This is a genomic window from Brevibacterium otitidis, assembly GCF_042429315.1.
Lineage (GTDB): Bacteria > Actinomycetota > Actinomycetes > Actinomycetales > Brevibacteriaceae > Brevibacterium > Brevibacterium otitidis.
Genome location: NZ_JBHMAU010000050.1, coordinates 1 through 44409, shown reverse-complemented (window position 1 = coordinate 44409; position 44409 = coordinate 1). Strand labels below are relative to the sequence as shown.

General features: G+C 66.8%; 39 protein-coding genes and 1 pseudogene. 19 read left to right on the top strand and 21 right to left on the bottom strand.

The window, feature by feature from the left end:
- The first annotated feature begins 92 nt into the window (after positions 1–92).
- Positions 93–371, top strand: coding sequence for a restriction endonuclease (locus tag ACFFN1_RS07805; RefSeq protein ID WP_376840118.1), 279 nt, complete (start codon positions 93–95; stop codon positions 369–371).
- A gap of 138 nt (positions 372–509) precedes the next feature.
- Here ACFFN1_RS07805 and ACFFN1_RS07800 read toward each other — a convergent pair whose 3' ends face one another.
- From ACFFN1_RS07800 to ACFFN1_RS07790, 3 genes are read right to left on the bottom strand one after another with little or no spacing between them, the layout of a single operon-like run.
- Positions 510–1172, bottom strand: a complete 663-nt coding sequence (locus ACFFN1_RS07800; protein ID WP_376840117.1) for a pyroglutamyl-peptidase I — start codon at positions 1170–1172, stop codon at positions 510–512.
- On the bottom strand, positions 1172–1441 hold the full coding sequence (locus ACFFN1_RS07795) for a hypothetical protein (RefSeq protein ID WP_376840116.1): 270 nt from the start codon (positions 1439–1441) through the stop codon (positions 1172–1174). The genes ACFFN1_RS07800 and ACFFN1_RS07795 overlap by 1 nt, the downstream gene beginning before the upstream one ends.
- The gene (locus ACFFN1_RS07790) at positions 1438–3024 is read right to left on the bottom strand and encodes an acyl-CoA carboxylase subunit beta (RefSeq protein ID WP_376840115.1); all 1587 of its coding nucleotides are present in this window, start codon (positions 3022–3024) and stop codon (positions 1438–1440) included. Before ACFFN1_RS07790 ends, ACFFN1_RS07795 begins: the two co-directional genes overlap by 4 nt.
- 63 nt (positions 3025–3087) lie before the next feature.
- Here ACFFN1_RS07790 and ACFFN1_RS07785 point away from each other — a divergent pair, with 63 nt between their 5' ends.
- Both ACFFN1_RS07785 and ACFFN1_RS07780 read left to right on the top strand, forming a co-directional pair.
- Positions 3088–3936 (top strand): biotin--[acetyl-CoA-carboxylase] ligase, encoded by an 849-nt coding sequence (locus tag ACFFN1_RS07785; protein ID WP_376840114.1) that lies wholly within the window; start codon positions 3088–3090, stop codon positions 3934–3936.
- Positions 3933–5309 carry an adenylate/guanylate cyclase domain-containing protein gene (locus ACFFN1_RS07780; protein ID WP_376840113.1) on the top strand — a complete coding sequence of 459 codons (1377 nt, stop codon included), beginning with the start codon at positions 3933–3935 and terminating at the stop codon, positions 5307–5309. Before ACFFN1_RS07785 ends, ACFFN1_RS07780 begins: the two co-directional genes overlap by 4 nt.
- 234 nt (positions 5310–5543) lie before the next feature.
- Here ACFFN1_RS07780 and ACFFN1_RS07775 read toward each other — a convergent pair whose 3' ends face one another.
- Both ACFFN1_RS07775 and ACFFN1_RS07770 read right to left on the bottom strand, forming a co-directional pair.
- The gene (locus ACFFN1_RS07775; protein WP_376840112.1) at positions 5544–6665 is read right to left on the bottom strand and encodes a DUF3320 domain-containing protein; all 1122 of its coding nucleotides are present in this window, start codon (positions 6663–6665) and stop codon (positions 5544–5546) included.
- Positions 6649–6774, bottom strand: a complete 126-nt coding sequence (locus ACFFN1_RS07770) for a hypothetical protein (RefSeq protein ID WP_376840120.1) — start codon at positions 6772–6774, stop codon at positions 6649–6651. The genes ACFFN1_RS07775 and ACFFN1_RS07770 overlap by 17 nt, the downstream gene beginning before the upstream one ends.
- An 18-nt stretch (positions 6775–6792) precedes the next feature.
- On the opposite strand from ACFFN1_RS07770, the gene ACFFN1_RS07765 reads away from it, so the two are divergent.
- Both ACFFN1_RS07765 and ACFFN1_RS07760 read left to right on the top strand, forming a co-directional pair.
- Positions 6793–7074 carry a type II toxin-antitoxin system Phd/YefM family antitoxin gene (locus ACFFN1_RS07765; RefSeq protein WP_376840111.1) on the top strand — a complete coding sequence of 94 codons (282 nt, stop codon included), beginning with the start codon at positions 6793–6795 and terminating at the stop codon, positions 7072–7074.
- The gene (locus tag ACFFN1_RS07760; RefSeq protein ID WP_376840110.1) at positions 7071–7466 is read left to right on the top strand and encodes a type II toxin-antitoxin system VapC family toxin; all 396 of its coding nucleotides are present in this window, start codon (positions 7071–7073) and stop codon (positions 7464–7466) included. Before ACFFN1_RS07765 ends, ACFFN1_RS07760 begins: the two co-directional genes overlap by 4 nt.
- Positions 7467–7471: 5 nt before the next feature.
- Here ACFFN1_RS07760 and ACFFN1_RS07755 read toward each other — a convergent pair whose 3' ends face one another.
- Positions 7472–10090 (bottom strand): DNA gyrase/topoisomerase IV subunit A, encoded by a 2619-nt coding sequence (locus ACFFN1_RS07755; RefSeq protein WP_376840109.1) that lies wholly within the window; start codon positions 10088–10090, stop codon positions 7472–7474.
- A gap of 95 nt (positions 10091–10185) precedes the next feature.
- The gene (locus ACFFN1_RS07750; RefSeq protein WP_376840108.1) at positions 10186–12867 is read right to left on the bottom strand and encodes a bifunctional acetate--CoA ligase family protein/GNAT family N-acetyltransferase; all 2682 of its coding nucleotides are present in this window, start codon (positions 12865–12867) and stop codon (positions 10186–10188) included.
- Positions 12868–12946: 79 nt separating this feature from the next.
- Here ACFFN1_RS07750 and ACFFN1_RS07745 point away from each other — a divergent pair, with 79 nt between their 5' ends.
- Positions 12947–13546, top strand: coding sequence for a DUF5998 family protein (locus ACFFN1_RS07745; protein ID WP_376840107.1), 600 nt, complete (start codon positions 12947–12949; stop codon positions 13544–13546).
- Positions 13543–14715, top strand: coding sequence for an alkaline phosphatase family protein (locus ACFFN1_RS07740; protein WP_376840106.1), 1173 nt, complete (start codon positions 13543–13545; stop codon positions 14713–14715). Before ACFFN1_RS07745 ends, ACFFN1_RS07740 begins: the two co-directional genes overlap by 4 nt.
- Positions 14716–14757: 42 nt before the next feature.
- Here ACFFN1_RS07740 and ACFFN1_RS07735 read toward each other — a convergent pair whose 3' ends face one another.
- Complete coding sequence (locus tag ACFFN1_RS07735) at positions 14758–15219, bottom strand: GtrA family protein (protein WP_376840105.1); 462 nt, start codon at positions 15217–15219, stop codon at positions 14758–14760.
- Positions 15220–15357: 138 nt separating this feature from the next.
- Here ACFFN1_RS07735 and ACFFN1_RS07730 point away from each other — a divergent pair, with 138 nt between their 5' ends.
- The 3 genes from ACFFN1_RS07730 to ACFFN1_RS07720 are packed head-to-tail and all read left to right on the top strand — an operon-like array spanning position 15358 to position 18301.
- A complete protein-coding gene (locus ACFFN1_RS07730) occupies positions 15358–16572 on the top strand; it encodes a 5-(carboxyamino)imidazole ribonucleotide synthase (RefSeq protein ID WP_376840104.1) in 1215 nt (404 codons plus the stop codon).
- Positions 16569–17102 (top strand): 5-(carboxyamino)imidazole ribonucleotide mutase, encoded by a 534-nt coding sequence (purE, locus tag ACFFN1_RS07725; protein ID WP_376840103.1) that lies wholly within the window; start codon positions 16569–16571, stop codon positions 17100–17102. The genes ACFFN1_RS07730 and purE overlap by 4 nt, the downstream gene beginning before the upstream one ends.
- A 50-nt stretch (positions 17103–17152) precedes the next feature.
- Entirely contained in the window at positions 17153–18301 is a 1149-nt protein-coding gene (locus tag ACFFN1_RS07720; RefSeq protein ID WP_376840102.1) for an acyl-CoA dehydrogenase family protein, read from the top strand.
- An 86-nt stretch (positions 18302–18387) separates the two neighbouring features.
- Here ACFFN1_RS07720 and ACFFN1_RS07715 read toward each other — a convergent pair whose 3' ends face one another.
- The 4 genes and pseudogenes from ACFFN1_RS07715 to ACFFN1_RS07700 form a co-directional block, all read right to left on the bottom strand.
- Entirely contained in the window at positions 18388–19485 is a 1098-nt protein-coding gene (locus ACFFN1_RS07715) for a TIGR00366 family protein (RefSeq protein WP_376840101.1), read from the bottom strand.
- Between the two features lie 115 nt (positions 19486–19600).
- Positions 19601–19747, bottom strand: a pseudogene (locus ACFFN1_RS07710) (short-chain fatty acid transporter); the annotation flags it as partial.
- 131 nt (positions 19748–19878) lie between these two features.
- A complete protein-coding gene (locus ACFFN1_RS07705; RefSeq protein ID WP_376840100.1) occupies positions 19879–21405 on the bottom strand; it encodes a class I adenylate-forming enzyme family protein in 1527 nt (508 codons plus the stop codon).
- A 123-nt stretch (positions 21406–21528) separates the two neighbouring features.
- Positions 21529–23145, bottom strand: coding sequence for a helix-turn-helix domain-containing protein (locus ACFFN1_RS07700; protein ID WP_376840099.1), 1617 nt, complete (start codon positions 23143–23145; stop codon positions 21529–21531).
- Between the two features lie 353 nt (positions 23146–23498).
- Between ACFFN1_RS07700 and ACFFN1_RS07695 the strand changes: the two genes are divergently transcribed.
- From ACFFN1_RS07695 to manA, 3 genes are all read left to right on the top strand, one after another.
- The gene (locus ACFFN1_RS07695; RefSeq protein WP_376840098.1) at positions 23499–24989 is read left to right on the top strand and encodes an LCP family protein; all 1491 of its coding nucleotides are present in this window, start codon (positions 23499–23501) and stop codon (positions 24987–24989) included.
- 333 nt (positions 24990–25322) lie between these two features.
- Positions 25323–27947: an NlpC/P60 family protein gene (locus tag ACFFN1_RS07690; RefSeq protein WP_376840097.1), complete on the top strand. Its 2625-nt coding sequence runs from the start codon at positions 25323–25325 to the stop codon at positions 27945–27947.
- Between the two features lie 186 nt (positions 27948–28133).
- A complete protein-coding gene (gene manA, locus ACFFN1_RS07685; RefSeq protein ID WP_376840096.1) occupies positions 28134–29366 on the top strand; it encodes a mannose-6-phosphate isomerase, class I in 1233 nt (410 codons plus the stop codon).
- On the opposite strand, the gene ACFFN1_RS07680 is transcribed toward manA, so the two are convergent.
- From ACFFN1_RS07680 to cofE, 6 genes are all read right to left on the bottom strand, one after another.
- Complete coding sequence (locus ACFFN1_RS07680; RefSeq protein ID WP_376840095.1) at positions 29357–29647, bottom strand: hypothetical protein; 291 nt, start codon at positions 29645–29647, stop codon at positions 29357–29359. The genes manA and ACFFN1_RS07680 overlap by 10 nt on opposite strands.
- Before the next feature lie 135 nt (positions 29648–29782).
- Positions 29783–29956: a hypothetical protein gene (locus ACFFN1_RS07675; protein WP_376840094.1), complete on the bottom strand. Its 174-nt coding sequence runs from the start codon at positions 29954–29956 to the stop codon at positions 29783–29785.
- 176 nt (positions 29957–30132) lie between these two features.
- Entirely contained in the window at positions 30133–30789 is a 657-nt protein-coding gene (locus ACFFN1_RS07670; RefSeq protein WP_376840093.1) for a CoA transferase subunit B, read from the bottom strand.
- A gap of 1 nt (position 30790) precedes the next feature.
- Entirely contained in the window at positions 30791–31561 is a 771-nt protein-coding gene (locus ACFFN1_RS07665) for a CoA transferase subunit A (protein WP_376840092.1), read from the bottom strand.
- 52 nt (positions 31562–31613) lie between these two features.
- A complete protein-coding gene (locus ACFFN1_RS07660) occupies positions 31614–32234 on the bottom strand; it encodes a TIGR03089 family protein (protein ID WP_376840091.1) in 621 nt (206 codons plus the stop codon).
- Positions 32235–32246: 12 nt separating this feature from the next.
- Positions 32247–33422 carry a coenzyme F420-0:L-glutamate ligase gene (gene cofE / locus ACFFN1_RS07655; protein WP_376840090.1) on the bottom strand — a complete coding sequence of 392 codons (1176 nt, stop codon included), beginning with the start codon at positions 33420–33422 and terminating at the stop codon, positions 32247–32249.
- 330 nt (positions 33423–33752) lie between these two features.
- On the opposite strand from cofE, the gene ACFFN1_RS07650 reads away from it, so the two are divergent.
- The 3 genes from ACFFN1_RS07650 to ACFFN1_RS07640 are packed head-to-tail and all read left to right on the top strand — an operon-like array spanning position 33753 to position 38706.
- Entirely contained in the window at positions 33753–34223 is a 471-nt protein-coding gene (locus tag ACFFN1_RS07650; RefSeq protein ID WP_512699278.1) for a WhiB family transcriptional regulator, read from the top strand.
- Positions 34220–37255 (top strand): glycosyltransferase family protein, encoded by a 3036-nt coding sequence (locus ACFFN1_RS07645; RefSeq protein WP_376840089.1) that lies wholly within the window; start codon positions 34220–34222, stop codon positions 37253–37255. Before ACFFN1_RS07650 ends, ACFFN1_RS07645 begins: the two co-directional genes overlap by 4 nt.
- Positions 37252–38706 carry a DUF5719 family protein gene (locus ACFFN1_RS07640; RefSeq protein ID WP_376840088.1) on the top strand — a complete coding sequence of 485 codons (1455 nt, stop codon included), beginning with the start codon at positions 37252–37254 and terminating at the stop codon, positions 38704–38706. The genes ACFFN1_RS07645 and ACFFN1_RS07640 overlap by 4 nt, the downstream gene beginning before the upstream one ends.
- A gap of 12 nt (positions 38707–38718) precedes the next feature.
- On the opposite strand, the gene ACFFN1_RS07635 is transcribed toward ACFFN1_RS07640, so the two are convergent.
- Positions 38719–39105: a metallopeptidase family protein gene (locus ACFFN1_RS07635; protein WP_376840087.1), complete on the bottom strand. Its 387-nt coding sequence runs from the start codon at positions 39103–39105 to the stop codon at positions 38719–38721.
- Between the two features lie 56 nt (positions 39106–39161).
- Between ACFFN1_RS07635 and ACFFN1_RS07630 the strand changes: the two genes are divergently transcribed.
- Genes ACFFN1_RS07630 through ahcY form a run of 3 tightly spaced genes read left to right on the top strand, consistent with a single transcriptional unit; the run spans position 39162 to position 42405 of the window.
- Positions 39162–39497, top strand: a complete 336-nt coding sequence (locus tag ACFFN1_RS07630; RefSeq protein WP_376840086.1) for a DUF3499 domain-containing protein — start codon at positions 39162–39164, stop codon at positions 39495–39497.
- Positions 39494–40939 (top strand): phosphohexomutase domain-containing protein, encoded by a 1446-nt coding sequence (locus tag ACFFN1_RS07625; RefSeq protein ID WP_376840085.1) that lies wholly within the window; start codon positions 39494–39496, stop codon positions 40937–40939. The genes ACFFN1_RS07630 and ACFFN1_RS07625 overlap by 4 nt, the downstream gene beginning before the upstream one ends.
- Before the next feature lie 14 nt (positions 40940–40953).
- Complete coding sequence (gene ahcY / locus ACFFN1_RS07620) at positions 40954–42405, top strand: adenosylhomocysteinase (protein WP_376840084.1); 1452 nt, start codon at positions 40954–40956, stop codon at positions 42403–42405.
- A 29-nt stretch (positions 42406–42434) separates the two neighbouring features.
- On the opposite strand, the gene ACFFN1_RS07615 is transcribed toward ahcY, so the two are convergent.
- Entirely contained in the window at positions 42435–43358 is a 924-nt protein-coding gene (locus ACFFN1_RS07615; RefSeq protein ID WP_376840083.1) for an RDD family protein, read from the bottom strand.
- A gap of 217 nt (positions 43359–43575) precedes the next feature.
- Positions 43576–43902 (bottom strand): HNH endonuclease signature motif containing protein, encoded by a 327-nt coding sequence (locus ACFFN1_RS07610; protein WP_376840082.1) that lies wholly within the window; start codon positions 43900–43902, stop codon positions 43576–43578.
- Positions 43903–44409 lie beyond the last annotated feature (507 nt).

The window sequence follows — 44409 nt, the reverse complement described above, 5'->3', positions numbered from 1 at the left end:
ATTCATACCCCCATATTAGTCACCCACCACGACCGAGCCCGACTCGCTGACCAGCACAAACAAACCAAAAGCTCCGAAAACCCCGCCAACCTGTGCAAGTCAGGCTTCCGCGCGGATTCTTCATCCCCACCCCTGTCGGGGACTACAACCCGGACTGGGCGATCGCTTTCACCGAAGGCAGCGTGAAACACATCTACTTTGTTGCCGAGACAAAGGGCTCATTGTCGACGCTCCAGCTCAAGGGAGTTGAGGAAGCCAAGATCGAGTGTGCCCGCAAGTTCTTCGCATCGCTCGCACAGAAGAACGGCGATGACGTCACCTACGACGTCGTCACCGACTACACCGAGCTGATGCAACTCGTCACCGCATGATCCCGTAGTTGCGTGAACATCTGGCGAGTTCTGCGTCCGAGCTCGACAGAGAGAGCGCCGGTGAACGATTGCCAAGAGTCAACCAGCGAAAGCCGGTTGACGACTCTGTGCCGAGATCGCTCCAGCCACGGGCGTCGGTCAGTCGGTGGCTCCCATCAGGGCAGTAGGTGCCTGGCCACCGTCTGCCAGCACCGACTGCACGCTCAGCACGATTGCGGAGCTGATGACTTCCTGCGCCAGCGATGGTGCTGACTGCTCTTCGGCTTCCGGTTCAGCTGCCGAGGGCACATGGATGAAGCCGGTGCGCACGTCGCGGCCTGTCGACAGTGCGTGCGCGGCGGCAGCGTAGGCGACGGCATTGCAGACGTACGTGCCAGCGGTGTTGGAGAGGCTCGCCGGAAGCCCCCCATCCTTGAGCGCCTGGACGATCGCCTTGTTCGGCAGGGTGAGGAAGTGTGCGGCCGGACCAGCTGCAACGACCGGTTCGTCGATCGGCTGGGCGGTGGCGTTGTCCGGGATCGGTGCGTCCATGACATTGATCGCCACACGCTCCGGAGTGATATCCCTCCGGCCTGCCGCCAGACCCAGACTGATGACGGTGTGCGGCTTGTGCTCGTCCATGAGCTCACGGATGCGCGTGCAGGCAGCATCGAACTCAACAGGCAGCACCTCGGTGACAGCACCGGGGCACTCGCGAGCCACCGCCTCGGCGGCGGCGACCGTGGGATTCGAGTCATGGTCGCCGAAAGCCTCGAAAGCAGTCACGAGCACACCCTCGTACAGCAATTGGTCGCGTGCCATCAGCGCCTCCGCCACGACGGCGGCAGGGGCCGGCGCACCTTGCGGCGCGGATCGGCGAACCCTCCAGCCTTCTTCACCGGTGCCTCGGTCGCGGCAGCGGCGAGCTGACGCACAGCCACAAGTGCTGCCGCCACAGCAGCGCGGGCCAGCCTGCGCTCCTCGTCCGCCGACAGCGTCGTGCTGCCGGCCTGCTTGTCGAAGCTGACCTCGATGCCGTCGAGATCCGCGTCGCTGGCCGTGATGGGCGCATCTGCGTGCTCCTCACTCACAGCGGGATGTTCCCGTGCTTGCGCGCCGGGGGATCGACGTGCTTGTTCTTGAGCGCGCGCAGCCCGCGGATGATCCGCTCGCGGGTCTCACTCGGCTTGATGACCGCGTCGATGTAGCCCTCTTCGGCGGCCTTGTACGGATTCAGCAGCGCATCCTCATAGTCCTGGATGAGCTCATCGCGCAGCGCATCGACGTCTTCACCGGCCTCACCTGTAGCCTTGAGCTTGCGGCGGTAGACGATGTTGGCAGCCCCCTGGGCGCCCATCACGGCGATCTGGGCGCTCGGCCAGGCGAGATTGAGATCAGCACCCAGCTGCTTGGAGCCCATCACGCAGTACGCGCCGCCGTAGGCCTTGCGGGTGATGACCGTAATAAGCGGCACGGTCGCCTCACCATAGGCGTAGATGAGCTTCGCGCCGCGGCGGATGATGCCGCCGAGCTCCTGGTCGGTGCCGGGCAGGAACCCGGGCACATCGACGAAGGTCAGGATCGGAATGTTGAAGGCATCGCACAGCCGCACGAACCGGGCGGCCTTCTCCGAAGCGTCGATGTCGAGCGTGCCGGCCAGCTGCATCGGCTGATTGGCGATGATGCCCACCGTTGTGCCCTCGACGCGGCCGAACCCGGTGCACACATTCGGGGCGAACAGCTCGGAGATCTCCAGGAACTCACCCTCATCGAGCACCCGGGTGACGACATCGAGGATGTCATACGGCTGCGAGGGCGAATCCGGCATCAGCTCATCAAGTTCCAGATCCTCATCATCGATGGTCAGATCCGCCGGGGCGTCGAAGTCCTGCGCGTCGTCGAGGTTGTTCTGCGGCAGGAACGAGAGCAGATCGCACACGAAGTTCAGCGCATCGGTCTCATCGGCGGCCAGGTAGTGGGCGTTGCCGGAGACCGAGTTGTGGGTCCGTCCACCGCCGAGCTCCTCATGCCCGACGTCCTCACCGGTGACGGTCTTGATGACATCCGGTCCGGTGATGTACATGTGGCTGGTCCCATCGACCATGATCGTGACATCAGTCAGAGCAGGGGAGTAGACCGCGCCGCCGGCAGACGGGCCCATGATGAGCGAGATCTGCGGGATGACACCCGACGACGCCACGTTCCACTTGAAGATCTCAGCGAACAGCGCAATCGATCCGACGCCCTCCTGAATGCGGGCACCACCCGAGTCGTTGATGCCGATGATCGGGCAGCCGAGCTTGAGCGCAAGCTTCTGCACCTTGACGATCTTGCGGCCATTCGCCTCAGCCAGCGACCCGCCGAGCACCGTGAAGTCGTGCGCGAACACCGCCACCGTGCGTCCGTCGATCGTGCCGAGACCGCAGACCACGCCGTCACCGTCGGGGCGGTTGTTCTCCATCCCGAACTGCGTGTTGTGATGCCGGACGAACTCGTCGATCTCCTGGAACGAACCGTCGTCGAGCAGCTGGTCAATGCGTTCACGAGCAGTCTGCTTGCCGCGTTTGTGCTGATTGGCGACAGCACGCTCATTTCCAGCGTGTGCGGCCTGGCGGCGGGATTCGAACGCGGCGATGCGTTCGGCGGTCGTACGAGGGACAGTGCTTTCGGTCATGGCACTAATGTACCGCCCGGCTCTGTCGTTGTGCGAAGCCACCAAAAGCCATACAGTGATCTAGTGCACACAGAAGCTTCCCGTTCTCCCTTCGATCTCGCGACCCTGCGCGCCGGCCTGGCCAGCGCAGATGTCGAGGTGCCGCGCATCGAGTGGCCTGCCGCCTGCCCGTCAACCAACGATGCGCTCGCCGAGGCGGTTGCCGCCGTTCCCGAGGAGTGGGCTGACGGTGCCGTGTACGGCACCGACCATCAGACCGCCGGCCACGGTCGGCTCGGTCGCACCTGGACCGTCCCGGCGGCTGCGAGCCTGACCTTTTCGACCGTCATGCGGGTGCCCGTGGGGTTCGATCTGGCCGGACTCGGATGGGTGCCGCTCATCGCAGGCTGGGATGTTGCCGAAGCCGTGGACACCGCTGGTGTGAGTGCGCAGGTGAAGTGGCCCAATGATGTGCTCGTCGACGGGAAGAAGCTCTGCGGGATCCTCAGCCGCGCCTGCCAGCTGCCGGCCGGCAGTGAGGCCGCGATGGCGATCGTGCTGGGCATCGGCATCAATGTCGACATCACCGCAGACGAACTGCCGGTAGAAACTGCCACCTCGATCGCGCTGGCCGGTGGGACGATCACCCGCGAGCAGCTGCTCGCTGAGGTGCTGCGCGGCCTGCACCAGGCGATCCCGGCGCTGTTCTCCTCGACGACTGCTGAGGCGTTCGCACAGTCCGCAGCAGCCGATGCGATCCGCAACCGCATGGTCACCCTCGGCATGGACGTCCGGGCCGAGCTGCCCGGCGACGTGCAGCTGCGCGGGAAGGCCGTCGACGTCGATGCCGGCGGCAACCTCATCATCGACACCGGTGCCGGCCGTGAGGTGGTCAGCGCCGGTGAGGTCACACATCTGAGGCCGGCCCGATGACGACACCGTCCGACGACACCGAATACCTCGGCGACGAGGTGCTCGGCGAAGAAGAGCCCAGCCGCGACGAAGAGCCGCGGCTGGAGCATGTGGACGAGCATGCTGGTGTCGGTGACGAAGATCCGTGGAAGGTGGACTCCGCGGCTGCTGAGGAGCCTGCTGCTGAGCGGCGCATTGTTGAGGAGTCTGACGACGAACTCGACGCCGTTGCCCGTGCTGCCCAGGAGGCCTTCGCCGCGCGTCTGGCAGGTGCGCGACCCAAGCCGCAGACCGTGGATGAGTCGATTGTCGATGAGCGTGAGAAGGCGGAGATCGAATCGACGATCTATCAGCTGCGCTCTGCGGCACAGAAGTTGGAGGAGAGCCTCATCGGCGGCAAGCGTGTGCTCACCCGCAAGGAGGTCGCCCAGCTCGCGGGTGTCTCCACAGTGGCGGCCCGGAAGTTCTGGCGCTCACTCGGTATGGCCCGCGTGCCCGAAGGAGAGACGGCGTTCACCGTCGAAGACTCCAAAGCACTCAGGGAGATCGCCTCGGTCGTCGACGCCGGAGTCCTCGACGAGGCGACGGTGCTGTCCCTGGCGCGGGCGATCGGCCAGACCAGCGACCGTCTCGTCGTCTGGCAGATGGAGACGCTCGTCGAGTATCTCTCCGATGCCCGCGGTCTCGATGAGACCCAGGCCCGGCAGCAGGCGATCCAGCTGTTCGAAAGCAGCATCGAGCCGCTGGAACGCGTGCTCGTCTATGCATGGCGGCGCAACCTCGCCGGCGCGCTCGGCCGGATGAACGTCAACGTCGCTGAAGGACTGGCGATCGAGAACCAGCACGGCTGGTACGACTCCCAGATGCCGCTGGCGCGCACCGTCGGCTTCGTCGACCTCGTCTCCTATACCCGCCTGTCGCAGAAGCTGGAGCCCAAGCAGCTCGCCTACCTCGTCAAGCGATTCCAGGACGTCGTCTTCAACGTCGTGGCCACCGGCAACGGCCGCGTCATCAAGACCGTCGGCGATGAGGTGTTCTTCATCGCCGAAACCCCGCAGGCCGGAGCCGAGATCGCCCTGTCGATCCGCGACCTCATCATCGCCGACAACGACCTGCCCCAGGCACGCCTCGGACTGTCATGGGGACGGGTGCTCTCACGCCTGGGCGATGTGTTCGGCACGACGGTCAACCTCGCAGCCCGCCTGACCGCCATCGGCGAACCGAGCACCGTCGTCACCGATCGAGAGACCGCACGGATCCTCGAACGCTCAGGGGAGTACGTGTTCTCCAAGCGGCAGACGACGAACCTGCAGGGCCTCGGTGAGATCTCGATGTTCCAGATGGACCGGGGAACGGCTGAGAGCCTCGACCTGTCGATGGACGGGGACGAGTAGCACAATCTCGTGGTGCCGCCGCACGGCCGGAAACGGACAGCTAAGAATGTGTCCGCGCCGAGGGAGCAGGTGATTCCCGACGATTTTAGACCTCGGCCAAGATGATCTATTCGCCTAGACCGATCTCTATACTCTTGGGCCACCACGTAGGAAACGAGCAATTCGGCCGCCAGCTGAATCCCGCCTTTCATACGGCGTTCATCGTCCTGGCGACCGCCGATGCGGCGACGAAGCTTACAGTGCCGCCAGCTTTCCGCTCGCAGTCCGCGTCATGCGGCCAGAATCAATTGCCCATATGATGACGCCCTCCAGCCGCTTCCGGATGCGTACTCCGAGCCTGTTGTATCCGAACACGCCGGCGATTTCGCGAACCAAATCATCGTCTGACTGTTCCCCTTGGGTACGAAGGGTCGAGACGAGAGCATTGGCGATCTCTCGGTGGGAAATCTCGTGGATCGCTACCTCTCCGCCGTCGAGCCGCGGCCGGTACCCGGCATAGGTCTCGGGATTGACGTTGTCAGGCCAGTAAAACCTCCCGAACGGGGAGCTCTCGGCGCTCTTCGTTGTGCAGGCGAGAATCTCGCTCAGCCGCGCCTGGCGCACGCGGCTTAGCTGAAAGCGCCTGGCGAGCACTTTAGCCAGTCGTCCAGCTTCGATCGGTCCCTCGATTTCGACGATCTCGTCCAGGTGGGTGGCAATGTGGGTGCGGACGGCAGGGGAGTCAAGCTGATTCAGGACGTCGACGTTGCCGATCACCTCCGTGGAGGCCTTAACAAACGCATACGGTCCGGACGAGGAGGCCGCCTCCTGCGGGCCTGCTGTCACCGTCTCTTTCACAACCGGTTCTGCATCACGCACGAGCATCGGCGAGAGCGCATCCGCCTCTGGATCGTGTGCCTCAGGAGCAAGCGGTGCAGGGGACTCCTCTGGTCCTGATCCGTTGGATTGCCGGATTTCTGACTGAGGGATGGTAGTTTTCGGACCTGCGGACCCATGTTCGTTGAAAGTAGCGTGCGTGCCTTCTGTCATCTCAGGAAGTTCGAGCGCCTGCGCTGCCGAACTGATCTGTTCGATCACCCGTTCTGGGTCGCGCAGCCAAACCGGCAGCAGCACCTGCAGAGTGTCTTGCCATCCCATAACTTTCTTGAGGATGGTAGTCGGCAGCGCTTCTCTATCAGCGACAATGGATCGAGCGGCCCACTCAGGCGAGTCGAGCGTCACTGCGAGCCAACCATGGTTTTGCGAAGCACGCACAGCCAAGTCGACGCGGAATCGTGAAGTTCCCACATCTGGTGTCACTTCTAGGCCTTCGTCTAGCAGAGCGGCGGCGATGCGCTCCCTAGAGGTTGTAGTCATCGATCTGCTGGGTCGCCCCGACAGCTTCGCGCTTCTCCGCATGCATCAGATAGTCCTTCAGATGCGCAACGCCTTCTGCGCTGGTCCTGGCCAAATCGACGCGTCGCACGGGTGCTACACTTAGATTATGAGTGTTGCCCAGCCCGAACCCGAAAGTCTGTCTCAGCGCGAACTGCGCAACGAGTCCAGTCGTGTCCTTCGAGAAGTGAGCGAAGGTCACTCTTTCGTGCTGACGAATCGCGGGGTCCCAGTCGGTCGTGTCATCCCTTTGGATGCGCCTGCGCCCGGACTTGAGATCACCCGCCCAGCCAAGCGTGTCGGCGGCTGGTCGGACCTCGGCATTAAGCGCAGGCGCAGCGAGCGATCTGTGCAGGAGCTCATGGATGAGCAGCGTGAGGATCGGGTGTGAACGCCAGAGTCGTCTACGTTGATACCTCCGCGCTGGCAGCACTCCTGAAGCCTGAGCCGGAAAGCGAATCTTTGGAGCGCTGGCTCGACGAAACCTCGGCGACGCTGGTCTCCAGCGACTTGCTCGAGACCGAGCTCCGTCGCGTCGCCGTCCGCGACGGGCTGAGCCAAACTGACGTGACAGCCCTACTCGACGGAGTGGCCCTCGCTGCGCTCGACCGGGCAGTCTTCCGCAATGCTGGGTTCCTGCCGATGGAATTGCTGCGAACTCTCGACGCGCTGCATCTTGAGACCGCTATTCGCCTCGATGCCGACGCCATCCTGACGTACGATCGTCGTCTCGCGCAGGCGGCCGAATCCGCTGGACTGACAGTCATCGCGCCTGGCCGCTGAGCCGCTCAGAACAGCGCGCCGCCCGAACCGTCTTCGTCGTCGGAAGAGACGATGACGACGGGGGAGTCGTCCTCGTCGCGCGCCTGAGCGATCTCCTCCTTGCGGCGTTCGAGCTCTTCAGCGCTGAGCCCACCGGCCGTGGTCTCCTCACTCCCCTTCGCCTCGGGATCAGCCGAACCAGCCTCCGCGCCATAAGCGTGCGGGACAGTGCCGATCGCATCAACCTTCGACTCCAGCGGCTGACCGGAACCATCCCGTTTCCCCAGCTCTGTCGGCAGCTTGCGGGCCCCACCGCCGGTGGCCGCGCCCTGCGGATCCGGTCCGGCGAAGGCGAGGACGAGCTCCGTCTCGCCCTTGAGGAAGCGGTGGGCACGCACACCGGCAGTCGCCCGGCCCTTGGTGGGGAACTCAGCCAGATCGGTGACCTTGACGCTCAGCGCCGTCTCACCGTAGAAGTCCTCACCCGTGGCGATCGTGACGACGCGGTTCTCAGCGGCCGGGTCGATGAGGCTGAAGGCGAGGACAGTGGCATCAGCGGCGACCTTGATGCCGGACACACCGCCGGCGTTCCAGCCCTGGGCGCGCAGCAGATCCGTGCCGAAGGTCAGCAGCTGGGCGTTCGAGGTGATGAACACCGCGCGGGCGGCGTCGATGTCCGGCAGCTGCCCGGCACCGATGACGGTGTCGCCGGGCTTGAGGTTGATGGCATCCCAGGCCTCCTTGCCCTTGGCCGGCTCCGCACCGGCGACGCGCTTGATGACGCCGTGGGCGGTGGCGAGCACGAAGTCCTGCGTGATGTCGACAAGCCCCAAGACCTTCTCACCGGAGTCGAGCGTGACGAACTCGCCGACCTTGACACCTCCGGCCAGGCCCGGGCGGGTGGCCTGCGGCGGCAGCGCCGGCAGGGCGACGACGTCGACGGTGATGAGCCGGCCCTTCGAAGTGATCGCGCCGATCGTCCCGCGGGTGGTGGAGGCGACCTGGGAGATGAGCGCATCATGGGCCAGCCGCTTGCCGGTCGTCGGCAGAGCGGAGCGGTCCGCGGTGCGGGCGATCCGGCCGGAGGTCGAGAGCAGCACCCAGGTGGGGGAGTCGGCAACCTGCAGCTCAGGCGAGCCCTTCTTCCGGCCGCGCGCGGTGATCTGCTTGTGGGAGCCTTCGACGAGCACGGTGCGCCGCGGCGAGTCGATCTGATCGGCGACCTCGCCGAGCTCATCAGAAACCACCTGGCGCAGCTTCGCCTCGTCATCGAGGATCGACTGCAGGTAGTCGATGCGCTTCTTCAGCTCATCCTGTTCGGCTTCGAGTTCGAGCCGGGAGAACTTCGTCAGCCGGCGCAGCTGCAGGTCGAGGATGTAGGTGGCCTGCACCTCGGAGAGGTCGAAGACGCTCATGAGCCGGGTGCGGGCGATCTGCGCATCATCGGAGGAGCGGATGAGCTCGATGACCTCATCGATGTCGAGGATTGCCGTCAGCAGACCCTCGACGAGGTGGAGGCGGTCCTTGGCCTTGCCGAGCTGGAACACCGTGCGCCGGCGGGTGACGTCGATGCGGTGGTCGACGTAGACCTCCAGCAGCGCCTTGAGCCCGAGCGTGCGCGGCTGCCCGTCGACGAGGCAGACGTTGTTGATGCCGAAGGAGTCCTCCAGCGGGGTGAGGCGGTAGAGCTCCTCGAGCACCGCCTCGGGGTTGAAGCCGTTCTTGATGCCGATGACCAGCCGCAGGCCGTGCTTGCGGTCGGAGAAGTCATCGATCGAGGCGATGCCGGTGAGCTTCTTCGCCCCGACGACGTCCTTGACCTTCTCGATGACCTTCTCCGGGCCCACCAGGTAGGGCAGCTCGGAAACGATGATGCCCTTGCGGCGGGCGGTGATGTTCTCGATCTTCACCGTCGCGCGGGTGCGGAAGGAGCCGCGGCCGGTCTCATAGGCCTCGCGCACCCCGGACAGCCCGATGACCCGGCCGCCGGAGGGCAGATCCGGGCCGGGCACGAACTTCATGAGCTCCGAGAGCTCGGCCTCCGGGTTCTCGATGAGGTGCTGGGCGGCGGCGATGACCTCGCCGGGATTGTGCGGAGCCATGTTCGTGGCCATGCCGACGGCGATGCCGGAGGCACCGTTGACGAGCAGATTGGGGAAGGCGCTCGGCAGCACCTCCGGCTGGGTGGTCGAGGAGTCGTAGTTGGGGACGAAGTCGACGACGTCCTCATCGAGTCCGGCGATCATCGTCAGCGCCGCATCGGTGAGGCGGGCCTCTGTGTAGCGAGGTGCGGCCGGGCCGTCGTCAAGGGAGCCGAAGTTGCCGTGGCCGTCGACGAGCGGGGTGCGCATGACGAAGTCCTGGCTCAGCCGCACGAGCGCATCGTAGATGGCGACATCGGAGTGCGGGTGCAGCTTGCCCATGACATCGCCGACGATGCGGGAGCTCTTGACGTGCGGGCGGTCGGGCCGCAGACCCATCTCGCCCATCTGGTAGATGATGCGCCGCTGCACTGGTTTGAGGCCGTCGCGAGCATCCGGCAGGGCCCGGGAGTAGATCACCGAATACGCGTACTCGAGGAACGAGGTCTCCATCTCCTCGGAGACGTCGATATCGACGACCTGGCCAGCCACCGGCTCTGTCATGGGACTCCTTCGACGGGCGAAACGACAGGCCTATGCTACCGGGAAACCGCCGCGAAGCCCGGGATTTCGCCGGGTGCCGAGGTTTCGCCGCGCGCTCAGCCGACGCTCATGCGGCGGCGCTGGGAGTCCATCCGGTCGGCTTCGGCAGCGAGTTCGACCTTGACGGAGAGCAGATGCGCATTCGTCTCCGTCAGCGAGATCGGCCGCAGCTCGATCTCCCGCACGGCCGGGAACTCCTCGACGAGGGCGGAGAGCCTCAGGATGACGTCCTCAGCCGGAGCGACGTTCATGACCGGCAGGCCCTTGTAGCCGAACAGCCGCGGTGAGGACTTGAGCGAGCGGACCATCTCCTTGGCATCGACATCGGTGAGCGGTGCGACCCGGTGGGCGACATCGTCGAGCAGCTCCGTGGTGTCACCGGCAAGGGAGAAGGACACCATCGGCCCGAGCAGCGGATCCTCACCGGCGGTGATGACGCAGGCGGTGCCGGGCGGGGCCATCGGCTGGACGTCGATGCCGTGGTCCTCATCCGCGGCGAGCAGCGCGTCGATGATCCCGGCGATACCCTGCCAGTCCTCGGCGAGCTCCTCGGGGCTGTCGATGTTGAGCCGCACCCCGCCGAGCTCCATGCGGTGGCGCAGCCGCTTGTGCACGGCCTTGAGGGCGACGGGATAGCCGAGCTGCTCGGCGGCGGCAATGCCCTCCTCGACCGAACGTGAGGTGATGTAGGGCAGGCATTCGATGCCGTAGTGGTTGAGCAGCTCCCGGGAGTCATCCCGGCTGAGGATGACGCGCTCACCGCCGGAGACCCCGGCGAGATTGCGTTCGATGATCTTCCGGGCAGCACGCTGATCGATATCGCCGAACTCCGGGTAGACGCCGTGATCGGCTTTGCGCCACATCGCATAGTCCGTCGCCCGGGCCAGCGCCCATACGGCATCCTCCGGGCCCACATAGCTGGGCACCGTGTGGGCGGTGGCGGTGCCCGACTCGTCCGTGACATGGGCGGTGAGCTCGTCCTGCACGCCGTGGATGCCGAGGAAGCAGGCGACGGTCGCCTTGCCCGACTGGGCTGCCGCCTCGGCGAGGACGGCGGCGATCTCCCGCTCATCAGCCCCGGCCGAGGGGGTGAAGGTCACGACGACGGAGTCGATCGAGGCATCGGCGTACATGGCGCTCAGCCGCTGCTCGAACTCCTCGACACCGACCTCCGGGTGCATCGACACGGCCGGGGAGTCCACGCGCAGGCCCTCGGAGCGGGCGCGCTGGATGATGAGGGTCGACAGGGCCGCAGAGTTGCCGATGACGCCGAGCCGGCGGCCGCGCGGCAGCGGCTGGGAGGCGAACACCTGGGCGGCGTCGAAGAGCTGGTGGACGGTGTCGGCGCGGATGACGCCGGCCTGCCCGAGCACCTGGTCGAGCGCCTTGCCCGACAGGCTGGAGAGCCGCACCTGGTGGCCGGGAGGGAGCTCACGGCCGGTGAGATCCGATTTGATGACGATGACCGGCTTGACCCGGGAGACCCGGCGGGCGATGCGAGAGAACTTCCGCGGATTGCCGATCGACTCCAGGTACAGGCCCACCGCCTGGGTGGCCGGGTCCTCCTCCCAGTACTGCAGCATGTCATTGCCGGACAGGTCCGCGCGGTTGCCGGCTGAGACGAAGGTCGAGATCCCCAGCCCGCGAGTCTTGGCGGCCGCCAGCAGCGCAGTGCCGAGGGCACCGGACTGGCTGAACAGACCCAAGGTTCCCGCGCCGGGAAGGAACGGGGCCAGCGAGGCGTTGAGGGACACCTCGGGCGAGGTGTTGGCCACGCCGAAGGAGTTGGGGCCCACCACCCGCATGCCGTGGGAGCGGGCGGTGGTGACCATCTCGCGCTGCAGCTCCAGGCCCTGCTCGCCGGTCTCAGCGAAGCCGGAGGAGATGACGACGCAGGCCTTCACCCCGTTGGCGGCGCAGTCGCGCACGACCTGCGCGCAGGATTCGGCCGGCACAGCGATGATCGCCAGATCCGCCGGGTCGTCGAGATCCTCCAGGCGCCGCACGGCAGGCACGCCTGCGACCGCATCGGCTTCCGGGTGGACGACGGACAGGGTGCCGGCGAAGTCGGCGGCCACGAGGTTGCGCAGCAGCAGATTGCCGGTGGAGTTGTAGGTGCGGGAGGCGCCGATGACGACAACGGAGGAGGGGTGCAGGATCTGGCGCACCGACTTCGCCTCCGCACGGTGCTCGCGGGCCTCCTGGACCTGCATCGACTTCTCCGTCGGGTCGATGTCGAAGCGCACGGCCACGACCCCGTCGTCGAACTCGCGGGAGACCTCGTAGCCGGCGGCGGCGAAGACCTGCAGCATCTGCCGGTTCTGCGGCAGCACCTCGGCGGTGAAGACGCTGATGCCGCGCTCGCGGGCAGCGGCGGCGAGGTGTTCGAGGAAGATCGAGCCGATGCCGCGGCCGTGATGGGAGTCGGAGATGTTGAAGGCGACCTCGGCGGAGGTCTCATCGAGCCGGTCGTAGCGGGCGGTGCCGATGATCTCCTCGCCGATCGTCATGACGAAGGCGACGCGGTCGTGATAGTCGACGGTGACGAAGCGCTCGAGGTCCTTGGCCGGGATCACCGGCAGCGGGGCGAAGAACCGCAGGTAGATGGACTCCGGGGACTGCTTGGAGTGCATCTCCTGCACACCCTCGGCATCCTCCGGCACGATCGGGCGCAGATGAGCGGTGGCTCCATCGCGCAGGACGACATCGGCTTCCCAATACGCTGGATAGGCTCCCATGCTGCCAGCATAATGACTCGGCTGCACCCGGTGGTAGTGCCGGTGGGGTGCAGGAGCCGGTGTGGGGCACAATGGGGGCATGCCCACGATCCCGCAATCACTTGCCCACGACCTGCAGGCCGCCGGATACTATCCGCAGCTGGCCGCCGAGATGCTGAGCGAATCGCTCTTCGGCGAACCGGTCGTCTCCCACCTCGTGCACCTCGATACGCACGTCGACCTCGACTCGATCCACCGGCACATCACCGCGTTCGTGCTCACCCCCACGCGGCTGCTGCTCACCCATGTCGACGATGAGCCGCAGGCGGTGCTCGGGCAGATGCCGCGCGGGGTGACGACGACCGAGGACATTCCGCTCGCCCGGATGCGCACGATGCTCATCTCCCGCACCTATGACAATCCGGCCGACTATCAGCCCGGCGACCGGCCCGTCGAGGTCGCGCTCACCCTCGGCTGGGAGGCGATGCGCCGCCTCGACGTCGTGCCTGAAACCTGCGGCGACCCCGAATGCGAGGGCGACCACGGCTACTCCGGCTCCGTCTACCCCGAGGACGTCACCCTGCGCATCAGCGCCCAGGCCGAAGGGCAGCCGGCGGTCGACCAGGCCGTCGAGTTCGCGCTCCGGCTGCGCCGCCAGGTGTTCGAGGCCCGCCGCAGCCAGGGCCTCGGCGGTCTGTGAACGACGCGGTGATGGGTGCGGTCCAGCTGGCGGGGGCGCCGGACTACCGGCATGCGCTGCTGCTCTCCGATGTCGTCCCGGCTGCCGCCATCACGCTGGGCGCCGGCGACATCCTTGACGCCGGTGCCACAGCGCGGGCGCTGAAGCTCGGCTTCGACACCGAGGACCGGGTCGTCGTCGTGGCGCTCATCGACGGGCTCGGCGCTGAGCTGCTGCGCGCCCGCGCCGCGCATGCTCCGTTCCTGCGCGGGCTGCTGCCGGACATGCTGCCGATGAGCGCCGGATTCCCGTCGACGACGGCGAACTCCCTGTCCTCCCTGGGCACCGGCATGCTGCCCGGCGCCCACGGGATCGTCGGCTATCAGCTGCGCGACCCGCAGCGCGATGTCGTGTTCAATCAGCTCACCTGGGATCCGGAGGTCGACCCCGAGGTGTGGGTGCCGGATGCGACGATGTTCGAACGGCTCACCGCCGCCGGTGTCGACGTTGTGAGCCTGGGCGAGCCGAAGTTCGCCGGCCGCGGCCTCAACCAGGCGTCCCTGCGCGGCGGCCGGTTCCGCGGTTCGAAGACGATGGCCGAGCGCGTCGCCCACGCCGTTGAGGAGGCCCGCGCACCCGGCCGGCGGCTCATCTACTTCTACTGGGGCAACCTCGACAAGACCGGCCACGTCCACGGCGTCGACTCCTGGGACTGGACCGAGGAGCTCGAAGAGATCGACGGACACCTCGCCCGCCTGGCCAACAGCCTGCCCGCCGATGCGGGGCTGACGATCACCGCCGATCACGGCATGGTCGACCTGCCGGCCGAGGCGCGCATCGACTTCGCCGAACATCCGCAGCTGCGCGATGGGGTCACCGGCATCGGCGGTGAGCCGCGCGCCGTGCACGTCTACGTGCAGCCCGGCGCGCTCGAGACCGTCCACGCGGCCTACGCCGAGACCCTCGGGGATCGGGGACTCGTCATGACGCGTGCGCAGGCGATCAGCAGCGGCTTCTTCGGACCCGTGCGGCAGTCGAACCTGGAGCGGATCGGCGACGTCATCGTCATCTGCCACGCCGGCACCGGCATCATCGACTCCGCGCACGACTCCCCATCAGCGCTCGCCCTCATCGGCCACCACGGCGGCATCACACGCCAAGAACTCGCCATCCCGCTGCTGCGCACCTGAGCCATCTGGCGCCTCGGGAGCCAGCCCACACCTCGGGCGCGGTCAGTCCTCGTCGACGGAGATGACCTCGCGGCGGCGGCTGGGCCGCCGGGGTGTCACGCGGTAGATGACGAGCCGGTACATGAGGTAGCGGAAGACATTGCCGAGACCGGCGCCGATGACATTGGCAGAGATGTTGTCGGCCAGCGCGGAGCGGAAGTCGAGCAGATAGTGCGAGACCCACAGGCAGCCCATCGCGATGAGCAGGCCGAGGCCGTTGACGAGGAAGAACCACACCGCCTCGCGCGTGGCCGACGGGTTGCGGCCGTCCTTGAAGGTCCAATAGCGCGAGCCCATCCACGCCACGAGCGTGGCGAGGGTGACGGAGATGATCTTCGCCCACAGCGGCCCGATCCCGAGGACCTCCAGGCGCAGCAGATTGAAGACGAAGAAGTCGACGACGAAGGCGATGAGTCCGACGAGGGAGAACTTCGCGACGCGCTTGGCCTCCTTGCCCGCCTTCATGCAGCGCACCTGTTCATGCAGCGCACCTGTCTGTCGTCGGATCCGGGTTCCTGCCGTTAACGAGAGTACCGGACGCATGCGCCGAACCCGCACCGACCCACCGCAGGCGGGCGGGCCGAGGCCGGGTACAGTGGTGCTGTGACTTTTCCCAGAGTAGGAGTGATCGGCGGAGGCCAGCTGGCGCGCATGATGGCCCCGGCCGCCGAAGCGCTGGGCGTGGGATTCCACGTGCTGGCCGAGACCGAGACGGCCTGCGCCACCGAGGTCTCCGCGCATGTGACCGTCGGCGACTACCGCGACTACGCCACCCTCAAGGCCTTCGCCGAGACCGTCGACGTCATCACCTTCGACCATGAGCACGTCCCGGCGGAGCATCTGCGGGCGCTCGCCGCCGCCGGGCATCCCTGCCGTCCGGGGCCCGAGGCGCTCATCCACGCCCAGGACAAGCTCGTCATGCGTGCGAAGATGGACGAGCTCGGACTGCCGAATCCGCGCTGGGCGCAGGTGACGACGACCGAGGCGCTCGCCGCCTTCGGTGCCGAAGCCGGGTTCCCGCTCATCCTCAAGACCCCGCGCGGCGGCTACGACGGCCACGGCGTGCGCGTCATCCACGAACCCGCCGAAGCCGCCGACTGGCTGGCCGAGGGCCGGCCGCTGCTGGCGGAGGAGAAGATCGACTTCACCCGCGAGCTGGCGGTCATGGTCGCCCGCTCGCCGATGGGCCAGACCGCAGTGTGGCCGGTCGTGGCGACCTACCAGCAGGACGGAATCTGCAAAGAGGCGCTCGCACCCGCCCCCGGCCTCGACGCGGAGCTCGCCACACAGATCAGCGCCGATGTGCTGACAGTCGCCGGCAGCCTCGGCGTCACCGGCGTCATGGCGATGGAGATGTTCGAAACCGCCGACGGCTATGTCGTCAACGAACTGGCGATGCGCCCGCACAACACCGGCCACTGGAGCCAGGACGGTGCGATCACCTCGCAGTTCGAACAGCATCTGCGCGCCGTGCTCGACCTGCCGCTCGGCGACCCGTCTGCGCATGCGCCGGCGACCGTCATGGTGAATGTGCTCGGCGCTGACCGCGACGACCTCTACCACGCCTATCTGCACGTCATGGCCCATGACCCGCAGGTCAAGGTCCACATGTACGGCAAGTCCGTGCGCCCGGGCCGCAAGCTCGGCCACGTCAACCTCACCGGCGAGGACCCCGCTGAGCTGCTGCGCCGCGCCCGGCACGCAGCCGACTACATCGCCGGCACCGACCCGAACCCGCACCCGGACCTGCGCACTGGAGGAGCCGAGCACCTCCTCGGCGGGGGCACCGGCCCAGCTGCAGAAGGGACACGCTCATGACTGAGCCCGCAGCCGCCTCGGGCCCGGCGCCCGTCGGCATCGTGATGGGATCGGACTCCGACTGGCCGACGATGCGCGCCGCTGCCGAGGTGCTGGCTGAGCTGGGCATCGGCGCCAGCGCCGAGGTCGTCTCCGCCCATCGGATGCCCCATGAGATGATCGACTGGGGTGCCACTGCTGCCGAGCGCGGCATCCGCGTCATCATCGCCGGCGCCGGGGGAGCGGCCCACCTGCCGGGCATGCTCGCCTCGGTCACCTCGCTGCCGGTCATCGGCGTGCCGGTGCCGCTCAAACAGCTCGACGGGATGGACTCGCTGCTGTCGATCGTGCAGATGCCGGCCGGAGTGCCGGTGGCGACCGTCTCGATCGGCGGGGCGAAGAACGCAGGCCTGCTCGCCGCCCGTATCCTCGGGGCAGGAGCCGATGAGAGCGCCGCTGCTGTCAGACGGCGCCTCGACACCTACCGCGACGAGCTCAAGGCCACTGCCGAAGCCAAGGGCCGGGCACTGCTCGACCAGCTCGACGGCTGAGCGGCCCTGTCAACCCGCCCCATCGAGAGCCCCTGCCCTGAAGGAGAGACATGTTCGACATCTACCAGCTGAGTGAGGACCACGAAGCCATCCGTGAGGCCGTGCGCGAGGTCGTCGAGGCGAAGATCGCTCCGCACGCCGCCGACGTCGATGCCAATGCCCGCTATCCGCAGGAGGCCCACGACGCGCTCGTGGCCACCGATTTCTTCGCCCCGCACATCCCCGAGGAGTACGGGGGAGTGGGTGCCGATGCGCTGGCGACGGCGATCGTCATCGAGGAAGTGGCCCGCGGCTGCATGTCCTCTTCCCTCATCCCGGCGGTCAACAAGCTCGGCTCGATGCCGGTGCAGCTCGGCGGCTCCGAGGAGATCAAGCAGAAGTACTTCCCGGCGGTGGCTGCCGGCACGTCCGGCTTCTCCTACGGCCTGTCCGAGCGCGAAGCCGGCTCCGACACCGCGAGCATGAAGACCCGCGCGGTGCGCGACGGCGACGACTGGGTGCTCAACGGCGTCAAGACCTGGATCACCAACGCCGGAGTGTCGGACTTCTACACCGTCATGGCCGTCACCGACCCCGATGGTGAGCGCGGCCGCAACGTGTCGGCCTTCGTTGTCGAGAAGTCCGATGAGGGCTTCTCCTTCGGGGAGAAGGAGCGCAAGCTCGGCATCAAGGGCAGCCCCACCCGCGAGCTGTTCTTCGAAGACTGCCGGATCCCCGGCGACCGGATCATCGGCGAGGAGGGCCAGGGCCTCAAGATCGCCCTGCAAACCCTCGACCACACCCGCGTCACCATCGCCGCGCAGGCGCTCGGCGTGGCCCAGGGTGCGCTCGACTACGCGATCGCCTACATCAAGGAACGCCAGCAGTTCGGCAAGCCGGTCGCGCAGTTCCAGGCCGTGCAGTTCATGGTTGCCGATATGGGCATGAAACTCGAAGCCGCCCGCCAGCTCACCTACGCTGCTGCCGCCAAGAGCGAACGCAACGACCCGGACCTGGGCTTCTTCGGTGCTGCCGCCAAGGCCTTCGCCTCGGATGTGGCGATGGAGATCACCACCGATGCTGTGCAGCTGCTCGGCGGCTCCGGCTATGTGCAGGACCACCCGGTCGAGCGGATGATGCGCGATGCCAAGATCACCCAGATCTACGAAGGCACCAACCAGATCCAGCGCCTGGTGATGGGACGCAAGCTGCTGGGGTGATGTGACGCTGATGGGGCCGGTGCGGATGCGTTACGCGTTCACACCGGCCCCATTATCGTCTCCGGATTACTCTCCGTCCTGTTGGGTCAGCCGATCGCCGACAAGATGAGGAGATAGGTGCTGACGACGCCGATCATGACGAGCACCGGCGGCACCGTGTAGCCGACGACCTCACCGAACTTCAGCTTGAAGTTCGCGAGGTACGGCAGCGCGAAGAACGGGATGAGGAGATTGAACACCGCGTCACCCATCTGGTAGGCCTGCATGACCAGGCTGAAGTCCGCCTGCAGGTCGAGTGTGGTGGGAACGATGTACGGAGCCTCAATGACGAACTTGGAACCGCCGGACGGGACGGCGATGTTGAGGATTCCCGAGTAGAGGAACGCGATGAACGGCCAGGTCGTCGCGTTCGAGATGGCGGTGAACGCCTGCGAGATCAGGACGCCGAGTCCGGTGGCACTGATGAGGCCGAAGATTCCTGCGTAGAACGGGAACTGCAGGATGAATCCCCACGTGCCGGAGATGCCCTCACGCACGAGTCCTGCGTAGTATTCAGGGCCCTGATTGGCGCACAGCAGAATGCCGAGGGTCAGGAACAGGAAGTTGTAGGCGTTGAGGTCGAGGCCGGCGATGCCGGTTGCAGCGATATTGAGGATGCTGAAGGCCAGACCGATGCCGCCGACCACGATCATGACGATGCGGCTGGCGTTGGCGCGCTGTGCCGGGGTGTTGCGTTCGACGATCGCCGAGGCGGCACCTGACTCAAGCTCCTCGAAGACCGAAGCGTCGACCTGCTTCATCTTCGTCTGGTCCTTCGGGTGCATCAGCAGCATGAAGATGATGCCGACGAGCATGCAGGCGACGAGCAGAAGGCCGAAGTCCGGACGGACGACGGTGTCGGTCAGCGGCACGGAGACCGGGGTCGCTTCGACGTGGGAATCAGGCACCAGATCGCGCAGGTACTCCGGGGTGGCTGCATACAGCACTGCGGCTCCGGACATGCCGGCTGCGCCGGGGACCATGCACATGAACAAGGTGGCCACGAGGACCGGTGCGTGGAGTTTGATATCGCGCTTCTTCGCCTCGGCCAGGAGCTCCTTGCCGAGGACGATGCCGCCCATCATGCCGAGTCCCCAGTGCACGAAGCCGAGGAGGCTGGCAACGGTTCCGGCCAGGATGATCACCTGTGTGCGGTTCTTCGGGATCCGGGCGACCCAGGTAAGCAGGCGCTTGGCCGGGGGGAGAGGTGGCGACCGCGTTGCCGGTCGCCAGCAACACTGTCATCTGCATCGTGAATTCGAGCAGGTTCCAGAAGGAACCCGTCCATGCAGACACGAGCGTGACCTCTTCGGCATCCGATGACCAGAACGAGGTCCCGGTGAGGAAGAAGGCGAGCGTGCCGACGATGATGGTGAGAGCTAAGCAGATGACGAACGAATCCGGCATCCAGCGGATGAACCAGGCAAGGTACCGGTCGAGGAACTTTGGCTTACGTTCGAGGTTGGTGGTCGAGCTCATGTGTGAAGTTCTCCTTGGAAAATGTGCGTGCCGGTGGGCATGCGCGAATCACGCTGGGCTCAGCTGCGCTCGCGCAGATGCTTCTTGTTGATCTTGCCGACGGCCGTGACGGGCAGAGCGTCGGTGAGGTGGACGTACTTCGGCCGCTTGTAGCTGGAAAGCACGTCCCGGGAGGCGTTGATGATGTCGCCGGGCTCGACACCCGCACGTGCGGGTACGACGTAAGCGGTGACCGCCTCACCCCAATCCGGGTGAGGAGTGCCGACGACAGCGACGTCTTGGACGAGATCGAGCGCAGACAGCGCCTGTTCGACCTCGCTGGCGTAGACGTTGAAGCCGCCGGTGATGATCATGTCCTTCTTGCGATCGACGAGGTAGACGTAACCGTCTTCGTCCATGTAGCCGAGGTCGCCGGTGTAGAGCCACCCGTTGCGGACTGTCTCCTCTGTCGCTTTGGGACGGTTGAGGTAGCGGTCCATGACATAGGGCGCGCTTCCGATGACTTCGCCGACCTCATGCGGATCGCAGTCGGTGTCGTCATTGCGCACGACGCGCACGGCGGCCATGAGCGAGCGCTGGCCACAGCTGCGCAGCCGTTTGGGGAAGCGGTCGGCGTCGTGGTCGTCTTTGCGAAGGCGTGTGAGGAAGTTCGGTGCCTCGGTCTGTCCGTAGAGCTGCATGAACACCGGGCCGAAGATCCGCAGTCCCTGACGCAGTCGCTCCTCCGAAATGGGGGAGGCGCCGTAGAGGATCGTCTGCAGTCGGCCGGGATCGAAGTTCGGGCGTTCCTCGGTCGCATCCAGAAGCCGGTTGATCATGGTCGGCACCATGAACAGATACGTCACGCCACCGGTCTCGATCTTGTTTAGGGTGGACTCCATGTCGAACTGCTTCATCACCTCGACAACGGCTCCCTGCAGCAGACCGGAGATTGCAAGAACGCCTGCGCTGTGGGGGAGCGGCGAGGACAGCAGCAGGTGATCGTCAGCCGTGATCTCGGTTTCGATGACGTGCGAGAGGAGATTGGAGGCGAAGCCCTTCTGCAGGTGGACGACACCCTTCGGCCGGCCGGTCGTGCCTCCGGTGTACATGATCAGCGCGATATCCTCGGCGCTGACAGCAGGCAGCTCCTGTGCGGCATCTGCTGTGAGCGGGCCGTCGGCGTCGGCCACCGCGACACGTCGTTCGTCGGAGACGCTGAGGATGAGCTTCTCCAGAACGGATTCGCTTGTCGCATCGGGCAGCGTGCCTCTGCGAGCATCCGATGTCAGCACCAGCTTCGCGCCGGAATCGGACAGGATGTAGGTCATCTCCGCTGGCGAGAGCATCAGGTTGATGGGCACTTTGGCAGCGCCGACGGATGCGATCGCCAGGTCGGCGATGAGGTATTCGGCGCTGTTGTCCAGCATGATGGCCACCGGGTCGCTGGCTTTGACCCCTCGTGCGACCAGAATGCTGGCGACTTCACGTGCGGCATCGTGCAGCTCCCGGTATGTCCAGGTTCGTCCGTCGGCGATGACGGCTGTGCGGCTCCCGTGCTTCTTGACAGCTGGCAGAACCAGGTCCCGGATGACATCACATTGCACCGTTGCGACTCCCTCTCCTTTGAGCGATGTGGCCCGCGCCACGTTGTCAGTCAGGATGTCGCACGCATGCAGGGCTGGCTATGTGAATCGGGTACAGACTTCCGGCCGTCGCCTGTCAGATCGTCACAGGGCTGTCGTCGGCGCCGTGCGGGCCGCGAGCACGGCAGCCATGCGCACGGCAGTCTCCGCGCGATACCGGTCGTCGGTGCGGGCGAAGCTGAGGTCGAGCAGTTCTTCGATGCGGGCGATGCGGTTGCGCACAGTGTTGTAGTGCACGTGGAGCTCGGCTGCGGTGTCGCCGAGGTGTCGGTCGTTGGCCAGATACGAGCTGATGGTTGTCATGTAGTGCGTTCCGTGGCGCTCGTCATGGGCGATGATCGGCCCGAACGTGTCCGTCACCATCGCCTGGAGCTGGACATTAGGGATGCTCGCCAAACCCTGAAGACCCAGAGCCCGGGCGCTGACGACCCCGTCGATGCTGGTCTGCGGGTTGGACACGCCCACGGTGCATGCGACGCGTGCTTCATCGTAGGAGATGGACACCTCATGCAGCTGTTCTGTGCGACGTCCGATACCGGCGACGAATCTGCGGCTGTCGCCTGTGCTTCCTTCGGCCGTGCCTTTTCGCTCCCGACGATGCTCTTCGCGGTCAAGCAGATCTGCGATCTGAAGTGAGAGCTCTTTTTCCGACCCGCCGTTGCCGATGATGACGACAGTGGACTCATCGCGATGATCGACAAGATAGTCCGGGAACGTCGTGCGCAGGTCGCTGTGGAAGCGCTCAGAGATCTGATCGGCCTGATCCCGTGCTCTGATGACGATAACCCGTGCATCTGATCCGATCGGTGCGCACCCGATGAGCGCGAGTCGCCGCTGAATATGGGCCGTATTGGTGAAGTTGCCGGTCAGCAGCTTCTCCTGGAGGTCTCCGCGCAGCGTCTCGATTGTCGCCGACCGCTCGCAGTGGCGCAGCAGCTGAAGCTTGAGCGCATGGAGAGCGATCCGGGCAGACGGCTCGGTGAGGGTCGTGTCCTCATCGACGCAGGACAGGTGTACCGTCAGTCTGCTCTGCGGGCTGAGCCGGCTGGAGATTTCTACTCCATGGCATGACGCCCGGTCTGGACCGGATGCCCCGATGACTGAATTGTGGCCGTCATGCAGTTCGATCCGGGCGTTGAGGTAAACCGCGACTGCATCCAGAGCGTGACTGACCGCCGATGCCGAGCCCAGCAGCTCGACTAATTCGATGGCCGACGTCAGGTGGGAGTCGGCTGCTTCGGCTCGTCGCCGGGCGTCGCTTACCCGAGCTTCTGCCAGGCGGATGCGATCGAGCTGCGCCAGGCGCACCGAGAGATGGTCGGCGATCGACTCCAGCTCGTCGATGTCCTCTGAAGTCCAATTCCGCTTCCGTCGGTCTGCGGCATACAGCACTCCAAGCGCTGCGTCGTGTGCCATGAGCGGAGACACGAGCACTGACCCGATCTTCTCGTTGTCGATCAGCCGTTTGGCGGGCACCCTGCGTGAGTCGTGCAGATAGTTGCTGCTCTTCTGCGTGCGCCGCAGCGACGCAGCCTTCCCGCCGATTCCCTCACCGACGGCCAGCTGCCAGTCCGCTGCCATCTCTGGCGTCTGAAGTCCGTGGTGGGCTCCGATGTGCATCTCAGCATCAGCCTTGACCACACCCGTCCATGAGATGTCGCACCGCACCACCGCGACGACATGGCGGACCGCCGCCTGCATCGCCTGAGTTGAATTGTTCGCTGTCAGAAGGGACGAAAGAAACTGTCCCATTTCAGTTGCCATCGAAGTCCGATCTGCGAAGTGCCAGTGGAGCCCTCATCTTAGGGGAGCCGGCGGCACAGCGAGGGGGCTTCTCACAGCTTGTACACGACCGACTGACAGCAAGACACGCGGACACTCGCAGCCGGATTCTCCCAGGCAGTCTCAGGCTTGAGCGCTAACCTGGTTCAGTACCGACGCGACGTCCCCATGCAACGCAGCTGCCGCCCCCGCGTCACACCGCCTCGGGCGCGTGGGGCTGCCCATCATGGTGGGGGACGTGAGAGCAGTCGCTGGCAGAGAGGAGGCAGCCGATGGCCGAGCGCCGGCCCCTGAAGTACATCGATCCGGTGCGCTATCCCAACTACGCCGACCAGCCGGTGCGCAATGCCCGCGGCTGGATCCTGCTGGCCTCCACGATCCTCGTGCCCGGCTCCGTGCAGTCGCTGTTCCGCGTGCGCAGGTGGGCGAAGTTCGCCCTCACCCTCACCCTCATCGGCTGGGCGCTCATCCTCATCACCGCAGCCGCTGCGATCTTCGCCCGCGGCTTCCTCATCTCCATGGGCACCAATCCGTTCGTGCTCACCGGCGTCACCGCATTCCTCGCCGTCTACACGCTCAACTGGATCATCTGCCTGCTCGACACGCTCCGCCGAGTCGAACTCGTGACCCTGACCCCGAAGGTCCGGCGCAGCTTCCTGGCCGCCAGCCTCGCCTGCGCGCTCGTCATCGGCGGCGGGCTCACCTGGGGCACCGTCATGGTCAACAGCCAGCGCCAGCTCATGACCGAGGTGTTCGCCGCCGGCTGGGGCCAGCGCGCCGTCGACGGCCGCTACAACATCCTGCTGCTCGGCTCCGATGCCGGCAAGGGCCGCACCGGCGTCCGCCCCGACAGCCTCTCGCTCATCTCGATCGATGCGAAGACCGGCAAGGCCGTGAGCATCGGCATGCCGCGCAATATGCAGAACGTGCCCTTCCCGGAGGACTCGCCGCTGCACCAGCACTACCCGCAGGGCTTCAACTGCGGTGACGAGTGCCTGCTCAACGCCATCTACCAGCAGGGTGAAGAGCACGCCGATGAGTTCGACGGCAAGATCCCGGCCGGTGTGCAGGCGACCAAGGACGCCGCCGAGGGCATCACCGGGCTGGAGATCCAGTACTACGCGATGATCGACCTCAAGGGCTTCGAGCAGCTCATCGACGCGATGGGCGGCATCGACCTCGTCTCCAACAAGCGGGTGCCGATCTCCTCGAAGGTCGACCCGAACACCGGCAAGCACGGCCCGGTCAAGGAGTGGATCGAGCCCGGCGAGCAGCACCTCGACGGCTACCACGCGCTCTGGTACGCCCGCTCGCGTGAGTTCGCCAGCGACTATGAGCGGATGGTCCGCCAGCGCTGCGTGCAGCAGGCGATGCTCAAACAGCTCGACGCCTCGACCGTGATGCTGCGCTTCCAGGACATCGCCAAGGCCGCCCCCGAGGTGGTCTCCACCGACATCCCGCAGCTGCAGGTCGACACCTTCGTGGACCTGGCGGTGAAGTCCCGTGAGCATCCGCTCGAATCGCTCAACCTCAGCCCGCCCGAGGTGAACCCCACCCACCCGGACTTCGCCGCCATCCACACGCTCGTCGCCGAGACGATCGAAGCCTCGGAGAACGAAAAGGACGACGAAGCCGCCGGCGTCCCGGCCCCGGCTGGAGCGGCTGTCATCGGCTCCGGTGCCCGCTCGGTTCCGCTCGCCGCCCCGGCGGAGGATGAGTCCTCCGCAGAAGGCGACGCCGAGTCCATCTGCTCCGTGCCCTGACACCACCCTGCGCACCGTTCCCACCACCTCGGGAACGGTGCTTCTGTGACCCCGGATTCAGGGAATTCGTGACCTTCGCAAGGGGATCTCAAAAATTTTTTAGGCCCCTGCTGCCGCATGAACACGCTGAACGACATCGTTGTAAGTAACTTTCGTCGTGATTTTTCAAAGCAACACGCCGGAATCTATGTAACAATTCTGTCATATTGAGCTGATTCGTCATCCTGCCAATGACGGCAATCGCTCGTGACGCCTAACTTCCCTGTCTTCCTCGAAAAGGCTGAAACGATGAGAATACTGATACCGGCTGTGGCGACCTGTGCCGCAGCAGTCATGACCTCGACTCTGGGTCTGGTCCTGCCGGCGGCGGCTGACACTGTCACGCCCGACGTCGAGAAGAAGTCGCTGACCGATGTCAGCGAGCCTGGACTCGAAGCACCCGGCGCGCGCGCAGCCTCCGGCGGCGCGGCCACTGCTGCGAACCAGTCGATGACCAATCTGCCCAACCTCATGAAGTCCGAGACGCTGCTCAAGCAGCAGAGCATCGGTACTTCGGGCGCTTTCTCCGCAGCTCCCATGAGCACCACGCCAGGCGACCTCGGCGATGCCGGTGGCCCCGACCTCGGCGGTGGGAACGGCTCCGATGACTCCACGCAGGCTCCGGACGAGCCCACGGAGTCGCCTGAGGCCACCGAAGAGCCGGATATGTCCGGCAGCGTCCAGGAGAAGACCGAAGACGGCGTCAACATCGCCGCGATCTCTGAGGTCCTCGAGGTGCCCGCCGGCCGCTCCTCGGTCATCGGCGCATCCTATGAGGGCGACACCAATGTCACCATCGAGGTCCGCGTTGAGACCTCTGAGGGCTGGTCGGCCTGGGAAGAGGTCGAGCACGAGAACGGCCAGGGCGAAGGCATCGAGGGCACCGAGCCCTTCATCGTCAACGCCGCCACCGCCGTGCAGATGCGTGTGCTCGGCTCCGAGGCTCCGACCAACGCCGAGCTCGTGCTCGTCGACCCGAAGACCGCACCCGGCGATGCCGCAGCGGTCGCCAACAACACCCCGGTCATCGAGACCGAGGGCTACGGCGATGCAGCTGAGGGCGGCGCGACGCAGCAGAACGACTACGCCGTGCAGAACGCCTCCTATGTCCCCGGCAGCGCGGAAGTGTCGAACACCTCGCTGAAGAAGGTGCCGAAGCCGGAGATCGGCTCGCGCAAGTCGTGGGGCGCCGATGAGAGCAAGCGCAAGGGCAGCCCGAGCTACGCCGACGGCGTCAAGACCGCTGTCATCCACCACACCGCAGGCTCGAACAACTACAAGGCCTCCGATGTGCCGGGCATCCTGCGCGGCATCTACAGCTTCCACACCTCCGGCCGCGGCTGGGCCGATGTGGGCTACAACGTGCTGGCCGACAAGTACGGCCGCCTGTGGGAGGGCCGCGCCGGCGGACTCGACCGCGCCGTCATCGGTGCGCATGTCGCCGGATACAACACCGGCACCTTCGGCATCTCGGTGATGGGCACCTACGACAAGTCCGCACCGCCGGAGGAGACCCTCCGCGCCGTTGAGCACGCGATCGCGTGGAAGCTCTCGGCCAACGGCGTTCCAGCCAAGGGCAAGACGAACGTCGCCGGCAGGAACATCAACACGATCGTCGGCCACCGCGACCTCGGCAACACCACCTGCCCGGGAGCTGCCTTCTACGCCAAGATCGGCGGGATGCGCAACAACATCGAGAAGATGCAGCAGAGCGGTCAGGGGCCCAAGGACGACTCCAAGAAGGATGACTCCACGAAGGAGGAGCCGAAGAAGACGCCGATCGACGAGTACGCCGCAAAGAACGCCGACAAGCTCGGCAAGGCGACCGGCGATGAGAAGGAGTTCCAGGGCGGCACCGTCCGCGACTTCGAGAAGGGCGCCGTCTACCACAAGAACGGCAAGACCGTCATGGTCGCAGGAGCGATCCGCAAGCTGTACTCCGGCGAGATGCGCGACACGCTCGGCTTCCCGACCACAGATGAGCGCGGCGGCCTGACGAACGGCGGTGCCTACCAGAAGTTCGAGAAGGGCTCGGTGCACTGGTCGACGGCCACCGGCGCGCAGCCGACCTACGGCGTCCTGCAGAAGTACTGGGGCTCGAAGGGCTACGAGAAGGGGCACCTCGGCTACCCGACCGGCAAGCCGAGCTGTGACGACAACCGCTGCGAACAGAAGTTCCAGGGAGCCCGACTGGTGTGGGCCAACGGCTACGGCACCACCGAGTTCTCGCCCTCCGGTTCGATCGAGGGTGGGGTCCGGGATCACAACCAGACCCCGCCCCCGGGCGAAGACAACAGTGACGAGGGCACCGAAGAGAACGGCGACTCGCCTGCTGACGACGGGGAAGGTCCAGCAGACGACGACTCCAAGAAGGACGAAAAGCCCAAGAAGAAGGACGACAAGCGCAAGAAGAAGGGCGATAAGCCCAAGAAGAAGGACGACAAGCGCAAGAAGAAGGGCGACAAGCCCAAGAAGAAGGGCGATAAGCCCAAGAAGAAGGACGACAAGCGCAAGAAGAAGGGCGACAAGCCCAAGAAGAAGGACGACAAGCCCAAGAAGAAGGAGAAGGAGCTCCGCGACAGCATCATCAAGACGGCGCAGAAGGGCCTCGGCGTCCGCTACGTCTGGGGCGGCAACACCACCTCGGGCTGGGACTGCTCCGGCTACACCCGCTGGGTCTACAAGCAGAACGGCATCAACCTGCCGCGCCACAGCTCGGCGCAGAAGGCAGCCGGCAAGGTGATTCCCGCCTCGGAGGCCAAGCCCGGCGACCTCATCTGGGTGCCTGGTCACATCGGCATCGTCTCTGAGACCAAAGGCCAGATGTACGACGCCGGCTCCCGGCGGACCGGTACGTCCAAGCGGTCCTACAGCTGGATGCTCAAGCGCGGCGCAGTCTTCGTCCGCGTCGTCGACTGACCGGCTGAGCTGACTGACCGTCACACTGCAGGCGCCTCGCACCACACCGGTGCGGGGCGCCTGCCGTGTGCGCCGGACACCTCGCAGTCACTGACCGTTCGCCTGCCTGTCACCGGCACGACTTAGGGTTGGTCTCTTCCAGAGCAGCCCATAGGCTGTCACCACACCGATGCGAAGGGAGAGCCCGTGCGGTTCCTGTCCAACACCGTGCAGCGCTACGCCTGGGGATCGCCCACCGGCATCCCCGAGATCCTCGGCCTGCCGGCCACCGAGGAACCGGCCGCCGAACTGTGGATGGGCGCCCACCCGGTCGCCCCCTCCCAGCTGCTCGACGAGGCCGGACAGCCGGTCGCCTCCCTCCTCGAATGGATCGACACCGCTCCCGAGGCGGCCCTCGGCCAGGCCTCGATCGACGCCTTCGGCGCCCGCCTGCCGTTCCTGCTCAAGATCCTCTCGGCGGCCACCGCGCTGTCGATCCAGGCGCATCCCTCCGCCGCACAGGCGCGCGCCGGCTTCGCCCGTGAGAACGCTGCCGGCATCCCGCTCGATGCCGCGCACCGCAACTACAAAGACGATGCGCACAAGCCCGAGCTCATCTGCGCGCTCACTGAGTTCCACGCCCTCTGCGGCTTCCGTGAGCCGGCTGCCATCGCTGCGACCCTCGACCGCTTCGCTGCCGCCCTGACTGCGGCCGGTGAGAATGCACAGCTGCCGGCGCTGGAAGCCTGGCGGACGGCACTCGACGCCGACACCTCGGCGGCGGCGCTGCAGCAGGCCACCGGTCTGCTGCTGGAACAGCGCGACACCTACGGCGCGTTCGCCGATGTGCTCGCCGGCATCTCCATCGAACCGGTCGGTGACGAACATCCCTCCCATGCCGGCTCGGCCGTCGACCCCGTGCTCACCCTGCGCGAGGTGCAGGCCGACTTCCCGCACGATCCGGGTGTGCTCGTGGCTCTCATGCTCAACCGGCTCCGCCTTGAGCCCGGGGAAGCGCTGGCCCTGGATGCCGGCATTCTGCACGCCTATCTGGGCGGGCTCGGCGTCGAGATCATGGCCTCATCGGACAACGTCATGCGTGGCGGGCTCACGAGCAAGCACATCGATGTGGCCGAACTCGATGCCGTCGTCAGCTATCAGCCCGGACTGCCCGCGCTCGCCGCTCCGGATGCCGCCGGTGTGCTGCGCGGGGCCACCGACGACTTCGCTCTGCAGGGCATCACTGCTGCCCAGGAGCTCGCCGTCCACCGGGCGGGCCCGGCGATCCTGCTGTGCACCTCGGGCACCTTCACCTGCAATGACGGCACCCGCCTGCAGGCCGGTGACTCCGTGTTCGTGGCAGCCGAGGAACCCGCCCCCATCGTCACCGGTGCCGGTCATCTCTTCGTCGCGACGACTGGACTGTCGCATCAGCCCTGAGTGACGGGGACGTGTGCGGTGGAGGAGGAATCGCTGCCGCTCTCCAGCGTGAACTCGAGGATGGCCTCTCCGCCGATCTCGGCGTGTGGGAACCGCAGGAGGACGACGACCTCTGAGTCGGAGAAGAACATGGAGGGCACCTCAGATGTGCCGTCTTCGTCAGTCAGTTCTCCGTCAGGATTCCGGTAGCTCGGTGTCCTCTCCATGATCGAGTCGAGCTCTCCGTCGTACGAGTGGATCCGGATGGCGACGGTGAGCGTCTGGTCGTCATCTGCTGACACGGCGGCCGACAGCACCTCTTATCCGACGAGATCGTCGGTTTCGATGATGTCTCCGTTGCCGACCATGACGCGCTCATCAGCGCTGGTGCCGTTGATCGAGAAGCTCGCCAGCTTCCCGTCCTCGAAGGTGAAGTCTCAGTAGTCGGCGCACTGACGGAGCAGGCAGACCTTCGCCGCATCACCGGTGATCTTGGCTTCGCGCTCCGAGGGTGAGACCTTCCCGTTGGCGATGTGAGCCCTGACCACATTCAGCTGATGTGCCAGATAGCGGGCGGCCGGGGGAGTCCTCAGCAGCGCTGTCGGCAGCATTCTCCATCTCCACGAGATCCGCCGAGGCAAGCGCCGTGAAGGTACTCCTCGACGGCGGCATCCGGCGCCGCAGAATCCGCATCAGCCCCGCCGCATCCGGCCAGCAGCAGTGCTGCTGGCCGGATGCGGCGAGGCGTGTCCTCATCGTCATGACGTCCTCACGGCAGAGGGGCCGGCTAGATCTGCATCTCCGGCACATCGCCGTCGACGTTGAGCGTGGCGCCGGTGGCCTCGCGGATCTCCTCGACGCTGACGCCGGGGGCGCGCTCGACGAGGGTGAAGGAATCACCCTCGACATCGAGGACCGCCAGGTTCGTGATGACGCGCTGCACGACGCCCCTGCCGGTGAGCGGCAGCGCGCACTCCTCCAGCAGCTTGTGCGAGCCGTCCTTGGCGACGTGGTCCATGATGACGAGCACCTTGCGGGCGCCGTGGACGAGGTCCATCGCACCGCCCATGCCCTTGACCATCTTGCCGGGGATCATCCAGTTGGCGATATCGCCGTTGACGGCGACCTGCATCGCCCCGAGGATCGCGACGTCGATCTTCCCGCCGCGGATCATCCCGAAGCTCGTGGCCGAATCGAAATACGACGAGCCCGGCAGCATCGTGACGGTCTCCTTGCCGGCGTTGATGAGGTCCGGGTCGAGCTCCTCCTCGGTGGGATACGGACCCACGCCGAGCAGGCCGTTCTCGCTCTGCAGCACGAGGTGGACGCCCTCGGGCACATAGTTCGGCACGAGCGTCGGCAGGCCGATGCCGAGGTTGACATAGGAGCCGTCAGGCAGCTCCTGGGCTGCCCGGGCCGCGATCTGCTGTCTGGTCAGTGACATCTCAAGCCTCCCGTACGGTCTTCTTCTCAACCGGCTTGTCGGCGGCCTCTTCTGGGCTCAGCACGACGATCCGGTGGACGTAGATGCCCGGCAGATGCACGTCATCGGGTGCGATCTCACCGGCTTCGACGATCTCCTCGACCTCGGCGATGGTGATCTTCCCGGCCTGGGCGACCGGCGGGTTGAAGTTCCGGGCCGAGGAGTGGAAGACGAGGTTGCCGTGGCGGTCGGCCTTGGCGGCGCGCACGAGTGCGAAGTCCGCCGGCAGTGACTCTTCGAGCACGTACTCCTGGCTGTCGCCGAAAGTGTCGAAGGTCTTCGTCTCCTTGGCCGGCGACTCCTTGACGACGTTGCCCTCTGCGTCGTACAGCCACGGCATGCCGCCCTCGGCGACCTGTGTGCCGGCGCCGGTGATGGTGTAGAAGGCCGGGATGCCGGCACCGGCGGCGCGCAGCTTCTCCGCCAGGGTGCCCTGCGGGGTGAGCTCGACCTCGAGTTCGCCGGACAGGTACTGCCGGGCGAACTCCTTGTTCTCTCCCACATAGGAGGCGACCATGCGCCTCACCTGGCCGGACTCCAGGAGCATGCCCAGTCCGCGGCCGTCGAGACCGGCGTTGTTGGAGATGAGCTCAAGGTCGTCCGCGCCCTGATCGCGGAGTGCGCGGATGAGGTATTCGGGAACGCCGACGACCCCGAATCCGCCCACTGCGATCGTCGATCCGCTCGCAATGTCCTTCACAGCCTCAGCGGCTGATGCAACTACTTTGTCCATGCTCCCATTCTGGCATGACCGGGGTCAGAGGCACAGCTGAGCTGCGCAGGCCTCAGGCCTCCAGCGTCACCGTCCCGCTGCCCAGCGCGGCCAGCAGCTGCTGCAGTTCAGCGGCGTCTCCGGGGATCCCCGCGGTGGTGAGATCCGCTCCCGAGGCGCCGCCTGCCTGAGTGCCGGCGATCCGCTGCCCATCGGGCAGCGTCAGGGTGATTCGGCCGCCGGAAATCGGGCACACATCCGGGTGGGCACGGACTTCGGAGTTGAAGTCGATGCAGCCGGCCGGCGCCTCGGCCGCGAGCGCCAGGGCGGGGGCGGCGTAGACGAAGACCTCCTCGGCCTCGGCGGTGATCTCATCAGCGGCGGCGTCTTCATCAGCGAAGGCGACCCAGGCGCCCTCCGGCGGCTGCCCGCCCGGCTGCAGGATCGTCACCGGCGCATCGAGCCCGAAGGCTGCGAGCAGCGCCGCCAGCGACCGCCAGTGCAGGGGCCCGCCGGTGTGTACGATGCCGAGTCCCAGATCCGGGCCGATGCCGGTGTCGGCGAACAGGCTCGTCGTCTTGTACACCCAGTTCGCCAGCACCGTGCCGGTGAGTTCGAGGCGCTCAGCGCTGCCGGGCAGATAGGTGAGCACCGGGTACCGGCGGGCCGAGAGCGTCTGAATGAGCTGCTGCATGTTCATCCCCTTTCACTCTTCTGCGGCGAGTTCGATGGACAGCCGCGCGCCTGTCGGTGAGCCGTTCTCCGCCCAGGTGTACTGGGTGCTCGCCTGCAGATCCTCACACCACAGCGCCGACTGCAGCCGGTCGACAAGCGCGCCGAGGCCCAGGGTCGCCTCAAGCAGCGGATGCCCGCCGACCTTCGAGCGGGCCGGGGTGTCGGCAGGGGAGATGAGTATCTGCCCGCCGGCGCCGGCCACCCGCAGCCGCCAGGCAGACTGGCCCGGCGTGCGGGCCGCTCCGCGCCGCACCACTGCGAGTGCGCGCGAGACCTTCGTGAGGATGTCATCGTCCCCATCCGCCGAGGCCGGTGCGACATCGAGGTGCCGGCAGCCCAGGGAGCGGTGGACCGCTTCGACATGGCCGTAGCGGAACCAGTCCTCACTGAACTCCCGGCTCAGCGAGCGCGCGCCCCCTGCACTGTCACCGGCCCGGACATGGGCGGCCATGCCGCGCACAACAGCAGCCGGCAGTCCGCGGGAGGAGCCCTTGACGAGGTCGGTGGCAGCGGCGATCTCATCGGCGACCGCACGCACCGTCACGCTCTGGCGGCGACCGGTGTCATCGGCCTGCCCGCGCTGATCATCGAGCACCTCGATGCCTGCTGCGCCGATGGCGATATCGGCGACCCCGGCTCGCCACGGCCGGGAGGTCGAATCGGAGATGATGATGCCCAGCTGCGCGCCGAGCCGCTCGGACAGCGCCGCGCGCAGCTGTTCGGCAGCGGCATCCGGGTCGGCAGGCTGCAGCAGCACGGCCTCCTCAGCCCCGTTGGTGTTCGAACGGTCGAGTCCAGCGGCAGCCTGGACGGTGCCGATCCGAGTGCGGGCGATCTCCACCAGCGCAGGGCCATCGGCGGTCTGGAAGGTGCGCGCGGCCACGGTGCCGGTGGAGTTCTCCGCGACGAGCTTTTCGAACTCCGCCCGGTCGGCGGCGGTGCGGATGCGGCCTTCGGCTTTGGCGATGAGCTTCGAGGCGATGACGAGGATATCGCCGTCCTTGATCTGGACGCGGTTGTTCGCGATCGCCCAGGCGATCTCGACTGCGAGATCGTCGCCGGGGCCGATCTGCCGGATGCCGGGAATGGCATAGGCGGTCAGCAGGCGGCTGGCAGGCGGCGGATGAGGAGCGGAGCCGGCGGTCATAACTCCCATCATGTCATCTCGCTGGTCCGTGTGGGCCTGCGAGCCGGACGGGTGGCACAGATGCTGAAGGAAAATCTGCAGAATCACAGAAAGGCATCTGTTGTGGTCGTGCCGCAGGGTCGGCACTATATGTAGTGATTCCTCGCACTCGCGGCTGGAACACACTTTCGAATAGCCTGCTGCGGGTGCCGCGCATACCAAATGGGCGCTTGACGAATGGGTAATGACACGCGTGTAATTTTAGGTACGGGAAGGTGGGATCACCCGGGCAACCGCCGGATGAGAATCCTGCGCAGCTGAGCGGCATCCGGCAAGCGAAAGGGGAAGACATTGGCTACCGCACGCGATTTTGCGCGACAACATGATCCGGCCGTTGAGCCGGGCACCACAGCACCGGGCGTCACCGCCCGCACCGCCGAGGACTGGTTCGTCGATCCGACGCGCACCACCGCGCCGATCGTACCGGATCCGCTGCAGGTCGATCCGCTCGATCTCAGCCCGGTGCCCGGAGAACCGAGCCCTGAGGAGAGCCTCGCAGCAGTCTCGCCGCTGTCGCTGCTGCTCGGCGAGGCCGATGATTCGGCGCTCAGCTGGCAGGACCAGGCGCTGTGCGCACAGACCGACCCCGAGGCGTTCTTCCCCGAGAAGGGCGGCTCCACCCGCGAGGCGAAGAAGGTCTGCGCCTCCTGCGAGGTGCGCTTCGAATGCCTGGAGTATGCGCTGCAGAACGATGAGCGCTTCGGCATCTGGGGAGGCCTGTCCGAGCGCGAACGCCGCCGACTGAAGAAGCGGGTCGTGTGAGTTTCACCGTTGCGGCCGTCATCCGCCCCGGCGGCCACACCCTCAGCCGTGCGTGGCTGACAGCCCTGCGGCGGCAGTTCCCACAGATCACCTCCGTCACGCTGCTCGATGACTCGCGCACCGCGCAGAAGCTTGCGCGCCGGCGCAGACGCAATCCCGCACTCCCGGCCGGTGAGACCCTCACCGCCAAAGAGCTGACGTCCTCCCCAGAGCTCGAACGCGTCGACTACGTCTGGTTCCTGCCGCCCGATTCCCAGCCCGAGGCCGCAGCGCTCGGCCTGCTGCACACTCGGCTGTCAGCCGCCGACTCCCTCGGCGTCGTCGGCCCGAAGATCCTCTCCGCCGACGGCGCGCTCGTCTCCGTCGGCGCGACGACGACCCCGCAGGGCGCGCGCTGCACCCCGGTGAGCCCCGGGGAGGAGGACGCCGGCCAGCACAACCGCCGTGAGGACGTCTTCGCCGTCGATGAGCCCGGCATGCTCGTGAAAGCCGAGGTGGTCCGCCGCCTCGGTGTGCCGTCCGAGGAGCTGTCGGTCAGCTACCGCGGACTCGAGTACTGCGACCGGGTGCGCCGGGCCGGCCACCGCGTCGAGGTCGTGCCCGAGGCGCGCCTCGCCATCCCGAGCGAGGGGATCCGCCGCTACTACTCCTCACCGCGACCGCTGCCGCACAAGCACATTCCCCGCCACGAGAACCGCTACCGGCTCGCGACCACCGCCCGCGGCGGTTCAGCGCTGGCCCAGCTCAAGCTCACCGTGCTGGCGCTGCTCAAAGCGCTCGGCAATCTGCTGTCGAACTCCCCGGATGAGGCCGCCTGGTGGCTGGCCGCAGCCTGGGCGCTGCCGCAGGACGCCGGCGCCACCCGCCGGCTGCGCCGCTACCGCACCGGCGGCAGCCTGCCGGCGACGATGTACGCCACTGCGCAGGATCTGCGCTCGGCCCGGCGCGAGCTGGCCGGGGTGGGCGGGGAGATCGCCGCCGACCACCGACGCGAGGACGGCGCCATCAACACCGCCGGCGACCTCGCCGAGTTCTCCGGCATCACCACCCGCACCCAGCGCAGCCTCCTCTTCCACCCGCTCGTCGCCGTGCTCATCGCCACCGCGGCGGCCAGCGCGCTCATGTTCTACCGGCTCATCGGCCCCGGCGCGATCACCGGCGGCGCCTGGGCCCGTCTCGACGTGCCCTTCACCTCGGTCGTGGCGCGGATCTTCTCCCCGCTGCTCGATGTGGGCCTCGGCACGGCGGCCCCGGCCGATCCGCTGCTGAGCGTGCTCGCCGTCCTCAGCCTGCCGTTCGCCGGAAATCTCGACCTCATGCTCCGCACGGTGTGGATCATCGCCCTGCCGCTGGCTGCACTCGTCATGTATCTGTGCGCGGGCCGGATTGTGCCGGCCTCCGGCATCCGGGCGCTGCTGGCGCTCATCTGGGTCGGCCAGCCTGCCTTCCTCATCTCCCTGCACGACGGCCGAGTCGGCACTGTGCTCTCGTGGATCCTCGCACCGGCTGCCGTGTGGGCGCTCGACCGCGCGATCCACCACCGCTCCGTCGCCGCGGCCGCCGCCTGCGGACTCGCCCTCACCGTCATCATGGCCGGCTCGCCCTTCCTCATCCTGCCGATCATCGCCGTCGTCATCGCGGTGATGGTCATCTACCGGTCGACGAGCTATATCTGGGCGCTGCTGTCGGGCATCGGCCTGTCCTGGCCGTGGCTCACCGCGGCGCTGCGCCAGCCCGATGCGCTGCTGACGAACCCGGGCCTCATCTACGGTTATCCGCAGCCGCACAGCTTCCAGCTCGCGCTCGGCTGGGCGACCCGCCCGCAGCTGAGCATCCTGGAGTCCTGGCTGCCGGCCGCCGCAGTGCCGTGGGTGCTCACCGCCCTGCTGCTGCCGCTGCTCGCCGCGCTGGTGCTCGCTGCGCTGCGGGTGCAGAACAGCCTGACGCTGCTCGGCCTGTCGGTCGGCTGCTACTCCGCCGGACTGGCCGGTGCGATCGTGCAGGCCGCACTCGAAGGACAGCTGACCGCCGACGGCCTCGCCGCCTCCTTCACCGGCGATTCGATGCTGCTCTTGGGCCTGGGCTTCTGCGGCTTCACCGTCGCCGCGCTGTGGCCGCTCGCCTATGACCGCGGCTCCCGGATCCGCAACTATGCGCTGCGCGGCCTCATCCCGGCCGGTGCGCTGCTCATGATCGGCGTGTTCACGCTGCAGGCCCTGCTCGTCGGCACCCCGATCCACCGTACGACCGCCTCACCGCTGCCGGCCTTCGCCGCCGAACGCAACTCCGGCGCGCTCGGCCAGCAGACCCTCATCCTCGAATCCCGCAACGACCAGCTGTACGGCCAGCTCGTGAGCCCGGAGTCGAACACGATCCTCACGACCTCGACGATGCACGAAGCCCGCAGCATCAGCGGTCACCCCTTCGACCGCCGCCCGGTCGCCATCGACGACGCCGATGTGGCCCTGGCCCGCGTCATCGGCCGGCTCACGAGCGGCAGCGGCGACGACACCCGCACCGCGCTCGACCAGCTGGGCATCGGCTTCATCATCGTCCGCGGCCCCGGCGCATCCGAGCTCGCCCAGACTGTCGCGGTCTCCCCGGGGCTGGCCCGCCTCGGCGACACCGACCAGGGCCTCCTCTATCAGGTGACGCCCGATGGCGCCCCGCTCGCCGCCGCCTCGGTGGTGGCCGATGACGGAAGTCTGAGCCCGGTCGAGATGACCGACGGCCGCGGCGAGATCCCGGCCGGCAGCGGGCAGCGCACCTTCATCCTCGCTGAGCGCGCCGGCCTCGCCCGCGTGCAGATCAACGGGGAGGATGCCGTTCCCGAGGAGCCGCGCACCGGAGTGCCGGGCTGGCAGGCGGCCTATCAGCTGCCTGAGGAGGCGGCGACCGTGACCGTGTCCTACAGCAGTCCGCAGTACGCGGTGGGTGTGGGCATCGGCTGGGTGCTGTTCTTCATCGCGGTGCTCGTGGCGATCCCCTTCGGCCGCCGCACCCATCCCGCCGACGAAAGGGCGCGAGCATGAACCGCCGCAATCTGCGCTCGGTCCTCACCTTCACCGCGATCGCCCTGCCCGGCGTCATGATCGCGGCGACCGGGTACCTGCAGCCGCTGGCCGGGGGTTCGGTGCCGCGCGGTGCCGAGCAGATCCGCCTGCCGGCCACCGACACCGTCTCCTTGTGCCCCGGGCCCCTGCAGGCCACCGATGAGGCGGCCGGCACCGATGAGGAGTTCCAGACCAGCGAGGTGCCCACGCCGACCGTGCGCACCGCCTCGGCGGTCACCCAGGCCCCGGACTCGACGCTGCTCGCCGCCGGGGTCGAGTTCCGCACGCTGGCAGGGGAGGACAACTACACGGTCGGGCCGAGCAACGGCTTCGTCTCCGGTTCTGATTCCCAAGACGAGGCGACGAAGGTCACCGGTGTCGCCGAGGACGAGAACCCCGCGCTCGTCTCCGCGGTGCAGGTGAGCCGTGCCGATGACGGCGACTGGGCCGGCCTGGCCGCCATCGAGTGCGTCCGTCCCGTCACGCAGGCCCGGTTCGCGACGACCGGCGCCTCGGCGACCGACGATGTGCGCCTCGTGCTCACGAACCCGTCTGAGACGACGATCAGCGTGACGACGGAGGCGACCGGCTCGCACGGGCCGATCGAGATTGGCGGCGATGCCGCGCTCAGCCTCAAACCCCACGAACAGCAGGTCGTGCAGCTCGGTGCGATCGCCGCGGAGGAGCCCGAGGTGGGGCTCACCGTGACGGCCGACGGCGGGCTCGTCGGCGCGGTCCTGCAGCATACGAAGCGCTCCGGCCTCACCGCGGAGGGTATCGAAGTCAGCGCTCCGACGGCAGCACCCGCGCGCGAGGTGTTCGTCCCGATCGCTGCCGGCGGTCCGGTGCGGCTGCGGATGAGCAACCCGAATGATGAGCCGGTCAGCGTCGACATCGACGCCGCCGGTGTCGACGGGCCGGTCGATCTGGAGCGCAGCGGCACCTCGATCCCAGCCCGCGGCACCGTCACCCTCGACCTCGGGGAGATCCCGCCCGCGGCGCTCACCATCGCCGCGGATGACCGGATCAGCGCCGCCGCCGAGGTGACCCGCGACTCCGATGGCGGGGCCGACTTCGCGGTCTTCCCGGCGGTTGGGAAGCTCAACTCCCGGCAGCTGCTCATGCTGCCGGAGGACACGGATGTCTCGATGCTGTTCGGGCCCGGTGACGGCAACCTCGGCGTCGTCGGCCTGCGCGGGGACGGTTCGGCGACCGGGCAGTTCCCCGTCGACCTGTCACCGGATAGGGCGACCGAGATCAAGCCGGCCGAGCTGCTCGGCCCGGATACCGCCGGTGTCATCATCGAAACCCCGGCCGAGGTCGACGCCGTCGCTGCCGGCGCGGCCCAGACCGACCGCGGCGTCAGCGCCCTCACCGTCCCCGATGCTCCCTCCGGCATCGGCTACCGCAATATCCGCCTGATGGACTGAGGGACCGGCAGACTACGGCAGCAGCTCATCGGGGTGCCGCCCGCACAGCACCGCGGCCTGCTCCGCGAGCACCTCGGCGACGAGGTCGTTGAGCTCCTCGAAGTCCTGGCAGCGGCTGACGACCGGCAGCCGGTAGATGACGACCGTGGCCGGCCGGTCGGGGCGGGCCGGGAAGATCCGGCCGAGTTCCACCTCGGGAGCGGGCGGGGGCACGAGATCGACGGCGAGCCGGACATCAGCGAGCTCACCGTCAGCGCGCAGCCGGATCTGCTCGAACAGGCGCGCGGCCAGGGCGGCGAAGCGTTCGGCGCGGGTGCGGCGGGCGGGGAGATCGGCGAGGAACAGCTCACCGCGCACACCGCGGCCATGGCGGTCTCGGACGGGGCGGCGCGCTGGCATACGGCGATTGTAGCGATTGCAGATGGCGCGCGGGCAGAGTGTATTAGACTCGTGGCGTGCCCGGAGTGAGACTGTGCTCGAAGATGAACTGCAACCGTTCTGCAGCGTGGACGTTGACGTACGTCCACGCTGATGCGTGCATTGTCATCGGGCCGCTGTCGATGCACGCCCAGCCGGGTGCCCACGATCTGTGCAGCATCCACGCTGATCGGCTCACCGCCCCGGTGGGCTGGCAGCTCATCCGCCTCGGGCAGGGTGAGGCGCCGCCGGAGCGCAGCCGCGATGATCTGCTCGCGATCGCCGATGCCGTGCGCGAGGCGGCTAAGCCGAAGCCCGAACCCGAAGGACGCGCCCACGGCCATCTGCGCGTCATCGGAAACGGAGACCGATGACATCCCGAGCAGCTCAGCTCTTGCGCGCATTCAAGGCCTATGACATCCGCGGCCGCATCGGCCTCGACCTCGACGACGACATCCTCTTCGCCATCGGCTGGGCCACCGCCCAGGTCATGGCCCGCCTGCATGGCAGCAGCCGGCTCGTCATCGGCTGCGATATGCGCCCGGATTCGCCCCGCTTTGCCGCTGCACTGGCAGCTGGCATCGAGGAGGCCGGCAGCGAGGCGACGCTGCTGGGCATGACCTCGACAGATCAGCTGTACTTCGCCTCCGGTCACTGGGATGCACCCGGCCTCATGGTGACCGCCAGCCACAATCCCGCAGACTGGAACGGCATCAAGATCTGCGGGCCAGGCGCGGCCGGGATGTCGAGGGAGTCCGGTCTCGACGAGATCCGCGAACTCGCCCTCGAAGCCCCGGCGCGGGGGTCACGGCAGGCGCCTGCCGCCTCGGGCGCGGCTGCGACTGAACTGGCGACGGCCTTCGCCCAGCGGATCCGCGCACTCACGGGGCTCGAGTCGATTGCGCGGCCACTGCGGGTGGTGGCGGACTGCGGCAATGGGATGGCTGGCAAGCTGCTGCCCGAGGTGTTCGGCACGGCGGCGGGTCTGCTGGCGGCCCCGGTCGAGGTGATCGGGCTGTACACCGAGCTCGACGGGACGTTCCCCAACCATGAGGCGAACCCGCTCGATCCGGCCAATCTGCGCGATGTGCAGGCGGCTGTGCGCGCGCACGACGCTGATCTGGGGCTCGCGTTCGACGGGGACGCCGACCGCTGCTTCTTCATCGACGAACACGGCGAGGCGATCTCCGCCTCGGCGATCGGGGCGCTCGTCGCTGTCCGCGAGATCAAGCGGGCACGGGTGCACGAGGGTCCGCGGGGCGGGGCTGCCGGTGAGGGCGTGCCGGTGGTGCTCCACAATCTCATCACCTCGCGCGCGGTCCCCGAGGCGATCCGCGCCGCCGGCGGCAAGCCGGTGCGCACGCCGGTGGGGCATTCGCGGATCAAGCAGCTCATGCGCGAGCACTCTGCGGTGTTCGCGTGCGAGCATTCTGCGCACTATTACTTCCGCGACTTCTACGGCGCCGATTCCGGGATTCTCGCCGCCTGCCATGTGCTGGCTGCGCTGGCCGAGACGCGCCAACCGATCAGCGAGCTCAGCGCCGCCTGGAACCCGTATGTCGCCTCCGGGGAGATCAACTCCGCCGTCGACGATCCCGCGGCTGCGCTGCAGCGGGTGCGACAGGCCGCGGCCGAGGGTGTGTTCGGTGAGTGCACCGTCGATGAGCTCGACGGCGTCATGATCGAGATGCCCGAGGCGTGGTGCAATGTGCGCTCGTCGAACACCGAACCGCTCGTGCGCCTCAACTGCGAGACCCCCTCCCAGGAGCGCACCGACGCTCTTGTGACCACCGCTCTGGAACTCATCCGCCGATAGCTGAGAGGAATCCCATGCTCGACCATCGCGTTGCCGACCTGTCCCTGGCTGAAGCCGGACGCCATCAGATCCGCCTGGCCGAACGAGAGATGCCCGGCCTCATGGCGCTGCGTGAGGAGTACGGTGCCGCCCAGCCGCTGGCTGGTGCGCGGATCGCCGGTTCGCTGCACATGACGGTGCAGACGGCGGTGCTCATCGAAACCCTGACCGCGCTCGGCGCTGATGTCCGCTGGGCCTCGTGCAACATCTTCTCCACCCAGGACGAGGCGGCTGCTGCGGTGGTCGTGGGAGAGGGAACTCCCGAGGCGCCGGCTGGCGTGCCGGTCTTCGCCTGGAAGGGCGAGACGCTGGAGGAGTACTGGTGGTGCACCGACCAGATCTTCCGCTTCCCGGAAGGGCCGAACCTCATCCTCGACGACGGCGGGGATGCCACGATGCTGCTCATCGAAGGCGCCCGCGCCGAGGCCGATGGTGGTGTGCCGGAGGCCGGGGAGGACGATCCGGAGGAGAAGCACGTGTTCCTCGCCCGGGTGCGCGAGTCCCTGGCTGAGGATCCGCAGCGCTTCACGCAGCTGAGCAAGCAGATGCTCGGCGTCAGCGAGGAGACGACCACGGGTGTCAACCGGCTGTACCGGATGGCTGAGGCGGGCGATCTCACCTTCCCGGCGATCAACGTCAACGACGCGGTGACCAAGTCGAAGTTCGACAACCGCTACGGCATCCGCCATTCGCTGCCCGATGGCATCAACCGGGCGACCGATGTGCTCATCGGCGGCAAGGTCGCTCTCATCATCGGCTACGGCGATGTGGGCAAGGGCGCCGCCGAGGCGATGCGCGGGCAGGGCGCGCGGGTGCAGATCACGGAGATCGATCCGATCTGCGCGCTGCAGGCTGCGATGGACGGCTACGAGGTGGTGCGCACCGAGGACGCGATCTCCGGGGCCGACTTCGTCATCACGACGACCGGCAACACGAAGGTCATCACCACGGAGCACCTCGGGCTGCTGAAGCCGGGTGCGATCGTCGGCAACGTCGGGCACTTCGACGATGAGATCGATCTGGCTGGGATGCGCAAGCTGCCGGGTGTCTCGGTCGTGGAGATCAAGCCGCAGGTGCATGAGTGGACGGTGCCGGTACCGGCCGAGGCTGGCCTGGACCGGGATGAGACGTCGTTCATCGCGCTGTCGGAGGGGCGGCTGCTCAACCTCGGCAATGCGACCGGCCACCCGTCATTCGTCATGAGCGCCTCGTTCACCAACCAGGTGATGGCGCAGATCGAGCTCTTCACCTCGCATGCGGACTACCCGGCCGGTGTGCACCGACTGGCGAAGGAGCTCGATGAGAAGGTTGCCCGGCTGCACCTGCCGGCTCTCGGCGCCCATCTGAGTGAGCTGACGAAGGAACAGGCTGAGTATATCGGCGTTGACGTCGCTGGATCCTACAAGCCTGAGCACTACCGCTACTGAGCGGCTGCTGGCCCGTTGCTGGTTCCGGGTCAGCTCTGATTGCTGTGGCCGGCTGGCTGAGGAGGAGTGGGCTCAGGCTCAGCGGCAGTTGGCACAGCCTGAGGCGTTGCTGTCGGCGCCTTTGCCGGTTCATGCAGGTTGAGCCTCAGCCCGAAGGGCAGCTGGCCGACGCGCTGTTGGAAACGTGCGGCAGTCTGCGCTGTCTTCTCCATCTGGCGGGCGTTCTCAGCTCGGGTGCTTGCAACGACGGCGGCGAGGAACTCCTCGGGAAGGGTGCCCTGCGGCGGGGCCGGGGCGATGTACGGGTTGAGCTCTTCAGCCAGCTCGATGGAGCGCTCCCAGCGAGAGTCGGGCTCGCGCAGGTGCGCGGAGATGAGGAACTGCGTGATGCGGTAGTAGAGGCCGTTTGGGATCGATGAGATGTCGGCGCCGCGGGCCCAGGCCTCGAGATGCTGCGGTACGAAGATCCGGGAGATGGACGGCATCTTCGCGCGCTCGTTGACAGCGATCGTTCCGGCCAGGTAATCGCCGAGGCGTTTGGACTGCGGCGAGAGCAACCCGACGAGAGCCGCCAGTCCGGCCGCAGTGCCGAAGATCTCGAAGCTGTAGAGCAAAGCTCGCAGGAGAGCATGCCGTGCGCTGATCGCGCCACCGTCTTCGCGCACGATCCGCAGTCCGCAGATGATCTTGCCGACCGACCTGCCTCGCGTGAGGATCTCGATGGAGAACGGGACGATCAACAGGCAGAAGACCGACAGAAGCAGGTACACGGTGTTGAAAAGAAGCGGCTCACTGATGAAGAGCTCGTTCAGCAGCCACGTGGCGGACGCCATGACGGTGCCGAAGAGAAAGACGATGATGACGTAGTCGATGGCGCACGACACGGCACGCATCGCCAGCGCTGCGGGACGAACGTCGAGGGCGATTGCCTCTCCGGTGACAAGTGAGCTCACGCCTATATCCTGGCATAGCCTGCCCATCGTCCTCCACCGACGCGGTTGCGGCCAGTGCAGGGGAGAAGCGCTTCCATCATCGGCTTCCTGTGGTGGGGGCCTCCGCTATGAAGTTGTGTAAGAACGGTCTGTCTCTGCACCGTGGGGGTGTAGGCAGCGCGGGTCGGGAAACATCACCGGCCAGCCGCTACATCGGTGGCGGCGGTGGTGGTGTTTCTTAGGTTCGGGTGAGTGTGAGGAGGTGTTGTGCGTGGGCTTGTCCGATCGGCTGGTCCGGTGGCCCGACATCGGTGGTGTGGCCGCCGGGCAGCACCCAGTGCAGCATCCCGGTCTCAGGATCCTTCGTGACTGTCAGCTTGTTCAATGTCTTCATCTGATGATGCTTCCGACATAGCGGATGCAGATTGCCCATACTGGTGGGGCCGCCGCGGGCGGGTTCGTGATGATTGAACGGCACAATATGGTCGATCTCTGCTGTCAGTGCTGACCGGTCACAGCCAGGCAGGGTGCAGTGCTGCCATTTCTCGATCAGCGCGATCCGCATCCGTTCAGGAATCGTGTACGACTGCGCTTCATGGTCAAGGACCGCACCCNGACCGGATGCCCATCCACTAACCCCGGCACCCCAACAGCATCCTCGTTGTCTTCGGTGGTGTTGAGGAGGGTGAGGGCTGGGACGGTCACGGTGATGCGTGCCTGGCGGCGCAGCCATTCAGAATCGGTCGGGCACTGCACATCGATCTCTGCCAGTGCGGCAGCGATGTTTCCTGCAGTGGCGTCGATATCGATACCAGCCGGATTCGCAGCCCCCACCACATGCGTGCTATCGGCCACCACATCCCCAACACCAGCAGCCGCAGTGCCGGTGGAACCGGCAAGGCCGCCGTCGACACTGCCGGCGGTTCCGGTGGTGTTGGTGGGTTGTGTGGTGAGGGTGCCGGTGGGTCGGGAGCGGGTGAGGAAGTCGAATTTCATCTCTGCCAGGCTGCGGTCATCGATGATGGTGTGGTCTTCTGGCACGCCGAGGGGCTGGCCGAGGTTACGGATCACA

Excerpts from the sequence above, each read along its gene's own strand:
- ACFFN1_RS07690 (WP_376840097.1), top strand. The coding sequence starts at position 25,323 with ATGACCTCGACTCTGGGTCTGGTCCTGCCGGCGGCGGCTGACACTGTC.
- ACFFN1_RS07675 (WP_376840094.1), bottom strand. The coding sequence starts at position 29,956 with ATGCTGCCGACAGCGCTGCTGAGGACTCCCCCGGCCGCCCGCTATCTG.
- ACFFN1_RS07720 (WP_376840102.1), top strand. The coding sequence starts at position 17,153 with ATGTTCGACATCTACCAGCTGAGTGAGGACCACGAAGCCATCCGTGAG.
- ACFFN1_RS07670 (WP_376840093.1), bottom strand. The coding sequence starts at position 30,789 with ATGTCACTGACCAGACAGCAGATCGCGGCCCGGGCAGCCCAGGAGCTG.
- ACFFN1_RS07755 (WP_376840109.1), bottom strand. The coding sequence starts at position 10,090 with ATGACAGAGCCGGTGGCTGGCCAGGTCGTCGATATCGACGTCTCCGAG.
- purE (WP_376840103.1), top strand. The coding sequence starts at position 16,569 with ATGACTGAGCCCGCAGCCGCCTCGGGCCCGGCGCCCGTCGGCATCGTG.
- ACFFN1_RS07775 (WP_376840112.1), bottom strand. The coding sequence starts at position 6,665 with ATGACTACAACCTCTAGGGAGCGCATCGCCGCCGCTCTGCTAGACGAA.
- ACFFN1_RS07665 (WP_376840092.1), bottom strand. The coding sequence starts at position 31,561 with ATGGACAAAGTAGTTGCATCAGCCGCTGAGGCTGTGAAGGACATTGCG.
- ahcY (WP_376840084.1), top strand. The coding sequence starts at position 40,954 with ATGCTCGACCATCGCGTTGCCGACCTGTCCCTGGCTGAAGCCGGACGC.
- ACFFN1_RS07750 (WP_376840108.1), bottom strand. The coding sequence starts at position 12,867 with ATGGGAGCCTATCCAGCGTATTGGGAAGCCGATGTCGTCCTGCGCGAT.
- ACFFN1_RS07790 (WP_376840115.1), bottom strand. The coding sequence starts at position 3,024 with ATGACCGAAAGCACTGTCCCTCGTACGACCGCCGAACGCATCGCCGCG.
- ACFFN1_RS07765 (WP_376840111.1), top strand. The coding sequence starts at position 6,793 with ATGAGTGTTGCCCAGCCCGAACCCGAAAGTCTGTCTCAGCGCGAACTG.
- ACFFN1_RS07780 (WP_376840113.1), top strand. The coding sequence starts at position 3,933 with ATGACGACACCGTCCGACGACACCGAATACCTCGGCGACGAGGTGCTC.
- ACFFN1_RS07660 (WP_376840091.1), bottom strand. The coding sequence starts at position 32,234 with ATGCAGCAGCTCATTCAGACGCTCTCGGCCCGCCGGTACCCGGTGCTC.
- ACFFN1_RS07800 (WP_376840117.1), bottom strand. The coding sequence starts at position 1,172 with ATGGCACGCGACCAATTGCTGTACGAGGGTGTGCTCGTGACTGCTTTC.
- ACFFN1_RS07640 (WP_376840088.1), top strand. The coding sequence starts at position 37,252 with ATGAACCGCCGCAATCTGCGCTCGGTCCTCACCTTCACCGCGATCGCC.
- cofE (WP_376840090.1), bottom strand. The coding sequence starts at position 33,422 with ATGACCGCCGGCTCCGCTCCTCATCCGCCGCCTGCCAGCCGCCTGCTG.
- ACFFN1_RS07735 (WP_376840105.1), bottom strand. The coding sequence starts at position 15,219 with ATGAAGGCGGGCAAGGAGGCCAAGCGCGTCGCGAAGTTCTCCCTCGTC.
- ACFFN1_RS07610 (WP_376840082.1), bottom strand. The coding sequence starts at position 43,902 with ATGCGGATCGCGCTGATCGAGAAATGGCAGCACTGCACCCTGCCTGGC.
- ACFFN1_RS07695 (WP_376840098.1), top strand. The coding sequence starts at position 23,499 with ATGGCCGAGCGCCGGCCCCTGAAGTACATCGATCCGGTGCGCTATCCC.
- ACFFN1_RS07745 (WP_376840107.1), top strand. The coding sequence starts at position 12,947 with ATGCCCACGATCCCGCAATCACTTGCCCACGACCTGCAGGCCGCCGGA.
- ACFFN1_RS07635 (WP_376840087.1), bottom strand. The coding sequence starts at position 39,105 with ATGCCAGCGCGCCGCCCCGTCCGAGACCGCCATGGCCGCGGTGTGCGC.
- ACFFN1_RS07625 (WP_376840085.1), top strand. The coding sequence starts at position 39,494 with ATGACATCCCGAGCAGCTCAGCTCTTGCGCGCATTCAAGGCCTATGAC.
- ACFFN1_RS07700 (WP_376840099.1), bottom strand. The coding sequence starts at position 23,145 with ATGCAGGCGGCGGTCCGCCATGTCGTCGCGGTGGTGCGGTGCGACATC.